The sequence below is a fragment of the uncultured Neglectibacter sp. genome (genome assembly GCA_937958185.1).
Classification (GTDB): Bacteria; Bacillota; Clostridia; order Oscillospirales; family Acutalibacteraceae; genus Acutalibacter.
Genome location: CALFFN010000003.1, coordinates 1 through 57,671, shown reverse-complemented (window position 1 = coordinate 57,671; position 57,671 = coordinate 1). Strand labels below are relative to the sequence as shown.

General features: G+C 51.6%; 54 protein-coding genes, 1 tRNA gene and 1 other RNA gene (1 of these 56 running past the window's edge). 10 read left to right on the top strand and 46 right to left on the bottom strand.

All coding sequences use genetic code 11. The annotated features are described in order from the left end of the window. The 12 genes from AB8996_RS00425 to AB8996_RS00370 all read right to left on the bottom strand — a co-directional run. On the bottom strand, window positions 1–92 hold the start of the coding sequence (locus AB8996_RS00425) for an ATP-dependent Clp protease ATP-binding subunit (protein ID WP_369296994.1). It extends 2,359 nt beyond the left edge of the window; the window shows 92 of its 2,451 coding nt (coding positions 1–92); it begins with the start codon at window positions 90–92; its stop codon lies off the left edge, out of view. Between the two features lie 55 nt (window positions 93–147). Further along, a complete protein-coding gene (locus tag AB8996_RS00420; protein ID WP_369296993.1) occupies window positions 148–1,191 on the bottom strand; it encodes a protein arginine kinase in 1,044 nt (347 codons plus the stop codon). Continuing rightward, complete coding sequence (locus AB8996_RS00415; protein WP_369296992.1) at window positions 1,184–1,699, bottom strand: UvrB/UvrC motif-containing protein; 516 nt, start codon at window positions 1,697–1,699, stop codon at window positions 1,184–1,186. Before AB8996_RS00415 ends, AB8996_RS00420 begins: the two co-directional genes overlap by 8 nt. A gap of 18 nt (window positions 1,700–1,717) precedes the next feature. Continuing rightward, on the bottom strand, window positions 1,718–2,170 hold the full coding sequence (locus AB8996_RS00410) for a CtsR family transcriptional regulator (protein WP_369296991.1): 453 nt from the start codon (window positions 2,168–2,170) through the stop codon (window positions 1,718–1,720). Between the two features lie 93 nt (window positions 2,171–2,263). Next, a complete protein-coding gene (locus tag AB8996_RS00405; RefSeq protein ID WP_369297001.1) occupies window positions 2,264–2,572 on the bottom strand; it encodes a hypothetical protein in 309 nt (102 codons plus the stop codon). A gap of 62 nt (window positions 2,573–2,634) precedes the next feature. Continuing rightward, window positions 2,635–2,895 (bottom strand): TIGR03905 family TSCPD domain-containing protein, encoded by a 261-nt coding sequence (locus AB8996_RS00400; RefSeq protein WP_369296990.1) that lies wholly within the window; start codon window positions 2,893–2,895, stop codon window positions 2,635–2,637. Between the two features lie 75 nt (window positions 2,896–2,970). Beyond that, entirely contained in the window at window positions 2,971–3,681 is a 711-nt protein-coding gene (locus AB8996_RS00395) for a hypothetical protein (RefSeq protein WP_369296989.1), read from the bottom strand. Window positions 3,682–3,775: 94 nt separating this feature from the next. Further along, on the bottom strand, window positions 3,776–4,831 hold the full coding sequence (locus tag AB8996_RS00390) for an ABC transporter ATP-binding protein (protein WP_369296988.1): 1,056 nt from the start codon (window positions 4,829–4,831) through the stop codon (window positions 3,776–3,778). A 33-nt stretch (window positions 4,832–4,864) separates the two neighbouring features. Then, window positions 4,865–5,476 (bottom strand): HD domain-containing protein, encoded by a 612-nt coding sequence (locus AB8996_RS00385; protein WP_369296987.1) that lies wholly within the window; start codon window positions 5,474–5,476, stop codon window positions 4,865–4,867. A gap of 174 nt (window positions 5,477–5,650) precedes the next feature. Then, window positions 5,651–6,541, bottom strand: a complete 891-nt coding sequence (locus tag AB8996_RS00380; RefSeq protein WP_369296986.1) for a YitT family protein — start codon at window positions 6,539–6,541, stop codon at window positions 5,651–5,653. Between the two features lie 172 nt (window positions 6,542–6,713). Further along, window positions 6,714–7,556 carry a sugar phosphate isomerase/epimerase family protein gene (locus tag AB8996_RS00375; protein ID WP_369296985.1) on the bottom strand — a complete coding sequence of 281 codons (843 nt, stop codon included), beginning with the start codon at window positions 7,554–7,556 and terminating at the stop codon, window positions 6,714–6,716. A gap of 18 nt (window positions 7,557–7,574) precedes the next feature. Then, on the bottom strand, window positions 7,575–8,627 hold the full coding sequence (locus tag AB8996_RS00370; RefSeq protein WP_369296984.1) for a Gfo/Idh/MocA family protein: 1,053 nt from the start codon (window positions 8,625–8,627) through the stop codon (window positions 7,575–7,577). A gap of 265 nt (window positions 8,628–8,892) precedes the next feature. Between AB8996_RS00370 and AB8996_RS00365 the strand changes: the two genes are divergently transcribed. Continuing rightward, complete coding sequence (locus AB8996_RS00365) at window positions 8,893–9,606, top strand: nitroreductase family protein (protein WP_369296983.1); 714 nt, start codon at window positions 8,893–8,895, stop codon at window positions 9,604–9,606. 59 nt (window positions 9,607–9,665) lie between these two features. Here the strand turns inward: AB8996_RS00365 and rnpB are convergent. The 3 genes from rnpB to AB8996_RS00350 all read right to left on the bottom strand — a co-directional run bounded on the left by rnpB (window position 9,666) and on the right by AB8996_RS00350 (window position 13,876). Continuing rightward, an RNA gene (gene rnpB / locus AB8996_RS00360) (RNase P RNA component class A) lies at window positions 9,666–10,009 on the bottom strand. A 75-nt stretch (window positions 10,010–10,084) separates the two neighbouring features. After that, complete coding sequence (locus AB8996_RS00355) at window positions 10,085–12,406, bottom strand: S-layer homology domain-containing protein (RefSeq protein ID WP_369296982.1); 2,322 nt, start codon at window positions 12,404–12,406, stop codon at window positions 10,085–10,087. A gap of 9 nt (window positions 12,407–12,415) precedes the next feature. After that, window positions 12,416–13,876 carry a nicotinate phosphoribosyltransferase gene (locus AB8996_RS00350; RefSeq protein ID WP_369296981.1) on the bottom strand — a complete coding sequence of 487 codons (1,461 nt, stop codon included), beginning with the start codon at window positions 13,874–13,876 and terminating at the stop codon, window positions 12,416–12,418. Between the two features lie 85 nt (window positions 13,877–13,961). Here AB8996_RS00350 and AB8996_RS00345 point away from each other — a divergent pair, with 85 nt between their 5' ends. Next, window positions 13,962–14,324: a helix-turn-helix domain-containing protein gene (locus tag AB8996_RS00345; RefSeq protein WP_369296980.1), complete on the top strand. Its 363-nt coding sequence runs from the start codon at window positions 13,962–13,964 to the stop codon at window positions 14,322–14,324. A gap of 129 nt (window positions 14,325–14,453) precedes the next feature. Then, window positions 14,454–15,572, top strand: coding sequence for an AI-2E family transporter (locus AB8996_RS00340; protein ID WP_369296979.1), 1,119 nt, complete (start codon window positions 14,454–14,456; stop codon window positions 15,570–15,572). 13 nt (window positions 15,573–15,585) lie between these two features. Here AB8996_RS00340 and AB8996_RS00335 read toward each other — a convergent pair whose 3' ends face one another. Next, on the bottom strand, window positions 15,586–16,869 hold the full coding sequence (locus AB8996_RS00335; RefSeq protein WP_369296978.1) for an aminotransferase class I/II-fold pyridoxal phosphate-dependent enzyme: 1,284 nt from the start codon (window positions 16,867–16,869) through the stop codon (window positions 15,586–15,588). A gap of 266 nt (window positions 16,870–17,135) precedes the next feature. Between AB8996_RS00335 and AB8996_RS00330 the strand changes: the two genes are divergently transcribed. Beyond that, window positions 17,136–18,542: an amidophosphoribosyltransferase gene (locus AB8996_RS00330; protein WP_369296977.1), complete on the top strand. Its 1,407-nt coding sequence runs from the start codon at window positions 17,136–17,138 to the stop codon at window positions 18,540–18,542. 66 nt (window positions 18,543–18,608) lie between these two features. Here AB8996_RS00330 and AB8996_RS00325 read toward each other — a convergent pair whose 3' ends face one another. The 5 genes from AB8996_RS00325 to AB8996_RS00305 all read right to left on the bottom strand — a co-directional run bounded on the left by AB8996_RS00325 (window position 18,609) and on the right by AB8996_RS00305 (window position 22,480). Continuing rightward, window positions 18,609–19,607, bottom strand: coding sequence for a hypothetical protein (locus AB8996_RS00325; RefSeq protein WP_369296976.1), 999 nt, complete (start codon window positions 19,605–19,607; stop codon window positions 18,609–18,611). Beyond that, on the bottom strand, window positions 19,591–20,118 hold the full coding sequence (locus AB8996_RS00320) for an RNA polymerase sigma factor (protein WP_369296975.1): 528 nt from the start codon (window positions 20,116–20,118) through the stop codon (window positions 19,591–19,593). The genes AB8996_RS00325 and AB8996_RS00320 overlap by 17 nt, the downstream gene beginning before the upstream one ends. A 123-nt stretch (window positions 20,119–20,241) precedes the next feature. Next, the gene (gene asnS / locus AB8996_RS00315) at window positions 20,242–21,636 is read right to left on the bottom strand and encodes an asparagine--tRNA ligase (protein WP_369296974.1); all 1,395 of its coding nucleotides are present in this window, start codon (window positions 21,634–21,636) and stop codon (window positions 20,242–20,244) included. Window positions 21,637–21,648: 12 nt separating this feature from the next. Further along, window positions 21,649–22,089: an 8-oxo-dGTP diphosphatase gene (locus tag AB8996_RS00310; protein ID WP_369296973.1), complete on the bottom strand. Its 441-nt coding sequence runs from the start codon at window positions 22,087–22,089 to the stop codon at window positions 21,649–21,651. Between the two features lie 305 nt (window positions 22,090–22,394). Further along, window positions 22,395–22,480, bottom strand: a tRNA-Ser gene (locus AB8996_RS00305). A 265-nt stretch (window positions 22,481–22,745) separates the two neighbouring features. Between AB8996_RS00305 and AB8996_RS00300 the strand changes: the two genes are divergently transcribed. From AB8996_RS00300 to AB8996_RS00275, 6 genes are read left to right on the top strand one after another with little or no spacing between them, the layout of a single operon-like run. Continuing rightward, window positions 22,746–24,293, top strand: coding sequence for a hypothetical protein (locus AB8996_RS00300; protein ID WP_369296972.1), 1,548 nt, complete (start codon window positions 22,746–22,748; stop codon window positions 24,291–24,293). A 12-nt stretch (window positions 24,294–24,305) separates the two neighbouring features. Beyond that, on the top strand, window positions 24,306–26,426 hold the full coding sequence (locus tag AB8996_RS00295; RefSeq protein WP_369296971.1) for an RNA degradosome polyphosphate kinase: 2,121 nt from the start codon (window positions 24,306–24,308) through the stop codon (window positions 26,424–26,426). A gap of 50 nt (window positions 26,427–26,476) precedes the next feature. After that, window positions 26,477–27,553, top strand: a complete 1,077-nt coding sequence (locus AB8996_RS00290; RefSeq protein WP_369296970.1) for a 6-phosphofructokinase — start codon at window positions 26,477–26,479, stop codon at window positions 27,551–27,553. 44 nt (window positions 27,554–27,597) lie between these two features. Next, window positions 27,598–28,476 (top strand): sugar phosphate isomerase/epimerase family protein, encoded by an 879-nt coding sequence (locus AB8996_RS00285; protein ID WP_369296969.1) that lies wholly within the window; start codon window positions 27,598–27,600, stop codon window positions 28,474–28,476. 40 nt (window positions 28,477–28,516) lie between these two features. Beyond that, the gene (pepT, locus tag AB8996_RS00280) at window positions 28,517–29,725 is read left to right on the top strand and encodes a peptidase T (protein WP_369296968.1); all 1,209 of its coding nucleotides are present in this window, start codon (window positions 28,517–28,519) and stop codon (window positions 29,723–29,725) included. 18 nt (window positions 29,726–29,743) lie between these two features. Beyond that, window positions 29,744–30,742, top strand: coding sequence for a Gfo/Idh/MocA family protein (locus AB8996_RS00275; protein WP_369296967.1), 999 nt, complete (start codon window positions 29,744–29,746; stop codon window positions 30,740–30,742). Window positions 30,743–30,877: 135 nt separating this feature from the next. Here AB8996_RS00275 and AB8996_RS00270 read toward each other — a convergent pair whose 3' ends face one another. The 25 genes from AB8996_RS00270 to AB8996_RS00150 all read right to left on the bottom strand — a co-directional run bounded on the left by AB8996_RS00270 (window position 30,878) and on the right by AB8996_RS00150 (window position 57,089). After that, a complete protein-coding gene (locus AB8996_RS00270; protein WP_369296966.1) occupies window positions 30,878–31,339 on the bottom strand; it encodes a ComEA family DNA-binding protein in 462 nt (153 codons plus the stop codon). Between the two features lie 26 nt (window positions 31,340–31,365). Further along, entirely contained in the window at window positions 31,366–32,289 is a 924-nt protein-coding gene (locus AB8996_RS00265; protein ID WP_369296965.1) for an RluA family pseudouridine synthase, read from the bottom strand. Continuing rightward, complete coding sequence (gene lspA, locus AB8996_RS00260; RefSeq protein ID WP_369296964.1) at window positions 32,286–32,813, bottom strand: signal peptidase II; 528 nt, start codon at window positions 32,811–32,813, stop codon at window positions 32,286–32,288. The genes AB8996_RS00265 and lspA overlap by 4 nt, the downstream gene beginning before the upstream one ends. A 77-nt stretch (window positions 32,814–32,890) precedes the next feature. Then, window positions 32,891–33,931, bottom strand: coding sequence for a DivIVA domain-containing protein (locus AB8996_RS00255; protein ID WP_369296963.1), 1,041 nt, complete (start codon window positions 33,929–33,931; stop codon window positions 32,891–32,893). Between the two features lie 15 nt (window positions 33,932–33,946). Next, window positions 33,947–34,693 carry a YlmH/Sll1252 family protein gene (locus AB8996_RS00250; protein ID WP_369296962.1) on the bottom strand — a complete coding sequence of 249 codons (747 nt, stop codon included), beginning with the start codon at window positions 34,691–34,693 and terminating at the stop codon, window positions 33,947–33,949. A gap of 3 nt (window positions 34,694–34,696) precedes the next feature. Further along, window positions 34,697–35,131 carry a cell division protein SepF gene (locus AB8996_RS00245; protein ID WP_369296961.1) on the bottom strand — a complete coding sequence of 145 codons (435 nt, stop codon included), beginning with the start codon at window positions 35,129–35,131 and terminating at the stop codon, window positions 34,697–34,699. Window positions 35,132–35,179: 48 nt separating this feature from the next. Beyond that, on the bottom strand, window positions 35,180–35,905 hold the full coding sequence (locus AB8996_RS00240; protein WP_369296960.1) for a YggS family pyridoxal phosphate-dependent enzyme: 726 nt from the start codon (window positions 35,903–35,905) through the stop codon (window positions 35,180–35,182). Further along, window positions 35,883–37,190 (bottom strand): HlyD family efflux transporter periplasmic adaptor subunit, encoded by a 1,308-nt coding sequence (locus AB8996_RS00235; protein ID WP_369296959.1) that lies wholly within the window; start codon window positions 37,188–37,190, stop codon window positions 35,883–35,885. Before AB8996_RS00235 ends, AB8996_RS00240 begins: the two co-directional genes overlap by 23 nt. Beyond that, complete coding sequence (gene miaA, locus AB8996_RS00230; RefSeq protein WP_369296958.1) at window positions 37,180–38,157, bottom strand: tRNA (adenosine(37)-N6)-dimethylallyltransferase MiaA; 978 nt, start codon at window positions 38,155–38,157, stop codon at window positions 37,180–37,182. The genes AB8996_RS00235 and miaA overlap by 11 nt, the downstream gene beginning before the upstream one ends. Before the next feature lie 9 nt (window positions 38,158–38,166). Continuing rightward, on the bottom strand, window positions 38,167–40,062 hold the full coding sequence (gene mutL / locus AB8996_RS00225) for a DNA mismatch repair endonuclease MutL (RefSeq protein WP_369296957.1): 1,896 nt from the start codon (window positions 40,060–40,062) through the stop codon (window positions 38,167–38,169). A 26-nt stretch (window positions 40,063–40,088) separates the two neighbouring features. Next, window positions 40,089–40,730, bottom strand: coding sequence for a hypothetical protein (locus AB8996_RS00220; RefSeq protein ID WP_369296956.1), 642 nt, complete (start codon window positions 40,728–40,730; stop codon window positions 40,089–40,091). Window position 40,731: 1 nt separating this feature from the next. Continuing rightward, a complete protein-coding gene (locus AB8996_RS00215; RefSeq protein ID WP_369296955.1) occupies window positions 40,732–41,493 on the bottom strand; it encodes a class I SAM-dependent methyltransferase in 762 nt (253 codons plus the stop codon). A gap of 13 nt (window positions 41,494–41,506) precedes the next feature. Further along, window positions 41,507–44,125 (bottom strand): DNA mismatch repair protein MutS, encoded by a 2,619-nt coding sequence (gene mutS, locus AB8996_RS00210; RefSeq protein WP_369296954.1) that lies wholly within the window; start codon window positions 44,123–44,125, stop codon window positions 41,507–41,509. 45 nt (window positions 44,126–44,170) lie between these two features. Beyond that, window positions 44,171–44,575: a YlbF family regulator gene (locus AB8996_RS00205; protein WP_369296953.1), complete on the bottom strand. Its 405-nt coding sequence runs from the start codon at window positions 44,573–44,575 to the stop codon at window positions 44,171–44,173. A 137-nt stretch (window positions 44,576–44,712) separates the two neighbouring features. Beyond that, on the bottom strand, window positions 44,713–46,110 hold the full coding sequence (miaB, locus tag AB8996_RS00200) for a tRNA (N6-isopentenyl adenosine(37)-C2)-methylthiotransferase MiaB (RefSeq protein ID WP_369296952.1): 1,398 nt from the start codon (window positions 46,108–46,110) through the stop codon (window positions 44,713–44,715). A 155-nt stretch (window positions 46,111–46,265) separates the two neighbouring features. Further along, window positions 46,266–47,501: a galactokinase gene (locus AB8996_RS00195; RefSeq protein WP_369296951.1), complete on the bottom strand. Its 1,236-nt coding sequence runs from the start codon at window positions 47,499–47,501 to the stop codon at window positions 46,266–46,268. A 16-nt stretch (window positions 47,502–47,517) separates the two neighbouring features. Further along, window positions 47,518–49,509, bottom strand: a complete 1,992-nt coding sequence (gene ligA, locus AB8996_RS00190; RefSeq protein WP_369296950.1) for an NAD-dependent DNA ligase LigA — start codon at window positions 49,507–49,509, stop codon at window positions 47,518–47,520. 19 nt (window positions 49,510–49,528) lie between these two features. After that, window positions 49,529–50,089 carry a sporulation protein YunB gene (locus AB8996_RS00185; protein ID WP_369296949.1) on the bottom strand — a complete coding sequence of 187 codons (561 nt, stop codon included), beginning with the start codon at window positions 50,087–50,089 and terminating at the stop codon, window positions 49,529–49,531. 551 nt (window positions 50,090–50,640) lie between these two features. Next, on the bottom strand, window positions 50,641–52,227 hold the full coding sequence (locus AB8996_RS00180; RefSeq protein WP_369296948.1) for an ATP-binding protein: 1,587 nt from the start codon (window positions 52,225–52,227) through the stop codon (window positions 50,641–50,643). Between the two features lie 68 nt (window positions 52,228–52,295). Continuing rightward, window positions 52,296–52,970: a winged helix-turn-helix domain-containing protein gene (locus AB8996_RS00175; protein WP_369296947.1), complete on the bottom strand. Its 675-nt coding sequence runs from the start codon at window positions 52,968–52,970 to the stop codon at window positions 52,296–52,298. 117 nt (window positions 52,971–53,087) lie between these two features. Continuing rightward, on the bottom strand, window positions 53,088–53,729 hold the full coding sequence (gene phoU, locus AB8996_RS00170; protein ID WP_369296946.1) for a phosphate signaling complex protein PhoU: 642 nt from the start codon (window positions 53,727–53,729) through the stop codon (window positions 53,088–53,090). Beyond that, window positions 53,730–54,485 carry a phosphate ABC transporter ATP-binding protein PstB gene (gene pstB / locus AB8996_RS00165; RefSeq protein ID WP_369296945.1) on the bottom strand — a complete coding sequence of 252 codons (756 nt, stop codon included), beginning with the start codon at window positions 54,483–54,485 and terminating at the stop codon, window positions 53,730–53,732. Next, a complete protein-coding gene (pstA, locus tag AB8996_RS00160) occupies window positions 54,482–55,342 on the bottom strand; it encodes a phosphate ABC transporter permease PstA (RefSeq protein WP_369296944.1) in 861 nt (286 codons plus the stop codon). The genes pstB and pstA overlap by 4 nt, the downstream gene beginning before the upstream one ends. Before the next feature lies 1 nt (window position 55,343). Then, on the bottom strand, window positions 55,344–56,210 hold the full coding sequence (pstC, locus tag AB8996_RS00155; protein WP_369296943.1) for a phosphate ABC transporter permease subunit PstC: 867 nt from the start codon (window positions 56,208–56,210) through the stop codon (window positions 55,344–55,346). A 60-nt stretch (window positions 56,211–56,270) separates the two neighbouring features. Next, window positions 56,271–57,089, bottom strand: a complete 819-nt coding sequence (locus AB8996_RS00150; protein WP_369297000.1) for a phosphate ABC transporter substrate-binding protein — start codon at window positions 57,087–57,089, stop codon at window positions 56,271–56,273. Window positions 57,090–57,671 lie beyond the last annotated feature (582 nt).

Below are 57,671 nucleotides of genomic sequence, written 5' to 3'. Positions count from 1 at the left end.
CCGATATAGTCGTGTCCCATCTCCTCCGCAGAGGTGATCGCCAGATTCAGCGCCTTGTTGGCCTTTTCTGTAAAACCGTTGAATTGAAACATAGAAATCTCACTCCTTTAATTGCCTGTTTTTGTATGCCCAGATTATTCTGTACAGCTAAGCTTCCGTAATATTCGCGCAGATCTTCCGGGTCTGTTCTGCCCGAAGAATATCGCGCTCCCCGGCGTCTATGGGCTTTTGGACAGAAGCCGCCAGAGTAGCCGGCTGCATTCTGACAAACAGCCCATTCAGTTCTTCCATGCCGACGCCCTTCAATAGCCCCACGGAAATACCTAAACGAATATAGGAAAGCAATTCCATAAATTCACCGCTGGAAAGCATTTTCGCGCTTTTCAGCACGCCTGCCGCCCGCTCTATTTTATCTTGCAGTACAATATTGGAAGCCCATTCCTCTCTGGTCTTACGCTCCTGCTCTATCAACTGGGCAGCGATAGCGCCAAGGTTGTCGATCGCTTCCGTCTCGCTGAGCCCCAAAGTGATCTGATTGGAAAGCTGGTACATTCCGCCTACGATCTGGCTCCCTTCGCCATAGCTGCCCCGCAGGGTCAGCCCCAGCTTGGAGAGATTTGCCGCGATCCGGGACATGGCGCCGCTCTCTGTCAAAGCGGGCAGGTGTAACATGACGGAAGCCCGCATTCCCGTGCCCAAATTGGTGGGGCACTGGGTCAGGTATCCAAACTCGGGATCAAAAGCAAATTGCAGCGTTTCTCCCAGCAGCGTATCCAATCTGTCGGCAGCTTCAGCCGCTTCCTTCAGAAGAAGTCCCTCCTTCATCACCTGGATACGCAGATGGTCTTCTTCGTTTATCATAATGGAAATACTTTCGTCCTCGGAAAGCAGCAGTGCCTTATTTCTTCGGTCGGAAATAAACTCCGGGCTGACGATATGGCGCTCCACCAGAGATACTGCCTCCTCGTCCGTAAGCTTTTCCAGTGGCACAAAGGAAAACTGTGAGGCGATGGCGCTGTTGCCGGAAATTAGAGCGTCGCGGATCTTTGCTTCGATCTCCTGCTTCTGCTCCACAGTAGCCCTGTTGGGAAAAGGATATTGCCGCAGGTTCCTTGCCAATCTCACACGGGTGCTGTACACCACGTCGCTGCAATTTCCTGCCTTTTCATACCATTTCAGTGCTTCAGCCATTATTTTCCATCTCCTTTATCTCATCTCTCAAAACTGCCGCCTGCTCGAACTCCTGCGCTTCTATGGCTTTTTGCAGCAGGCGCTTTTTCTCTTCCAGCGCAGGCTTCTGCACAGCGACCATCTGATGGCTGTTGTCCTGAATGCGCAGGGCGGAGCTGCCGGGGCTTTTCCCCTTATGGCGGGCAGTGCCATGGATGCGCTGGATCAAGGGCAGCAGTTGGCGGCGAAAGGTGGTATAGCATTCCGCACAGCCCAGATTGCCGGTTTTGGCAATTTCCGCAAAGGTGGAGCCGCATTTTTTACAGGCCAGCACATTTTCTTCCGGGTGACCTTTTCCGAGAAGACCGCCCAGCATATTGCCAAAGCCCAGGCTCCAGCTGTCAAAAAAACTGCCGTAGCCCTTTTCCTTCGCGCAGTCGCCGCATAGATGGTATTCCGTCAGCTTGCCATTGACGATGGTTTTGATATGGGTGGTTGCCGTTTTCTTTCCACAGGATTGACAAATCATAAAACATTCCTCCTTGATTTAGGTTCTGACTGTGATCAGCATATTTTTATAAATGGACGCGCGCACTTCATTGCGCAGCTCCTTGGGAACGGCAGAAAGTGTTTTTTCCGAAACAGCGGACTGAATAAGCTCTGCCACTGTTTCGCTGAGTACACCGCTTTGCAGCATGTTTTCCGTCATGGCGCGGGCAGTTCCCGCATCTAAGGTATTGCCGATGGCATTGATGATATGCATGATCATATCCGGGCGGGAAATCTGCAGCCGGGTGATACGGATATAGCCGCCCCCGCCTCGCCTGCTCTCCACCAGATAGCCCTGCTCCGGCGTAAAGCGGGAGGTCAGGACATAATTGATCTGGCTGGGGACACAGCCCAGAAAGCCTGCCAACTCGTTTCGCTGTATCTCCGCCGTGCCGTCTGCTTCGTTGAGCAATTGCAAAATATAGTTTGCTACACTATCACTGATTCTCATAGAAAAGCTCCTTAATTTTTGTCTTTGACTTTCTTTGACTTTTATTATAGACTTCCTCGGAAAAAAATCAAGGTCAAATAAAGTCAAACCAAGCTATTCTCCTCCTGTCATCTTCGAAATGCTCTTTTTTTCTTTTATTTGCTCATTTTTTCTTTCATTTTCATTTCCTGTCACACTTTTTTCATTGTGCCATAAGATAGGAGTGTAAATGAAAGGAGGCGCTCTTCCATGTGTGGTTGTGGTAACGGAGGTTGCTCTTGGATCATCATCATCATCCTGATCCTTCTCTGCTGCGGTGGCTGTGGCACTTTTGCCAATAACGGCTGTGGCAACAACGACTGCGGCAATGGCTGCGGCTGCTGCTAAAGCGCAAAACGCCATTTTTGAACAGTCAGCTTGCACAAAAAAGGGACGCTGGTTTTCCAGCGTCCCTTTTCCCTATGCCCTGAAATTTTCCGAAAAGCTCAATCTGCCGCAGCTGCGCTCAAAGCCTCTTCCAGTGCCAGCGCCAGCTGCGCCGGGCAGGAGGTGCTCTTTGTACCGCAGCGAATGTCTTTGCAGCGCTTGATGTACTCCGACACCTTCATACCCTGTGCCAGCGCGGCGACGCCCTGGGTGTTGCCGCTGCAGCCGCCGGTAAATTTGACAGATTTGATGGTATCTCCTTCTACCACGATGTCGATTTGCCTGGAACAGACGCCCTGCGGCGTGTAATGGATTTCCATAGATTTTCCCCTTTCCAATCTTTCCTTATATTCTTAAACTTATCAAATCGGCGCACCTTTGTCAAGCAGATTTTATTATTCCCCTACTGGACGTTCCGCCAGATATTCCGACTGGAATCTCCGGGAGGAAAGGTTGAAAAGCAGGATAGATAAGAGCGCCAGCACCAGCGACAATATTATCAAAAACAGTGCCGTTATGCGGAAAACGCCGGTAAACTGCACCAGATATAAAATCAGGAACGGCAGGATCAAATAGCCCATGGTCTGCAAAGCTTCCCCTACGCTGTACACTCTGGACAGCACCAGGCTGACAAAGGTAACGGAGAACATGGACAGTACCGGCATCAGCACAACAACCGTGACCAGCCACTCCAGATTGAAAAAGTACGGCGCGGACAGCAGCAGGTCCACAATAGATATGGTGATGGAAAACAAAACGAAGGAGATCAGGGAAATCGCCACAGAGATCAGCGAGCAGGCGGTAATTTTTGCGCTGAACACGGATTTCGCGCTCATAGAAGACAAAAACAGCGTTTCTAACGTACTGTTTTCTTTTTCCCCAACAAAAACACAGGCGGCGGACGCTACAGAACAGACGATCGGCACCATGAGGAACAGTAAAGGGCACAGCAGCGTGGTAAACGCGTCCATCCAAAATTGGCTGTCCCCTGCCCTGTCATTTCCGAGAATTGCCCGCAAAGCTGCTGGAATCTGGCTGCCGGGCGACGCGGGAAACAAGCTGATCGCCACAAAGTAGACCAGCGGTACAATCACTATCAGAATCACGGGCAAAACCATCAAAAGCGCCCGGATCCCTTTGCGCCCCCAAATGGCGCTGATATCTTTTCCCACTAAAACGGATTCCGCCGAGGAAAAAAGCTTACGCTTCCGGGTCGTAGGAACCGTCTGTCTCGTACTCCGGCTGTTCTCCTGCCGCTGGCGCTGAGAAGCCTGCGTACTCGGCTTCCTCTGTGACCTCTGTCTGCTCCTCGTACTCGTCGTCTTCGTCTCCCTGCTCATCTATTTCACCTGCCCTTTGTATTCCCCCTGCCAGATATGCCTCATAGACCTCTTCCAGCGTGGGTTTGATAAGCCTTGCTTCGTACAGTTTTGTGCCGTTTGACACCGCCTGAGCGATAATTTTCGGCAGTTCCTCCTCCGATGGTATCTCCTTTTCCCACACGCCGTCCACAAAGCGGAAGCCCTTGGGCGCCGTTTCTTCTTCACCCAGCCGCAGCACCGCCCGGTAACGGACGCCTGCATTTTTCCGCAGAGTTTCCAAACTGCCCCTTGCCATCAATGCGCCTTCCTGAAGCAGGGCAAATTCATCGCCCAGGCGCTGGGCAAAATCCATATCCTCCGTACAGACCAGCGTGGTAACGCCTTCCTGGTCTCTCAGGTAGGCAAGCAGTGCCTGAATGCTGCCGACTGCCTCCGTATCAAGCCCATCTGCCGGTTCGTCCAGCAGAAGCACCCTTGGGCTGTGCATCAACGCCCGGGCAACAGAGGCCCGCCGCAGCACGTCGGTAGGCAAATCCGCCACCAGCTCATCCCGCCCTTCCCAAATTTCCAGACGGTGCATCAAAAAGGACATCCTGTCTATCGCGTCGTTTTCCTCTACCCCGTTGATTTCTGCAAAAAAGCGGAAATTTTCGGTCAAAGTCATTTTCTGGTATAAATGAGCTGTATCCAGAACCGTCCCCATCACGGCGTGCAGCTTTGCCGCTTCAAAAAAGGGGGAAAATCCCAGAATGGAAGCTTCTCCCGCGGTAGGGCGGCACAACCCGGACAACAGCCGGATCAAAGTGGTTTTCCCGGCGCCCTTCTTTCCAACACAGGAAAGGATATCTCCCTCCTGAACCTGAAAGGTCACCCCACGCAGTACAGACCTTCTGCCGTAATCTTTTGAAAGGTCATAGGCAAGAACCGCGTCCATAAGGATATCCTCCTCTCCTTTTTTCAAAAAATCTCAGCGGCGCACCTCAGACGTGCCCTGCTCTACCAGATAGGTGGCTTCCAAATCCGCCAAATGAAGCTTTACCGCCAAGGGGTAACGGTCAAAAGCGGCGCTGCTTGCAAAGCTGCCACCCTTTACAGCGTCATCAAAGCCGCCCATATGCCAGCGGATCGCCATGGCTTCCGCCGGCTTTAGCCGAACGAACCGTTCGATCAGATAAACGGATTTTTCACCGTGACCATATGGGAAAGCGTCTTCAATGGAGTAATAGGGCTTTTTCTCCCATGCGCCGGTCTCGTCATTCTTCACATTGCGGGTGGAGACCTTGTAAAACTGCGCCTTGCAGACGTCGTGAAGCAGCCCGCACAGGGCAAAGCTTTCCTCGCTGTCCCCTTCGTCAAAATATTTCTGCCGCAGCACCTGGTACACATTGATGCTGTGGCGCACCAGACCATGCTCGCAGGCGCAATGATATTTTGTACTGGCAGGGGCGGTAAAAAAATCTGTAGTTGACAGCCAAGCAAGCAGCCTGTCCGCGCCCTCTCTGGAAACATTTTCCTGAAAAATCCGATTAAATTCCTCTTGATAAGAATTTCCCGCAGTTGTTTCCACTGGTAATCCCATTCCTTTCCTGCCGCATTTTCCCTGTACATATTTGCCTGTGATCGTCCCGCAAGGAAGCAGCTCCATATCTCAAAGCTACTTCCGAACGACAGCTTGAAGACATTATAGCACTTACGCTTAGTTTTTTCAAATTTTACAAAAAAGAGAGGAAGCCCAGGCAACCTCTCAAGCAGCTCATACCGAACGGAAGCCTTTGCCGATAATTTCGCTGGTATTTGTAATGAACATAAAGGAATGGGGGTCGATCTCTTTCAGCTTTTGGCGGAGCTTTACCGCTTCTCCGCGCTTGCAGGCGGTGAGGACCACCTTGCAGTCCGAGTGGGAATACGCCCCCTGTGCGTCAAGGACCGTAGAACTTCGGTTCAGCGTGTGAATGATATAGTCGCAGAGTTCCTCCGGCTTGGAGGTGACGATAGAGAAAAACTTGCAGAGATTGATGCTTTCGATGACAGAATCCACAACAAACGCTTTTAAGAATAAACCCAGCAGGGAAAAAAGCCCGGTTTTCATGCCGAAAATGAAGCAGGAGGAAACGGCGATCAGGCTGTCGCTGACAAAAAGCGCTTTGCCGATATCGGTCAGGGTCGTGTATTTTTTCAAAATCATGGCAACCACGTCAGTGCCGCCGCTGGAAGCGTTGCAGTTAAAGAGCAGCGCAGAGCCTACGGCAGGCAGCATAATGGCAAAGCAAAGCTCTAACAGGGGCTGGTCCGTAAAGGGCGCCGTCATCGGGACGAATTTTTCCAGCAGCCACGTTTCAAAGGAAAACATCAGGCTGCAATATGTGGTCAGCACGCCGAATTCCCGCCCGATAAAGAGAAAGCCGACAATCAGCAGCAAAACGTTGATAATGGACATCATGGTCGCCGGCGACAAAAAGGGAATGACATTGCCAAGGATAATAGAAATGCCGCTGACGCCCCCGGTGGTAAAATGGTTGGGAAATTTGAAAAAATAAACTCCGACGGACAGGAGCAAAACTCCCAAATTCACGATCCCAAAGGTTTTCAGGTTTGGCATACCCAGCCGGGAAAGCAAATTCCGCCCTTTTTGTTCATTCTCCATGACCGACACCTCGAAAATTCTGCTGTTTTGCACTTCACGATTCAGTTTGCTCCGATTTTTTCTCAAAAACCTCACCGATTTTACCACAGTATTCCCCATTTTACAACTGTTTTTCAAAAAGAAGACAGAAAACCGGCACAGCTTTCACTGCGCCGGTCAGTATTCTTACAGTTTATCGAATGAGCTCTTCCAGGAAGCGGACAGCCGCGCCGATGTCTCCTTCGGGGTCGTCCCCCACCTCACGTTCGATGGTCAGGAAGCCCTGGAAGCCGATCTCATGCAGCGCTTTCAGGTAGTTGGGGAAATCCACGTCTCCCTCGCCCAAAGGCAGCTCGATAAAGGAAGTGTCCGCCAGCATATCGGATTCCACCATACCGTACAGGATTTCCGGGTCACGGTAGTAGAGGCGGCGGCCGTCCTTGGCATGGCTGTGGACGATATAATCTTTCAACGTGTACACTGCCTGGACCGGGTCGTCTCCCGTCACCATGACAAAGTTTGCAGGGTCAAGGTTTACGGCGACGCCGGTAGAATGCAGCCCGTCCAAAAAGCCTTTCAGAGTAGCCGCCTTTTCGGGACCTGTCTCAATGGCAAAATGTGCCTGCATGGAATCGGCATATTCCGCCAGCTTGCCGCAGGCGTCCTGCATAACGGCATATCTGGGGTGCTCTTTATCTTCCGGCACAACGCCGATATGGGTGGTGACCACATCAGTTTCCAAATCCTTTGCCAAGTCCAGAATGCGCTTGGACTTTTCGATCAGCTCCGGGTTCAGGTCTGGCTTCACAAAGCCCTGACCCAAATCGCCGCACAATGCAGAAATGACCAGACCGTGGTCCTTGACAGCTTTCAAAAATTCTTTTCGCTTTTCCGCGCTCATCTGCTCCGGGGACATTTCGCCGCGCGTGGCATAGACCTGAATGCCTTTTGCGCCCAGCGCCTGCGCTTTGTCCAAAGCAGCCGGGAACTCAGTGCGGAAGGAATCCAGCATAACGCCGATAGAAAATGGATACATCAGAAAAACTCCTCTCTTTTATAAGACGATTTCTTTGTGCTGCTCGGCAGAATCGTAAATCGCCTGCATCATTTCGGCAGTGACGATCACGGTATCAATATGAGAAGGCAGCTTTTCCCCGGTCCTGATGCAGCGGAGGAAAGCGTCAATCTCGTTCTGAAAATGGTCGCGCGTGGGGAATTGGGGCGTGTACTGCACCAGTGCACCGTTCTCCGTGGTATACAGAGTGAAATCGGCGCCGTAGCGCAGGCGGATTCCCGCTTTATCTCCCATAAAATCAATATACCGATCCTCTTCGCCGATATTCTGCGCCCACGCGCCGTTTACGGTGATAACGGGACCTGCCGTGCGGATCATTGCGGTAACGGAATCGTCCACGTCATAGGTGCCGTCATACTTCGGCGGTCCTGCCCACATATCGGTGTAGACATAGTTTTTCATGTCCTTACCAAGCTTGCAGAAGGTCTCGCCGGTCACGGTCTTCACCTTCGGGTCGCCGCAGCAGTACATAACGATATCCAGATAGTGTACGCCCCAGTCGATCAATGCGCCGCCGCCGGCAATCGCCTTGGTGGTAAACGCGCCGCCCAGCCCGGGAATGGACCGATGCGCCCGGAAGCTGACATAGACGTGATGGATATTTCCCAGCCTTCCCTCGTCAATGTACTGCTTGATACGGTTCACGCTGTCGTTAAAGCGATTGACAACGCCGATATTCAGCACCTTGCCCGACTCATGCTGAGCTTTTTGCATTTCCAGCGCTTCCGAATATATCCGGGCGGCGGGCTTTTCGCAGAGGACATTTTTCCCCGCGCGCAAAGCGTCGATGGCGATTTGCGCATGGACATTGTTGGGGGTGCAGACGGAAACCGCCTCTATCTCAGGGTCGTTCAAAACATCGTGGTAATCTGCCACGGCTGTGCCGCAGTGATACTTATCCACGGCAGCCTGCGCCCTTTCAGGAATAATGTCGCAGAAATATTTGATCTCCGCTTCGGGGTTATTCCTGTAAGAGGGAATGTGCGCGGCGTTTGCGATCGTGCCGCAGCCGATAATACCGACCTTTATCATACCGAACTCCTCCTTTTACAGCGCATTTCCACGCTGGCTTGACCGACACCATATCAGTCTATGGCGATTATACCCTATCCCTTCCCCTTTTGCAAACGAATTTTCCAAAAATACTGACAGATTTTCCCCTGTTCCTTACTGCATATTTCACAAGAAAAATTCTTCTCTTTTTTCAGGAGACGGCATTTCCCGCAAAACACTTGACAAACACAGGGATAAAACAGTATCTTTGGTATGAAACACCACTATTTCAGGAGGGTCTGCCATGAACGAAACGATTCAAATGATGATGGAGCGGAAATCTATCCGGGCTTTCGAGGAAAAAGAAATTCCTGCCGATGTGAAAGAAGCCATTCTGCAAGCGGCGATGCGGGCGCCTACCGCCGGAAATCTGATGCTTTATTCCATTTTGGATATTACCGACCAGAAGCTCAAGGATACATTGGCGGTGACCTGCGACCATCAGCCCTTTATTGCCACCGCGCCGATGGTGCTGGTCTTTCTGGCGGATTACCGCCGCTGGTATCGAAAATTCCAGGAAGCAGGCTGCACGCCTCCCGCTCCCCGGCTGAGCGATTTCATGCTTTCCATGAACGACGCCATGATCGCCGCCCACGCCGCCTGCATGGCTGCGGAAAGCCTGGGCATTGGCTCCTGCTATATCGGCGATATCATTGAGCAATGGGAGACCCATCAGGAAATTTTCCATCTGCCCAAATATGTCGCCCCTGTTTCCATGCTGGTATTGGGCTACCCCACCGAGCAGCAGAAAGAACGCCCGCTGGTGCCCCGTTTCCCAAAGGAAACCATCGTCTTTGAAAACCAGTACCGTGATTTGAATGCTCAGGAAATGCAGGATTTCTGCAAGGACGACCGGGCAAAGCGTATCTGCGAAAACAAGTACACCTCTGATTTTGCTCTGGAAATGGAGCGGTCGGCAAAGGAAATCCTGAAAAACTGGACAGGCGAAGAAAAATAAGACAGAAAACGCAAAAAGCCGGAGCGTCCCCCAAAGGAATGCTCCGGTTTCTTGTATACAATGTGACCAGACCTGTAAGCCGAGTTCTGTCTGGAACAGTCATCTATCTTGACCTGCCGTTGCCGACAGGTTCACGCCACCTCCTCGGAACGCGCAGGGCTACGCTTCATGTTCCTCCACGGTGTTGCTCCGAATAGGGTTTACAGGGTCATGCAGTCTCCTGCATGCCGGTGAGCTCTTACCTCGCCTTTCCACCCTTACCGAAAAATCGGCGGTATCTCTCTGTTGCACTATCCCTGGGGTCGCCCCCGGCGGCGGTTAGCCGTTATTCTTGCCCTGAGGAGCTCGGACTTTCCTCAGATACGCGCTTTCGCGCTGTATCCGCAACTGTTCAGCCTGCTCACAATGGCACCATTCTAAAGTTTTCATCTCAATTTGTCAAGTCATTTTCTCCACAACATGATAAAATTGAACCGTCCTATTCATATGCCTTCATACAGTCAGGATAAATATAGTGATATGTATTTTTTGTAGAGTATGAATTTCTGGAAGAAGCCTGTTCATAATCCGCATGATTGAATAATTTTGCTTCTCTCAGCCGCCGATACAGCAATCCCGGCTTACAAGCAGTGTCAACATGGTGATACTGCAACAAATAGGTCGAAAACGTCATGCTGTCCACATAGTTGAGGTCATGAACCGCTCCGGCTAGCTTCAGGCTAATATTTCCTCCCCGCATCCATCCGCTATCCGAACCGACCTTCACCTGATACCACAGTTCCTTGCTTTGAGCGTTCCTCTGTACGCCAATCACTTGAAGCGCCGAACCCCGCTTAACGGTAGATTTTACTTTACCGTTTTTCGATGGCGTTGCAAACAAATCGGCATTTTTTACATTCAAGACAGCCGGGCAGGAATGTGCTGCGTTCAAATTGTCGGGAGGGACAACCGCGTTTAAGATACTGGTAAACAGAGAATTGCTGGTTGGATCGTTAATATATCCGGGACCCAGATTATATGTAAAAGATACCAGTGCGTCGTATTGGCTCTGGCTCATTCGCAGATTATATTTCTCTCTGAAATTGTTAACAGCGCTTCCATAATTCTTTTTGATTTGCTGAACCAGCAGTGCCTTTGCTTCTCTCGGCGTCATATAATTGTAAAAGCTCTCATTGGTGTTTACCACAAAGCCATATCCAACAGTTGGATTTTTCGGCGCTGCGGCATCATCGCAAACCACAGGAACATAGGATTCGTATTCCATGATTAAACCAATCATTGCATCGCTGATATCACGCGACGATTCGGTAGTTATGTGAAATGCTTCCGATGTATGAACTGCAAATTCAAAGGTAAGGTGGCTGCTTCCTGCGGATACTTTGGCACGGTATTCCCCCGGCTTCAAAGACTTTATCGGACACTGGAACACCCGCGTTTCGTGTTCTCCGTAGTGTTCTGCTGTGGAGGTGAAACTATTCTGGCTGAGAACCTGTTGCCCATAACTGTTTTCCACGACAAAGGAAACATTACGCTTGTCTTTATCAGTGATGGCGATAATTTTTGCTTCCGAATCCGCTGTTATTCGATTGGGCTCCGTATAAGCGAATCTGATAGGCTCAGGATTTTGTACGTTCACGGTACATTCGGTCAAAGCATTCCCACTGTAATCTGAGCAGCGAACCACAGCGGTTCCCGGAGATTTTCCATAGAGAAAACAACTTTCATCGCCTTCACCGTACCGCATCACCGAAACTGTCACAATGCTTGTATCGCTGCTGCTCCACCGCAGAGAGGTTTGTGGTTCAGAAATGCCGTCTAAACGGAACGATTGATACTGAGCTATCGTGGCGGAGAAAGCCGACAATTTAATCTGTTTTGCAGGATTTGTATTGGGAACATATTCTTCTATGTAATCTTTATGAACATATCCCTGTAACCCCTCCTGCGTGCTCACGTGAATCCACGGCGCATGAGCATTGTCAATACAATTCAGTAAAGTGTTTTTAGACAACACCACCAAAACAGGAGAATTTATATCAGGACCACTACGCAAGTTCAGTCCGGACGCAGTAACGACCATCTGCCGCTTATCGTCAGGATTGGAAAAATCCGAAAATGCAACGGCTCCGCTGGCTTCCACAATATCTGAATACGCCCAGTGCTTTTTTGATATATCTGTAAAATATTTCCCGGTACGATTTTCCGCAAAGCCATTTCCAGTACGCCCCAAAGCACGATTCAGGATCGTTACCGTTTCCGCTCTGGTAATGGGGTCGTTAGGGCGAAACGTTCCATCGGGATACCCTTTGATCCACCCGTAAAAATTAGCAGCCGCAATGGATTTGCGCGCCCAATGCTTTTCTGAAACATCAGAGAAACCGACATCAGCATCGATTGATGAAGTACAAGCTGCTAATGCGGTTACCAGCTCTGCTCGTGTGATAAAGCTATTTGGTCTAAATGTGCCGTTCCCATATCCGCGAAATATGCCAATTTGTGCCAAAGCATTAACAGCTTGTCCATACCAACTGCTGATGGGAACGTCTGAAAATATCGTTTCTGTAACAACACTTTGTTCAAGTAAAAGATTATATAACATTTGGGCAGTTTCCGCCCTGGTTATTCGCTTATCGGGACCAAATTTATTGTTTCCGATGCCCGAAACATATGGAGCGTGACTTTGTACCTGAAACAGCTTTTCCATTCCGCTGTCGGAAGTTGAAGCGGCATATGCGGGAATCGAAAAGAAAAATATCGCTGTCAGCAAGAAGCAAACAATTTTTACGACTTTGGTTTTCATATTGTTTCCTCAATAATTTTTCTCCGAAAGCAGGCGGTTCTTTTCCTCCCACAGCTTTTGGGAAAGATCCACATAATAGGTGTGGGGGTTCTCGAACCGGGTCACTTCTTCCCACAAGGTGTCCACCTGCGCCATGCAGTAGGCCTTGACAGCTTTCAGCGCCCTGGGCGTGTACAGGCATTCGCCGTTTTTGAAAATCTGGTTCATCAGCGGCACCGCATGGAAATTTTCCACGGTTTTGCGCTTCCACGTGTGGTTGGGGTCAAAAATGGTGTAGGGCTTCTCATCGTCGATCTCTTCCCCATGCAGGGTGATAACGTCGGCGATCGCCTTATCCGTCTCTCTGTCGAATAAGCGCCAGACGCTCTTGAAGCAGGGCGTGGTGATTTTTGCCACGTTTTCGCTGATTTTGATCTTCGGCACCAGTGTGCCGTCCTTCTTCTCTACTGCCACCAGCTTGTATACGCCGCCGAAAACAGGCTCGGAAGACGAGGTTATCATTCTCTCGCCCACGCCGAAGGAATCCACCTTTGCCCCCTGCATTAGCATATCCCGAATGATATACTCGTCCAGAGAGTTGGACGCGCAGATCTGGCAGTCCTCAAACCCGGCGTCGTCCAGCATTTTTCTGGCTTTCCGGGACAGATAAGTGATGTCTCCGCTGTCAATGCGAATGCCTGCCGGACGAAATCCCTGAGGAACCAAGACCTCATTGAAGACCTTGATGGCATTGGGAACGCCGGATTTCAGCACATTGTAGGTATCCACCAGCAGCACGCAGTTCGTGGGATATGCCTCCGCGTATGCCTTAAACGCCTCATATTCCGTATCAAAAAGCTGTACCCAGCTGTGCGCCATGGTCCCCAGAGCAGGCACGCCGAACATCTGGTCGCTGATAGTACAGGCCGTGCCCACACAGCCGCCGATATAAGCGGCCCTTGCGCCGTAAACAGCGCCGTCAAAGCCCTGCGCCCGCCGGGAACCGAACTCCATCACCCCGCGGCCCTGCGCCGCGCGGACGATACGGTTCGCTTTCGTCGCGATCAGGCTCTGGTGATTGATACAGAGCAGCACCATGGTTTCGATAAACTGCGCCTGAATTGCCGGTCCGCGGACGGTGACGACCGGCTCGCCGGGGAAAATCGGCGTACCCTCGGAAACAGCCCACACATCGCAGGAAAATTTGAAATCCCGCAGATATGCCAGAAAATCCTCGCTGAAAATATTTTTGGAGCGCAGGAAATCAATATCCTCCTCAGAGAAGGAAAGGTTTTTCAAATACTCCACCAGCTGCTCCACGCCTGCCATGATAGCAAAGCCGCCGTTATCCGGCACCTTGCGGAAAAACATATCAAAATAGCAAATAGTATCCCGAAAACCGTTGGCGAAATAACCGTTTGCCATGGTGATCTCATAGAAATCCGTTAACATGGTAAGGTTACTGTCCTTATCGTAAAAGTTTTTGCTCAATTCGATCTCCCTGCCTTTCAGAGTCAAAACATTTTTTTCATTATACCAGTTTCTGCGGAAAAGTACAGCAATTTTTTCCCGATTTTTGGAAACTGACCGGCAAAAAAATCGCCACGAAGGAAATCTGTTGATTTTCTCCGGGATTTCTTCTATAATTGATGTGTCATCACATGATTCGGGACAGGAGGAAAGCGCCATGCGACCGCGAAACAAACCCTTGGGCGATAAAAACCTGATCGGTTCCAGAGTGGAAACAGCACGAAAAAGCCAGGGAATGAAGCAAAAAGAGCTGCTTGCCCAGCTGCAGGTGCGCGGGGTAGATTTGAACGCCTCGGGGCTTTCCAAGCTGGAAGGGCAGATCCGTTTTGTCACGGATTTTGAGCTGCTGGCGCTTTCTGAAATTTTGAATGTTCCTGTTGTCTGGCTCCTTACAGGAAAAGGATCCTGAGCGTTTTGAAACATCTTTACCATCGGTTTTCCGATGGTTTTTCTTTTGCAAAAAACTTTTCGCGCTGAAAATCCGGCAAAAAACAGTTCATACTACTGAGTAGAATTTCAGCGAGGCGAGGTGGTATTGATGAAGCATCTGCTGCAGGGCAGGGAGTTACGGCGAATCTTTCCGCTGCTCCTGTTTTGGGCTGGTTACACGCTGTTGTTTCTGGTTTGGAAAAGCACCTTTTTCTTCACTCTCCCCTTTTTGCTGGGTCTGCTGGTCGCCGCCGCGGTGCAGCCTGTCATTCGTTTTTTTGACAATAAGCTGCACTGGAACCACACACTGTCCACTTCTATCGTGACTGTTCTCACTTTTCTTCTGCTGAGCGCCGCCACCGTGTTTCTCTGTGTCATTGCCATTCAGGAGATCACCAGCTTTCTGGTACGGGCTTCGGAAAACGGGTTTGCGGAGTTTTCCCAGCCGGTATCGGAGTTCTTCCGAAAAATAGAAACCTACCTGCAAAAATTTCATTTAGAGTTCTGGGGGCAGAGCCAGGAGCAGCTTTTGGAACGGCTGCAAAACAGCATGGAATTCATCTTAGGCGCTCTCGGCGTTGTGCTGGAAATCCTGTCTTCCCTGCCTACCATTGTCATTCTGCTTATCGTGATGATGGTGTCAGCCTTTTTTATTGCCAGGGATATGGATAAATTGAAGGACTGGCTGAAAAACCTGCTCAGCTCCCACGCCGCCTCACAAATAAAGGAAGCAATGCACAGCTCTGGAGGCGTGGGACAGAAATACCTGTTTTCTTATCTTTTCCTCTATTTTATCACCTTTTGCGAAACCTATGTCATTTTGAATATTTTATCGGTTTCCTACCCGCTGGCGATTTCCCTTGGCACGGCGGTAGCAGATGTTCTCCCGGTACTGGGTCCGGGCTTTATATTCGTTCCGCTGACGGTTTACCATCTTCTGATCGGCGAATACGCAAAAGTGGTGGGACTGCTGATCGGCTGGGCAATTGTCAGCCTGATCCGGCAGATATTAGAGCCGAAGCTGATTTCCTCCACCATCAAGATCCACCCTCTTGCCATGCTGGCGGCGGTATATTTTTCCCTGGTGGGAAAAAGCTTTTGGATTTTCCTGTACATTTTAGGATTTTTCACGTTATATTCTGTGTTCCGGGAAACCGGGGCGCTGCCGAAATTTTCCGAAATAAAAAAGGACCCAGCGGAAGATACCTCCGCCGAATCCAACCAATAAACAAACGCGCCTTTTATGCCCTTTCGGAGAGCAGCTTTTCCGACGCCGCCAGCCGAACACAGATACAAAGCAGGTGCATTGCCTGTGCCAGCTTTTCCTTTGGCGGGAAGGTGGGAGCGATACGGATATTGCTGTCGTTGGGGTCACTGCCGTATGGGAAAGTCGCCCCGGCGTCGGTCAGGACCACGCCGGCTTCCCTGCACAGATTGACCACCCGTTTGGCACAGCCGTTCATCACGTCCAAATTCACAAAATAGCCGCCGTTGGGCTTGCTCCATTTGGCGATCCCCAAATCTCCCAGCTCCTCCTGTAAAGCATTCTGCACCAGCTGAAATTTCGGCTCCAAAATTTCCCGATGACCCTGCATCAGCTTATGGACGCCCTCGATATCATGCAAGAACAGGACGTGGCGGAGCTGGTTCAGCTTATCAGGTCCGATGGTCTGGACAGTGATGCGCTTTTTGATCTCCGCAATGCTTTTTTCGCTGCCCGCCAAAGCGGAAACACCGGCGCCGGGGAAAGAAATTTTAGAGGTAGAGGCAAAGAACAGCACGTGATCCTCCGTTCCCTGCTTCAGGCATTCCTCATAGAGGTTCAATAAGGTGTCCGGCGTATCGGTCAGATCGTGAACGCAGTAGGCGTTGTCCCACATGATGCGGAAATCCTTTGCGGCAGGACGCAGCGCTGCGAACCGCCGTACCGTTTCATCAGAGTAGGTGATGCCGGTAGGGTTGGAATACTTTGGCACGCACCAGCAGCCTTTTACGGTGGGGTCTTTGTTGACCAGCTCTTCCAGAATGTCCATATCAGGTCCCGTTTTCAGCATGGGAATAGGGATCATTTCAAAACCAAAATACTCCGTTACGGCAAAATGGCGGTCATAGCCCGGCACAGGACAGAGGAATTTTATCTTTTCCTGCTTGCACCACGGCTCGCAGCCGCCAAAGCCATGGGTATAGCCCTGAGAAATGCAGTCAAACATCATTTGCAGGCTGGAATTGTTTCCCAGCACGATCTGGTCGGCGGGAACCCCAATCATATCGCTGAAAATCGCCCGCATTTTCGGAAGACCGTTCCACACGCCGTAGTTCCGGCAATCATCGCCCTTGGAATTGGCAAATTCACTGCGGGCATGGAGGGCTTCCAAAACGCCCAATGCCAGATCGAGCTGCTCGGCGCATGGCATACCCCGCGCCATTGTCAGTTCCAGCTTTTGACTTTTGAAATCCTCATACTCTCGAATTGCGTCCTGATTGATCCTGCGTATCTCATCATTGGTCATTGCCGTCAGCTTCATCAGAGCATCTCCTTCTCCATTGTCAGGCTTTGAATCAAAAAATCTCTGCGATTTTCATTTTTGCAGTGCAACGTTGTCTATTTTAATATACTCCGCTTAAAAATGCAAGTCAATTTATAAAATCTTGCAAATTTTACGTTTTGCATGATTCAGGATAAACTTTTTCACTTTTTCTGTGCACCCCTCTGAAACCTCGAAAAAAATTGCAGTTTTCTCCACTGTATGCTATAATGTACCTATCTTTTCAAAAAAGGAGTACAGAAAGCATGGGCGGATTTTTTGGTGTAGCTTCCAAGGAAGATTGCATGTTTGATTTGTTCTTCGGAACGGATTACCATTCCCATTTGGGCACTAGGCGCGCCGGAATGGCAGTTTATGACGAAGAAAAGGGATTTGACAGAGCGATCCACAACATTGAAAACTCTCCGTTTCGCACAAAGTTTGACAAGGACGTTTCCGCCATGCACGGACGGACAGGCATCGGCTGCATTTCCGATTATGAGCCGCAGCCGCTGATCGTGCGTTCTCATCACGGCACCTATGCCATTGTCACCGTGGGGAAGATCAACAATACCGATAAGATCGTCCAGAAGCTTTTTGACAGCGGATATTCCCATTTCCTGGAAATGAGCGGCGGAGAAGTCAACGCAACAGAGCTGGTAGCGGCGCTCATCAATCAGCGGGGCAATCTGATCGAGGGCATTCAGTACGCCCAGCAGACCATCGACGGCTCCATGACCATGCTGCTTCTGACCCCCCAGGGAATCTACGCCGCCAGAGACAGGCTGGGGCGCACCCCTGTCGCCGTGGGCAAGAAAGACAACGCCCGCTGCGTCGCATTTGAAAGCTTTGCCTATTTGAATCTGGGGTATACCGAGGAGCGGGAATTAGGTCCCGGTGAGATCGCCGTCATTACGCCGGAAAGCGTGGTCACGCTGGTGCAGCCCGGAAAGGAAATGAAAATCTGCACTTTTTTGTGGGTCTATTACGGTTACCCCTCCTCCTCCTATGAGGGAGTCAGCGTAGAACAAATGCGGTACCAGTGCGGCGCAATGCTCGCCAGACGGGACAACGCGCACCCTGATATCGTGGCAGGCGTTCCCGATTCCGGCACCGCCCACGCGGTAGGTTACGCCAACGAATCCGGCATTCCTTTCTCCCGCCCCCTGATCAAGTATACGCCGACGTGGCCCCGTTCTTTCATGCCGACCATGCAGAGCAGCCGGAATCTCATCGCAAAAATGAAGCTCATTCCCGTGCACGATTTGATTCGCCACCGCAGCCTGCTGCTGATTGACGACTCCATCGTCCGGGGCACACAGCTGCGGGAAACCACGGATTTCCTCTATCAGCACGGTGCAAAAGAGGTTCATGTCCGCCCGGCGTGTCCGCCGCTGCTTTATGGCTGTAAATATTTGAATTTCTCCCGCTCCACTTCCCTGACCGAGCTTGCCACCCGCCGTGCTATCCAGGAAATGGAGGGCACCGCCGAACCGAAGGACATCGAAAAATATGCTGACCCGGAAACGCCGGAATACCAGAAGATGATAGATATTATCGGAAAAAACGGGCATTTCTCCTCTTTGCGGTACCACCGCCTGGACGACCTGATGGATTCCGTGGGCATCGACAAATGTAAGCTGTGCACCTACTGCTGGAACGGAAAAGAATGATACATACCGAAAACGGTGAAAAAGGGGCTGTTGCAAAACGCAACAGTCCCTTTTCTCGCGGCACGATCAATGCGTGGGAACTTCCCCTCGCTCTTCATAGGGTTTAAAAAGCTCCAGCACATCCTGGAACGATCTGTAATCGGCGCCGTTTCCCGGCGCGTACATTCCGGTATTATTCACCCAATTCCGATAGGTGTCTAAGGAATCCAGGTATTCCTGAGCGCGCTCCGGGTCAGCCTTGTCTTCCTCAAAGGGCAGGGTGAACAGCGCATGAGGGTTGGGAAAATCCTCAAAATAATCTATGGTGCCGTCCTCCTTCATTTTCAGAGCATCCTCAGCTATAGCATGGACGGTGCCAAACTGTTCCGTTTCAAAAGGACTGTCGTAAACGGCAAGATAGACCGTACGATCGCCGAAAACTTCAAGGTTCGTGCAATCAATCACTCTGTAGCAGATGCCGTCCATCACCATCAAACAGCCTGACTGTCCCATGGTGGCGGAATTCACTACATCGGTAGGTATCCCGGAAATCAGGAGCTCACACTTATAGTCATCAGACAGCCTTTCCAGATCATATTCCACTCGCTCAATAGAGTCCGGGATAGCCGTGCCGTCCGCCCGGCGGAAGGACAGTATCACATAGCTGTGCCCTGTTTTCAGAGAAACGGGAATCTTGTCAGAATCCTCCACGGTGGCAATCGCCATCGGTCGTACAATATAATCGCCGACCCTTTCCTCCTGATCCATTTCAATGACGCTTCCCTTTTCAAAGGCTGCGGAAATCTTCCCCCAGCCAAGCGCATCGGCTGCTTCCCTTGCGGACAGCAGAGATTTCACCGCTCCCGCTCCAACTGTAAGAGACAACAGGAGAACGCAGACTGCCGCCGCAATGACCATGCGCCTTATGTGCCAGGGCTTTTGGGGCGCCTGTGCGGTGCGTTCCAGCCTTTGCCGCATTCGGCCTTTTGCTTCCGAGGAAAACTTCAATTCGTCCAGAGCTGTGCAATATTCCAGCTCCTGTGCCATTCTGTGTTCCATTCTATCATTTTCATGCCTGTTGCTCATTCGTTTCGCCCCCTAAAATTTTGTCATAAAGCTGTTTCCTGCCCCTGCTCAAATGGGCGGACACCGCAGCTTCGCTTCTGTGCAGCAGCTTCGCGATCTCTCTGATGGAATAGCCCTCGTAATAGAAAAGATATACCGCCTCTCTGTATTTCTGCGGAAGAGCCATCACCGCGTCCAGGGTATCCGAGGTCGGTGCGGGCGGCGCGGCAGTCTTCGCCAGGCTGTCAAGAGCGACAGCTTTCCTGCGGAAAGCACGCAGCTCGTCCTTGCAGGCGTTGATTGCCGTACGTACGATCCATGCCTTTTCGTGCTCCGGGCTGTCGAAGCTTTTCCCGGACGCCAGCAGCTTGAGAAACACCGTCTGGCAGATATCCTCCGCGTCCTGTGTGGATTTCAGATAGGTGAAGCTCAGCCGCAGTATCATATCGGAATAGGCTTCCACCAACCGCTCCGTCTCTGCCTCATCGATTGCTTTCGTCCTGACCACCTTCCTTCCGACTGTATCTTTCAAAAGCGCTTTCACCTGTAATACGAATGAGCCTGCCGATTCCTGACAAATTTTTGTAAAAAAGCAAAGGGTCCCAAAATCTGGAAGCCCTTTGCCCTTTTACAGCTAATTCTCAAGTTCTAACGATTAAAATTCTACAGCCCCGGGAGTTCTGGGGAACAGCGCCACGTCCCGAATGTTTTCAATGCCGGTCAGGTACATGACAAGCCGCTCAAAGCCGATGCCAAAGCCGGAATGCTTCGTGCCGCCGTACTTCCGCAGCTCCAGGTACCACCAGTAGTCCTCCTCTTTCATGCCCAGCTCGTGAATGCGGTCCAGCAGCACATCGTACCGCTCCTCCCGCTGGCTGGCTCCTACCAGCTCACCGATGCCGGGAACCAGCAGATCGGTGGCGGCAACCGTTTTTCCATCGTCATTCAGGCGCATATAGAAGGACTTGATCTCCTTGGGATAATCCGTGACAAACACCGGCTTGCCGAAATGCTTTTCGGTGAGATAACGCTCGTGCTCTGTGGCAATGTCCGCGCCCCAGGAGACCTTAAACTCAAATTCATCGTTGTGCTGTTCCAAAATTTTGATAGCGTCCGTATAGGAGACCCGGACAAAATCGGAATCAGCCACGTGCCGCAGCCGCTCGACCAAGCCCTTATCCACAAAGGTGTTGCAGAATTCCATATCCTGCGGGCAGACCTCCATGACATAACGGATCACATACTTGATGGCAGCTTCGATCACGTCCATATCGTCATTCAAATCCGCAAAGGCGATCTCCGGCTCGATCTGCCAGAACTCTGCCGCGTGGCGGGTGGTGTTGGAGTTTTCCGCGCGGAAGGTGGGACCAAAGGTGTACACCTTGCCAAACGCCTGCGCCATACATTCCACTTCCAGCTGCCCGGAAACTGTCAGTGAAGTCTTTTTTCCGAAGAAATCCTGCTTATAGTCCACTGCCCCGTCTTCGGTTTTCGGCACATTTTCCAAGTCAAGGGTGGTCACCTGGAACATCTCGCCCGCTCCCTCGCAGTCGCTTGCGGTGAAAATGGGCGTGTGGCAGTAGACAAAGCCGTTTTCCTGAAAGAATTTATGGATCCCCATGGCAGCCGCGGAACGAATGCGGAACGCCGCGCTGTACAGGTTGGTGCGGGGGCGCAGATGAGCGATCGTGCGCAGATATTCCACAGAGTGGCGCTTTTTCTGCAGGGGGTATTCCGGCGTGGAAGCGCCCTCGATCTCTATTTTCTCCGCGTGAATTTCAAAGGGCTGCTTTGCTTCCGGGGTGGCAAGCAGGGTGCCTGTCACAATGAGCGCCGCCCCTACGTTTTGGGAAGCGATCTCCTTGAAATTGTCGATTTTCCCGTCCTCAAAAACTACCTGGACGCCCTTGAAGGAAGAACCATCGTTCAGGTCGATAAAGCCCAAAGCCTTGGAATCACGAATGGAGCGCGCCCAGCCGCAGACGGTGACCGTTTTCCCGGCATAGCTGTCCAAATCCTGATAAAATGCAGAAATTACCTGATGTTTCATACTGCTTTCTCCTTACTTCAAATTGATTTTCCAATCGTTGTCGGTATCATAATATAATTCGCTGAGGGAATCCTCAAAAAAGACCTCTATCGTTTCCTTCATGCCGGAAGAAAGATTCATACCGGGCAGGCTGTCCCGCTCTGCCCAGAATACCTCCCCTTCCTCGGAAGACTTCAGCTCCCCGGAATAATCGCTGCATTTATAAAGAAACACGATATAGCGGGAACCGTCCTCCTGCATCCAGTCTTTCACGCCGCAGAGCTTTGGCTCATGCAGTGTCAGCCCTGTTTCCTCGAAGACCTCCCGAATGACAGAATCCGTGATGGATTCTCCCGGCTCTATATGCCCGCCTGGAAAGGCAATGCCGGACCAGCCGTGCGCTGCGGGGCGGTTCTGCACCAGCACCTGGCTGCCGCTGCACACCATGCACAGGTTGCCTAATTCAGCTTTCACTTCTCTGGACATTTTCCGGCTTCTCCTTTCCAACGCTTTCGTGTATCCCTTATTATATTGCAAACCGTCCCGCTTTGCAAGAAAAAAGAAAAGAACGGGAAATGCGTTCTTCTGTCCCACAAAAAGACTGAAAACGAAAAAGAGTTTATGGCATGAAAGAAACCTTTGTCCTCACCCGAAAAAAGTTGGTAGTGCAGCGGAGGCGTAATGCCTGTGCTTGCAAAGGCAACGAATTTGCGAAAAAGAAGCCTTTCCAAAGGAAAGGCTTCTTTCAGGAAAGTCCGCAAAGCGGACTTTTTGCGACATGGCGGAGAGGATGCGACTCGAACGCACAATGCCTTGCGGCACACCACATTTCCAATGTGGCTCCTTACCATTAGAATACCTCTCCATATCCTTACGGCTTTCCTATTATATCCAATATGCGGTGAAAAATCAAGCACTTTTTCCAAAAAAATTCCTTTTGGAAAAAAGAGAGAAAAAATATAGCTTTTTCCAAAAAATCATTTGAATGTTCTGTGAAAATTTGATATAATGTCCACAAAGTTGCAATTTCATCTGTTCTTTTCTCCTTTTCAGGGCATGGGGTGCTTTTACCCGCCAGAAATGAAAGAAATCCGTCTGTTTTCAAAAGCAGATTTGTTGGAGGGATTTGCTTGAATAAAAAGACCGCTGCCAATGCTGCGGCAGTTATCGAAATCGGGACAAACAATGTACGAATGCGCGTTTCCCAGCTTTCCAAGGGGACTGTTTCCCTGCTGGATTCGCTGGAATATCCCCTGCGGTTGGGCTATGATGTATTTGAAACGGGAACGGTCAGCTTCGACAGCCTGCGGGAGCTTTCCTCCGTGCTGAGAAAATTCTCTTCCGCGCTGTTGACCTACAATATCCAAAAGCCCAAGGTCATTTCCTGTACCGCGCTGCGGGACGCGAAAAACCGTTCGCTGGTGATAGACCAGCTCCGGGTCCGCAATGATCTTGACGTAACGGTGCTGGACGACAGTCAGGAAAAGGCGTACATTTATTCTGAAATCGCCACAAAGCTGAAGGACGCGGACTGCCTGAAAACCGGCAATTCCGTGATTGCCTACGTAGGCTCCGGCAGTATCGGCATTGCCGTGTACGACGGCGCAAAAATCCTCTATTTCCAGAATATCTCCATCGGCGCGCTGAAGCTTTATGAGGTGCTGCACCGAATGCGGAACGTTGCCCGGGATTTCCACACAGTAGTGGAAGAATATCTGGATACTGTCCTGAACCGCATTGCTATTTCTGAATTCCCCATTCAAAATCTGATCCTTACCGGCTCACAGATCGATCTGGTCGCCCGGCTCTGCGGTGCAAAATGTGAGAAAAACTATTATCAGTTCGGTACGGAGCGGCTTTCTGAATTGTACGGCTCCCTGCGTTCCCTGACCCCGGAAGCGATTGGTACACGCTACGGCATCAAGGAGCAGGACGCCGCTATTCTCTACACGGCGCTTGCCATTTACCAGGCAATGCTTCGGTTCTCTCCAAACACGAAGACGGTCTGCGCCCCCACAGCCGACATTTCCGAAGCGGTGATCCGCTGTATGCTTTCTTCAAAGGCGGATACGGAACGGATCGCCTATTTCCGAAAAAGCGCTCTGGCATGCGCAAGAACTACCGCCCAGCGCTTTGGCTGCGATTTGAAGCATTCCCAATATATCCGGGATTGCAGCTGCCACATTTTCGACAAGCTGAAGCATATTCACGGCTTGGATCCCTCCAAGCGACTGATTTTGGAGCTTGCCTCCATTCTGCACAGCTGCGGGAGCTTTGTCAGCGTCCGCCAGCATAACCAGTGCACCTTCAATTTGATTCAGGATATGGACCTGTTCGGGCTGAGCAAAGCGGAGGCTTTGGAGGTGGCGTTTGTAACGGGAAGTATTTCCGACCGCCTCTCCATAGAAGAAAACCCGGAATTTGCCCGGCTGAGCAATAAGGAAAAGCTGGTAGTTTCCAAATTGGCGGCGATTTTCCGCATTGCCAACGCTCTGGATAAATCTCATCGGGAAAAGCTGCAAAATTTGAAGGTTTCCATTGAGGAGGACCGGGTGCTGTTCAAGGCGGCTGTTTCCAGCGACACCCTGCTGGAGCAGTGGGCGTTTGCGGAATCCGCGCAGTTTTTCAAGGACGTGTTCGGTCTTTCCCCCGAGCTTTCCATCAAATTTGAATTGTAAGAGGTGATTCTCATGGCAGAGAAAAAAATGCCCTATTATAACCGTGAACTGAGCTGGATGGACTTTAACGCCCGCGTGCTGGAGGAAGCCACGAAAAAGGAAAACCCTTTGATGGAGCGGCTGCGCTTTCTGGCAATTACCGGCTCAAATCTTGATGAATTTTTCATGGTGCGCGTTGCCGGAGTAAAGGCTCAGGTAAGCGCGAACCACAAACCCAAGGAGAGCTTTGACCTTTCCCCTGCCGAGCTGTTGCAGGAGCTGGAAGAAAAGACACATAAATTTATGGAGAAGCAGTATTCCTGCCTGCACCGCTCCATTGTTCCGGCGCTGCGCCAGCAGGGGATCCGTTTTCTGACCTGTGAGGAAATGAACCCCGAGCAGCTTTCTTATCTTTCCGAATATTTCAACCGGGTGCTGTTCCCCGTTCTCACCCCTTTGGCGGTAGACGGCAGCCGTCCGTTCCCTCTGCTTGCCAACAAATCGCTGAATATTGCCGTCTACCTGAAAAGTAAGGAGCACAAGGAAGACGAAAAGTTCTTTGCCATCGTGCAGGTGCCCTCCATTCTTCCCCGTTTTCTGGAGCTGCCCTCTCAGGACGGCAGGGTATTCACCCTGCTGGAAGACGTCATCACCTATAAGCTGGCAGATTTATTTGAGCTTCATGAGATCAAGGCTTCCTGCCCCTTCCGCATTACCAGAGACTCCGATCTGGAAATCGACGAAGAAGCGGAAGATTTCATGAGCGAGGTAAAAAAATCCATCAAACGGCGGAAACGCGGTCGTCCTGTGCGGTTGGAGCTGCTGCAGAAATGCGACAAAAACATTCGCAGCTTCCTCATTGATATGCTGAAAATCAAGAAGAATGAGATTTATCAGCTACCCGGTCCCCTTGATTTGACTTTCTTCTCCAAATTTGCAGGAGTGGACGGGTTTGAGAATCTCTGCTTCCAGCCCATTCGCCCGGTAGCGCCTGCGGATTTCTGGGGCTACGACGACATTTTTGAAGCCATTCGGGAAAAGGACAGAATGGTGCACCACCCCTACGAAAGCTTCGACTGCGTGGTACAGTTTATCGAGCGCGCCGCACAGGACGAAAATGTACTCGCCATCAAGCAGACGTTGTACCGTGTCAGTGGAAATTCGCCCATTGTTGCGGCGCTGATCAAAGCGGCGGAAAACGGGAAGCAGGTCACGGTGCTGGTAGAGCTGAAGGCCCGTTTTGATGAGGAGAATAATATCAACTGGGCAACCAAGCTGGAAAAAGCCGGGTGCCATGTCATTTACGGTCTCCACGGCTTAAAGACCCATTGCAAAATTGCGCTGGTGGTACGGCAGGAAGAGGACGGCATTCGGCGTTATCTCCATCTGGGCACCGGCAACTACAACGACTCTACCGCCAAAATCTACACCGATCTGGGAATGTTCACCTGCAACGATCAATATGGCGCAGACGCGTCTTCCCTGTTCAACGTGATCACCGGGTATTCCCGCCCGCCGGAGTACAGCCACTTTGTGGTCGCCCCTCACGGAATGCGGAATTTCTTTGTCCGCATGATAAAGGCGGAGACCGTCAACGCCCGGCAGGGGCTGCCCTGCGGCATCACCGCAAAGGTCAACTCCCTGGTGGACCCGGAAATTATCGGCTTGCTGTATGAGGCGTCCCAGGCAGGCGTACCCGTCAAGCTGGTGGTGCGCGGCATTTGCTGCCTGATCCCCGGCTTGGAGGGAATCAGCGAAAATATCAGCGTAATCAGCATTGTAGGGCAGCTTTTGGAGCACAGCCGTATTTTTCGGTTTGAAAACGCCGGAATGCCAAAAATTTATTTGGGCAGCGCCGACTGGATGCCCCGTAATCTGGACAGGCGTATCGAGCTTGTGTTCCCGGTGGAGGACCCCGATTTGAAAGAACGGGCTTTCGGCATTTTGGAGACCCTCCTGAACGATAATACCAATGCCAGGAGCATGTCTTCCGACACCAGCTACCACCATGTCAACCGGCGCGGCAGACCTGCGTTCAGCAGCCAGCTGGCATTCTATCAGCAGGCAAAGGCACGGCTTGCGGAATTAAAGCCGGAAATCAACGATAGCCCGCTGATCCCCATTCATTCTGCGGAGGAAACGGATACCCGGTAACAGGTATTCTGTTCTGCGATATTTTTCAAAATCAGGAAGGAGCAAACAGTATGAAAAGAGTAGGTATTCTCACCAGTGGCGGAGATTGTCAAGGTCTGAACGCTGCGATCCGCGGCGTCGCCAAGGGACTGTATGAGGAGTTCGGCGACAATGTGGAAATCTACGGCATCAAGGACGGCTACAAGGGGCTGATTTTCGGCGAGTACACGCTGATGAAGGAGTCGGACTTCTCCGGCATTCTCACTTTGGGCGGCACCCTGCTGGGCACTTCCCGCCAGCCCTTTAAGACCATGCGGGTCATCGACGAAACCAGTGTTGACAAAGTCAAGTCCATGAAAGACAACTACAAGAAAATGAAGCTGGACTGTCTGGTGATCCTGGGCGGAAACGGCACCCAAAAAACCGCCAACCTGCTGCGGGAGGAAGGGTTGAACGTCATTCACCTGCCCAAAACCATCGACAACGACATCTGGGGCACGGATATCACCTTTGGCTTTCACAGCGCTGTGGAGATCGCCACCAATGTCATCGACTGCATTCACACCACCGCCACCTCTCACGGGCGCATCTTTATCGTGGAGGTTATGGGACACAAGGTAGGCTGGCTGACGCTGTCTGCCGGTATTGCCGGCGGCGCAGACGTGATCCTGCTGCCCGAAATCCCCTATGACATCAATAAAATCGCCAAAACCCTGAACAACCGCATTGAAAAGGGAAAGAAGTTCTCCATTTTGGCAGTTGCCGAAGGCGCTATCTCCAAGGAAGAAGCTGCCCTGTCCAAAAAAGAGTTCAAAAAAGCCAGAGCCGATTTCAAGCACCCCTCTATCGTTTACCGCATTGCAGAGGAATTGCAGGAGAAAATCGACAACGAAATTCGCGTGTGCGTTCCCGGTCATTTCCAGCGCGGCGGCAGCCCCTGTGCTTATGACCGCGTGCTGTGTACCCGGCTGGGCGCTACGGCGGCGCGCTTCATCAAAGAAAAACGCTTCGGCGTCATGGTGGGCGTTGTAAACGGGGAAACCGTTCCCGTTCCGCTGCAGGACGTTGCCGGCAAGCTGAAGGCTGTTCCTGTGGATTGCAGTGAAATTCAGGCAGCACGGCAGATCGGCATCAGCTTCGGCGATTGAGAAACGCACTCCCAATAAAAGACAAAGTATCAGGAGGATACATCATGAAATTTTCAGTAAGTATCTACAGCTTTTTCAAGGCGATCCGCAAGGGTGAGCTGACCCCGATGGAGTGTATCGCCAAGGCAAAGGAGCTGGGCTTTGATGCTATCGAAGTCGTAGACTTTGTAAACGTGGACTGTCCCCCGGAGGAAATGCCCCAGCGCGCAAAGGAAATCCGGGCACAAGCCGACAAATACGGTCTGGAAATCTCCTCTGTGGCGATCGGCGCGGATTTCCTGAACGGTTCCGACGGCGACACCGCAAAGGAAGTAGAACGCGTGAAGCGCTACGTGGATTTCACAGCAGCTTTGGGCGCGCCCAGAATGCGCCATGACGTTACCCAGGGCTTTTTGAAGGATTCCGGCAAAAGCGGCAGCTATGACAGCGTGATCCCCGCTTTAGTCGCGCCCATTCGAGAGGTCGCGGAATACGCCGCCGCCAAAGGTGTGATGACCATGACGGAGAACCACGGCTTTTTCTCTCAGGATTCCGAGCGTGTGGAAAAGCTTTACAACGAGGTAAATCACCCGAACTTTGCCCTGCTCTGCGATATGGGCAATTTTATGTGCGCCGATGAAGACCCCGCTATGGCTGTAGCACGGGTCGCACCGTATGTAAAATACGTCCATGCCAAGGATTTTGTTTGGAAGAGCTTTTATGACGCCGACCCTGGCGAAGGCTCCTTCCGCACCAGAGCAGGCAACTTCCTGCGGGGCACTATCATTGGACACGGCAACGTGCCCGTGAAGCAGTGCTTACACACCTTAAAGGCTGCCGGATATGACGACACCATCGCCATTGAGTTTGAAGGCATGGAAGAGCCTGTGGAGGCGCTGCGCATTGGGCTTGCTAATTTGAAGCGCTACTGGGACGAAGCGTAATTTTCCACACATATTTTAAGGAAGAAGGCAGCTACAGCTTATGTCTTTACAGGAGACCTTTCTCGATTTAGTTTCATACAGCACAGGTTCAGATGAAACCACTCATACCACCCCCAGCACCCCCGGGCAGAAGGCTTTAGGTGCGCACATTGTAGAGCGCATGAAAGCCATCGGCATGGAAGACGCTTATATGGACGACATGGGCTATGTGTACGGCACCATTCCCGCCACGGAACCCCGAAAAAACACCATTGGTTTCATCGCCCATATGGATACCTACGGAGGGGTCAGCGGAGAAAATATCCGCCCGCAGATCGTCAAAAACTATGACGGCGAAGTGATTCCTCTGGGCAGCAGCGGTTTGACCCTTTCCCCTGCCGAATTTCCCGCTCTGGAAAAGCATATAGGAAAAACGCTTATCACCACCGACGGCACTACTCTGCTGGGTGGAGACGATAAGGCGGGGATTGCGGAGATTTTATGTGCCGCGGAGGAAATCATTCGGGAAAAGAAACCCCACGGTACCGTAAAATTGGGCTTTACCCCCGATGAGGAAATCGGAGAGGGCGCCGATCATTTCGACGTTGCAGGATTTGGCTGCGACTATGCCTACACGATAGACGGCGGTGCGTTGGGCGGTCTGGATTATGAAAACTTCAATGCCGCGTCCGCTGTGGTCGAGTTTTCGGGCAAAAGCACCCACACCGGGGGCGCGAAAGGAAAAATGATAAATGCCTCTTCCATTGCGCTGGAGTATTGTGCCCTGCTGCCCAAAAATGCCGTGCCGGAATGCACGGAGGGATATGAGGGATTTTTCCATCTGGACAGCATGCAGGGCGAGGTAGAGCATGCTGTGCTGAAATTCCTGATTCGTGACCACGACAAGGAATGTTTTCAGGACAAAAAGGATCTGATGGAGCAGGCTGCTGCCTATTTGAATGTAAAATATCCTTCTCACCCGGTATCTATCTCTATCCACGATTCCTACTATAATATGAAAGAGCAGATCGCGCCTCACATGGAGATCATTGAATCCATGGAAAAAGCCATGCGTGAAAACGGCGTGGAGCCATACAGCACGGCGGTGCGCGGCGGCACGGACGGAGCTACCCTGTCTTTCATGGGTCTCCCCTGCCCCAATATCTGCACTGGCGGAGGAAATGCCCACAGCAAGCAGGAATATGTGGTGCTGGAGGACATGGAAATAATCAAAAATATTATCAAAACCGCGGTCTGCCAGGCAGAATAAGCGGAGAAAGGAAACTGTATGCTGCGTTTTGGCACAGTCGGCTCCGGCTGGATCACTGATGAATACATTCACGGCGCAAAGGACAGCGGGTTATGGGAGCTGACTGCCGTCTATTCCCGCACTGAAGCGCGGGGAAGGGAATATGCCGCAAAGCATGGAGCGAAATCCGTTTTCACAGACCTTGCGGAAATGGCGTCTTCCCCCGAGCTTGACGCTGTGTATGTGGCAAGCCCAAACGCGTTCCACTATGAGCAATGCAAGCTTTTTTTGCAGCACGGGAAGCACGTAATCTGTGAAAAGCCCTTGTGCGCCCAGGCGGAAAAAGTGCGGGAGCTGCAGAAAATTGCCGAGGAGCGCCGTGTGATTTTTCTGGAAGCCATTATGTTTCTCCATCTCCCCCAAAGAAAAATCCTGGAAGACGCATTGAAAACGATTGGCCCTATTTCCCTTGTCAAGCTGGATTTCTGCCAGCGTTCTTCCAAGCTGGACTCCTATCTTTCCGGCGAGCTGCCCAATATTTTCAATCCGGCGCTGGAAACAGGGGCTTTGATGGACTTGGGCGTTTACTGTGTTTATCCCGCTTTGGCGCTGTTTGGAAAGCCGGAAAGCGTCCACGCCGATATGCTGCCCACCCGCAGCGGACTGGACGGCAGCGGTATCGTTACCCTGCGTTATCCAGATAAGCTGGTAACGCTGACCTATTCCAAGCTGGGGCAGGCTGGCGCAAACAGTGATTTCCAGGGCATGGAGGGCACTGTGCGGGTGGATTCCATTTCCAGGCTGGCGGGAATTTCCCTCTGGCACAAGGACAAGACCGTGGAAAGCCTGTACGGCGACACGGACGAAAAATTCCAGCTCATGGGCTGGGAAGCAAAGGATCTCTACCGCTATATTACCGAGCCGGAAGCTTCCCGCGCTGAGTATCAGCGGTGCATGGAACTGAGCGTCATGGTCTCCGAGTACATGGAAGAACTGCGCAGGCAGATGGACATTCATTTCCCCAGCGACACTGATTAAGTTTCTTTTCTTTCCAAATAAAAGAGCCCTTCAGGAAATTACGCCTGAAGGGCTTTTTCTTATTGCCGCCGCATTTTAGCCGTCGCAAAGTCTGTATTTTTTGAAAATAACATTTTACTGGTTTTGATCCCGGGTTCACTCCACAAAAATAAAATCCTGTATCTTTCCGAAAATCTTTTCGCCGATCCCGCTGACCTCCATCACTTCTTCAATCTCCTGAAAATCGCCGTATTCCCCGCGATATTTTAGGATACGCTCCGCCAACACAGGTCCAATACCGGGCAGCTTTTCCAGCTCCTCTTTGCCGGCATGGTTCAGGTCTATGCTCTTTTCCACCAGAATTTCCTGTATCCCGCCGGTCTCTGATTCCAAAAGCCCTTCAGGCTCGGAAGTAGACGCTGCTTCAACGGCGGAAGAAGCCGCTGTTTCTCCGCGGCTTTCAGTCTCCAAAGCACTGGACACCACATAAATGTTCATGGGCTGGTCGGAGTAAAATCCCACCATTGCCATAGCTGCCAGAACAAAGGCAATCAATACCAGCAGAACATAGATTTTATTGGCTTCCTTTTCCAGAGAAGTTTTTTCTGAATGCCCCATGACAAGCGATCCCCTTTTTGCTTCATTTAGGAAGGCTTCCGCAATTTGCGCAGGAACTCTGTAAAATAGTCGGGCAGCGGCGCTTCAAATTCCAAATACTCTCCTGTGCGGGGGTGAACAAAACCAATCAATCCGGCATGGAGACACTGCCCATGGAGAAAGGAGATCACTTTTTTCGGTCCATATACCGGGTCGCCTGCCACGGGGTGCCCAATGGACGCCATATGCACCCGAATCTGGTGGGTCCTCCCCGTTTCCAGCCGGAGCTTCAACTGGGTAAAGCCGTCGAAACGCTCCACCACCTCATAATGGGTGACGGCGTTCCTGGCGGAAGGAGAATCCAGCAGAACTGCCATTTTCTTCCGTTCTACCGGGTGGCGGCCAATGGGCTTATCCACTTTGCCGGAGTTCTCCTTTACATTGCCATACACCACGGCGCTGTATTCCCTGGTAAAGCTATGCGCTTGAATCTGTTCAGCCAGACGCACATGGGAAAAATCGTTTTTTGCCACAATAAGCAGTCCGCTGGTATCCTTGTCGATACGGTGGACAATGCCCGGGCGGGCAACGCCGTTAATGCCGGAAAGAGAATCGCCGCAATGATACAGCAGAGCGTTCACCAGCGTTTTATCTGGATTCCCGGGAGCCGGGTGCACTACCATGCCCTTTGGCTTATTGACCACCAGCAAATCTTCATCTTCATAGACGATTTCAAGCGGTATCTGTTCCGGCGCAATATCCAGCGGGCGCACCTCCGGCAAAACGACCTCTACCTTGTCTCCGGGAGACAGCTTGGCGCTTTTTGACAACACCTTTCCCTCACAGGTCACCATGCCGCCGGCAATCAGATTCTGCACGGCAGAACGGGTCATATCCTCCATACAATCTGAAAGCCATTTGTCCAGCCGCACTCCGGCTGTTTCCACAAGAAAGGTCAGTTCCTCATTCATTCCTGCTTCTCCAGGGCTTCCGGCACGTCCGTTTCCGTTCGTTTCTCCCTGACGGAAATCAGGACAACGTGTATGATGAACAGCACCGTTCCCATTGTGACGCAGCAGTCGGCAAAATTAAAAATGTAATCGAAAAACAGGACGTGAATGTAATCCACAACGAAGCCGTAAAAAATGCGATCCAGCAGGTTGCCGATCCCCCCCGCGATCAAAAGCGTCGACGCGGTATAGCTGAAAAAGGTATGGCTGCGGTAGCGGAACAGCAGCACCACGATCACGAGAAAAGCCGCCAAGGTAATAAGGATCAGGAGCCACATCATATTTTGGAACAGCCCAAAGGCTGCCCCGGTATTTTCGATATATGCCAGCTCCAACAGCCCATCAATAACTGTCACCGAGCCTGCGGGCTTCAAATCCCGCAGCACAAAATATTTGAGGATCTGGTCCGCTGCCAACAGCACGGCTGCGACTGCCAGACATATTCCGGCATACAAATTGTGATGGGCTTTCTTTTTCTGTTCCAAGAGATGTCCTTCCTTTTTTCCAATTTTGAGAGCTTTATGAAAACAGGCGCAAATTCTGGAAATTTGCGCCTGAAAGCTTACTTCTTACGCTTTTTCTTACCTAAATCCACATCTTCGCCAAATTCAAGATGACTAAAGTGGCTTTCTTTTTCCTGCTTTAGTGTTTCAGGAATGTTGCTATAGGTTTTCAGATCAATACCCACATCGGAGAGATCATCGTCCATAAAATCCTCGTCTTCCTCAGGAAACTGCTGTTCGGCGGAATAATCCACCTTATCGTGCAGGGAAGGCTTCCTCATGGGTTTTTTCTCTCCTCTGGGAGGGAGCGGCTGGGGCTTGCGCTGAGGTCGATCCTCCGCCATTTCCACCATGATGGGCTGACGAACCGGCTCCGGGCGGGTCGGCTCGGGCTGACGGACAGGCTCCGGCTGGCGAACCGGCGCTTCCATCGTCTTTGGCTGCGCGGCTACCGGCTCTGCGGGAGCAGACGCAGGCTCGACAGCTTTGGGCTCTTCCGCGACAGGTTCCTGCTCCGTGTGAGAAGCAGGCGCATCGTCTTCTCTGTCTTTCTGACGGAAATTCGGGATATGGTTGATATCCTCCAAATGCTTCTTATACATTTCCAAAAGGGAGTTGCGGAAAGCGGAAACCTGGCGTTTCATCTCTTCCAGCTCCTCTTTCTTTTCTTCGGTCTGTATCGTATATTCCTTTGCCGCCCTGACAGCTTCTGTCTTGGCGTTTTCCGTGATCTGACGGGCGCTGTCCCTTGCGTCCTGCAAGATGACCTCCGCCTTATCCTTGGCTTCCCGTACAGAATCCTTTGCCAGCTTTTGAGCGCTGAGGAGCACGTCCTTAATGCCGTCCTCGTCTTCCCGGTAGGACTCTACCTTTTTGGCAAGGATCGCCAGCTTTTCCTGAATCTCTGCATTTTTCGCGGAAAGCTCGGAATTTTGCACAGTCAGCTCCTGCGCGTGCTTCAAAGCGTTGTTGCGTTCGGTTTCCAGCTGCTGGAAAGAAGCGGCGACCTCGTCGATAAAATTATCCACGTCCTCCGGCTTATAGCCGGAAAAGCCCGCCTTTCCAAAGCTTACCTCATTGATTTCTTTTACGGTCAACATTCGGAAGTATCCCCCTTATTTGTATTTCCTGCACTGGATCGAGAGCCGCCCCTTTGCGGTCAGTGGACCCAATCTATCTATCAAAAACTTTCCATGCTTCCGCACTGATATTTTATCGCCCTCACAGACATGTTCGGAAACGGAAAGTATCTCTTTATGATTTTGCATCACCATACCGGCTGTGATAAGCCCTGCCGCCTTTTCCCTGCTCGTTCCGCAGAGAAACGCCACAAGGCAGTCGAGCCGCGGAGAAGCTATTACGCCGACTCGCTCCACAAACTCCCGAACGATCGGCAGCGGTTCTTCCGCGCCGGGAACGGCACGAACTCCAACGCGCCCGATCTTCCTTAAATTCTGAAGAAAATAAGCTTCCATTTCTTTGCGGAGAAACGCCACACAGCGCCCTTGTCCCACCAGGATGTCCCCAATGGTACTGCGCTCAACACCCAGCGCCATAAAAGAACCTAAAAAATCTCTGTGAGAAAGCGTATCCTCTTCTCGGAACAGAAAGGTGACCGGCGCCAGAGGAAAGCTTTCTGTACTTGCTTCCAGATAATCTGGAAACAAGCCTAAAATCTTTCGCTCCGCTTCTTCATAACCGCCCCAAAGCAGCCAGCGGGCATCTCGGGTCCGTTCCAGAGTTTCCCCGCACAGGGCAGCCTCGGTCTCGTCCAAAAAGCCCAGAAAATATGGACGCTTTTGGGAAAGTGTCAGACCATTTTTCAACTTTGCAAAAAGAAGCGCGTCAGACCCTTTTTCCATAAATCAAAAATAAATGCCGCTGCTTTCCAGCTCGTCCAACACATCGTCGCCCATCAAATCTACATTATAGGGGGTAACGATAACGATATTGGAGGCAATGGGCTTCAGCTTGCCGTTGTTGGCATAGGCAACGCCGCTTAAAAAGTCCACAATACGGCGGGAAGCCTCTTTATCGGTCTTTTCCAGATTCAGCACCACTGTATGTCTCTTGAGCAGCTCATCGGCAATATTTCTGGTTTCCTCTCCAAAAGAGGTGGGCTTGAAGACCACCATTTGCAGTTGTGACTTGGCGTTGAAATTTACGACCTTGTTCTCCCGTGGGTCCATACGGGACGCAAAGGAGGCATAGGAAGATGAGCGGCGGGGTTCCTCATACCCTTCTTCCTCGTCATCCTCATCATAATAATCCTCGTATTCATCGTCCGGCGGCTTAATCATTCTCTGAAATTTGTCGCGCAAACTAGACATTTGCTTTCACCATCCCTATCAATGTTTTTCCCTTTTCCCAAACAACGCAGAACCGATACGCACCATAGTGGCGCCGCACTCGATCGCCGCAGAAAAGTCAGAAGACATTCCCATGGACAGACAATCCATAGGTACATTATCCAATTTTTTTGCCGCTATGTCAACATAATATTGTCTCATGGAAGAAAAATACTGAAAAAATTTCGGTGTATTCCTGCAGTCCGGCGGAATTGTCATCAGTCCACGGACCGTTAAACCGGGAAATTCTCTGACTTCGTCGATAAATTCCGGCAGCGCCTCAGGCAAAATTCCTCCCTTGCTCTCTTCCCTGCCAATATTTACCTCTACCAGTACGTCCATATGGGTCTGTTCCCGCGCACAGAGCCGGGAAATTTCCCGCGCCAGCTTTAAGCTGTCCACCGATTGAATGCAGCTGACCTTGTGAAGCAGGTATTTTACCTTATTGGTTTGCAGCCTACCGATAAACTGCACATCGCAGCCTTCCTTTTGCAGTCCGTCATATTTTTCCAGAAGCTCCTGCACACGGTTTTCGCCGATACAGGAAATCCCGTTTTCAATCGCATGGTTTATCACTTCCAGCGGAACAGTTTTTGTGGCGGCAAGCAGAGTGATGTCTTCCGCCTTCCGTCCAGACTTGTCCGCAGCCCTCGCGATCTGCTCAGAAATCTCCCGGAAATTTTCATCAAATGCCGCGCAGCGGTCACTGTACAGGCTTTCCGTCATAGAGATCAGTCCCTTCCACTACCACGTTATCGTAAAGCTGAATGGTCGCTTCCGTAACCAGCGCTTCCTGCTCCTCGTCGCTCAGTTCCGTCTTGCAGATAGCGTAGCCGTTTACCGTCTTGTCGGTAAACACCTGAACAAATTCCAGCTGGCGACCATTCTGCACATACACGCCTTTTACATTTTCCGCCACCTTTTCCACAGGATTCCCTTCCTCGTCATATTCCGTATAGGTCACGTCGGAGAACCGCAGCGCCCGTTCGCTGACCAGCACGCCGGAATACGTGTGAACATTGACCTGTACCGTCTCATTTCGGACGGAAGCGATATCGGAATCCATATAGGAGCACTCAAAAACCACAGCGGTATCCCCTGTTTCGGAATCCCTGTTCTTGGCAACTACAGTAGCGGGAATGGTCTCCGTGCTGGCAAGGGGGATATCCAGGGAAACCTCCTCTACGTCTTCAAACCGCCAGATGTTTTCTTCCGAAAACACACAGACGAGATACCAGTTGAAGTCGGAACAGATTTTCCCCACGGAAGACCCCAGACCCGTCCCCCTTTCCCTGCCCAGCAGGTCCCGTACCGTTTTTGGCGTGATTTCCCGAATGTGAGAAACATCCACTACATTTTCAAAGCCGTCGGTGCTGCTGATAAAATATCCGGCAGCCGGAGCGGTAATGCTGTTTATAGTTTGTCCGGCAGCCAGGGAAAGCTGCTCTTTCTCCTCTTCCAGCAGCTGTATCCGCAGCAGATAATCCTCTGAGCTTTCTTCCCCGGTGATCAGCTGTTTGCGGTTTAGCACCGTTTGCAGGTTTTCTTTCAAAGAAGAGATTTCTGAAAAATTGTTATTTCTGGTCTCAGAAAAAATCTGCCCAATGGCGGAATAAATCTGCGTGCTGATCATGGACGGGTTGGCGGCAAAGAAATCCGCCGGCTTGGAAAGCACCTGCAAATTGGCAATTTCCCGATCGATCCTGTCAATTTTCCCCTGCGCCGCGGCATCGTTTTCGCTGGCAAAGATATCGGCGATCACACCGCCCTGGGAAACCCGTGTACCGTCTGCCACACGATAGGTCAAAACGCCGTTATAGGTGTCGGTGATGACCCGTTCGTCCCGAATGGCAAAGCCACGCGCCTGTAAGGTATCGGAAACCGTTCCATACATGGCGGTTTCGGTTACAATGCCTTTATGATTGGAGAGATACACCTGATAGCCCACATAGATCAATAACAGAAAGGTGAGCAGCGCCGCCGCCAGAGTCTGTATTTTTTTACTGTTCATTTACGCTGTCCCCTTTCTTCAAAAATGTTTCTACCAGCCGGACGCCTTCCTGCAGCAGCATTTCCGGGGCTTCAAAATCATCCTGATACAGGAAAATGACGTCCTGCTCCCGGCGGAACCAGGTAATCTGCCGTTTGGCATACCGCCTGCTTTCCCGCTTGATATTTTCCACGGCTTCTTCCAGAGAGACCTGATGGTCAAAATAAGGGAATAATTCCTTATAGCCTATCGCCTGCGCTGCCGTCGCGGGAACGCCGTTTTCCCTGCAATAGTGAAAAAACTTCTCCGCTTCTTCCAGCAGCCCAAGCCCCAGCATTTTATCTACCCTGCTGTCGATGCGGGCATAAAGCTTTTCGCGGTCCCGAAAGGAAATGCAAAGCATCAGGGCACGATAGGGTGATTCCGCCATATGGGAACGCCTTGCCTGCTCGGAGAACGGTTCTCCCGTTAGCTTGCAGTATTCCAGCGCCCGCACCACCCGCTTCACATTGTGGGGGTGTATCTGCCCCGCTGCTATAGGGTCAAGGCGCTGCAGTTCTTCATATAGAACGCCGATCCCCTCGCTTTCCGCTTTTTGCAGCAGATTTTGGCGCAGGTCGTCATCGCGGCAATTTTCTTCAAAGGAGAACCCCCGCAGGAGCGACCGGGCATACAGCCCGGTCCCGCCCACCAGAATGGGCAGGTTCCCTTTGAAAGAAATGTCCCGTATCGTTCTGCCTGCCAGCTCTACATAGTCCGACACGCTGAAGGGGACGTTCCAGTCTAAAAAAGAAATCAAATGGTGGGGCGCCTGCGACAGTTCTTCGGCGGTAGGCTGCGCCGTACCGATGGGCAGGTCACGATAGACCTGCATAGAGTCACAGGAAACGATCTCCCCGGAAAAACGTTTGGCAAGCCCGATCCCAAAGGCAGTCTTTCCGGCGGCGGTGGGACCTGTCACAGCCACGACAGGGATTTTTTTCTCCATAGCCGCCTCCTAAGCCCTGCCGAACTGGCGCTCGATCTCCCGGCGCTTTAAGAGAATATAGACAGGTCTGCCATGAGGGCAGTACCGCACCTGCGGGTTCTGTTCCAGCTCCTCCGCCAATGCGATAAGCTCCTCTTTCCGGGTGATATCGCCGGCCTTCATAGCGGCGCGGCAGGCCACGTTGTGGTACACCCAGTCCATGTGTTCTGTGGTAAAGTCTTTTTTGAGAGACGACAGGTACCCGGCGATCTCCATAATTGCCGCCGCGGCGTCTCCGCCGTCCAGCAGCAGTGGGACAGAGCGGACGAGCACCGTACCTGTGCCGAAATCCTCCACCTCAAAGCCCGCCTGGAACAGCTCTTCTTTCCGTGTCAATACGGCGGAATACTCTTCTTTCTCCAGCGTGACCGCGACCGGCTCTATCAATGTCTGCGCTTCTCCACTGCCGTTGGAAGCCTTCAATTTCTCATATAACAGCCGTTCGTGCGCGGCGTGCTTATCAATGAACATCAGCTCGTCCTGGCTGTATTCCACAATGAGATAGGTGCCAAAGGCTTCCCCCAGAATCCTGGAATGAAATTCCCTGACCATCGGCTTTGGCTGCTCCGGCGGCTGTGCGTCCGGCTTTTGGAAGCTTTCCAAAGCAGCCGTTTGGGTCGGCTGCTCTATGGGCGCGGGCTGTTCCGCTGTTTTCGGCGGCTGGTCGTCTTCCAGAACACGGTCCACAAAGGAATGGAAGGTATCCTTTTGAGGCGCGCTGTCCCGGAACACGGTCGTTTTCTGCATGGGCACGGTCGGCGTTTTAGGCACAGGTACAGGTTCGGGTGAATCTGATAAAATCTGCTGCTCGTGCTTTTCCAGCACAGGGGCAAAGGGCTGCACCGCTGGGCACTTCAGCTCCATGGTTTTCGGCTTATCTCCGGCATTCAGCGCGGATTTCACCGCGTGGTACACAGCGTCAAACACCGGGCGCTCATTGACAAAGCGCACCTCCAGCTTTGCCGGGTGGACATTGACGTCTACCGCACCGAAAGAAAGGTTCAAATGCAGCACACACGCGGGAAATTTCCCCACCATAATAGAGCCCTTGCAGGCTTCCTCCAACGCCGCCATGGCGGTGCGGCTGCGGATATACCTGCCATTGATAAAGAAATTCTGCATGGAACGGTTTGGGCGGCTGCCAGCAGGGGAACTGACAAAGCCGCTGACATGAATGTGCTCGTATTCGTATTCCACAGGGATCAGCGTGGATAAGAATTCCCTGCCATATACGCCGTAAACGGCGGAAGAAAGCTTATTGTCGCCGGGGGTGCGTAGCGTTTCCCTGCCGTCCCGAATAAAGCGGAAAGAAATCTCCGGGTGGGAAAGCGCCAGCTTGTCCAGCACGCCGGCAACAGAATTGCCTTCGGTGGAATCCTTTTTCAAAAATTTCATGCGGGCAGGGGTGTTATAGAACAAATCCCGAATGATGATAGTCGTGCCCTCAGGGCAACCGGCTTCCCTCATGCAGGGTTCTTCCTCCCCGCCGCAGGTATAGCTCACGCCGGACTCTGCCCCGGAAGCTTTGGTCAAAAGCTCCACATGGGATACGGCGGAAATAGACGCTAAGGCTTCCCCGCGGAAGCCCAGGGTCATGATGGAATCCAAATCGTCCTGCCGGGTGATCTTACTGGTGGCGTGGCGCAGGAAAGCCGTAGGAACGTCCTCCGGGGAAATGCCGCAGCCATTGTCGGTAACGCGCATAAAGGTGATACCGCCCCGGCGGATCTCCACAGTAATCACCGTTGCCCCGGCGTCCATGGAATTTTCCACCAGCTCCTTGATGACGGAGGACGGGCGTTCCACTACCTCGCCCGCGGCGATCAGCTCGGCTATTTGCTTGTCCAAAACCTGAATTTTTGGCATATCGGTTTCCTTTCGTTTCGCCGCTCTTACGGTTCCTGATTTTCTTTCTGCTTCTCCTCAAAAAATTTCTCGCAGAACTGGTTCCATACCACCTCGTATTCTTCATGAGGAACCCGCCGCATATCATAGGGGGATAAAATCCCCCGTCTTTTTGCTTCCTCGACAAACCCCAAAATGGCGTCGCCTGAATCGCTGAGAAAAGCGAAAACTGTATCAAATCCGGCGTCTATCGCCGCTGCCAGCCGGGTGTGACCATCCAAAGACACATAGCGTTCTTCCCTGCGGATCACAGGAATTATGATATCTTCCGGCGCGGAAAGAAATGTCTTCACAGCGGAGAGCTTCTCGTCATCTACAAAAAACTGGGAAGGCTGTATCTCCGACAGCTTTATGGAAAACAACCGAACAGGCGGATATTCCGCCAGCAGGTTTTCCCGGTCATCATAAAAGTGGCTGATGTGCTCCGCATAAAATCGAAATTCCTCTACCAGCTGAATCGCGTCCCGTTCTTGTACGCCTCTGACCACCGCCGTATCCGCCCCGGTGATCTCCACCTCGCATGGCACATCATTTACCAGAAATGCGCCGTGCTGCCGCAGGACCCGCGGGGAAAAGCGGGGATCGTTATAGCTGTTGACGCGCTGTATCGAAAGCTCCTTCTCCACCATATCATGGCTCCTTTATCGCTCGGGTGGCAAGAAAACATGGAATGTGGTGTTCATGAAAAATTCCCGCGCCGTTGGTGTCCTCATACAGATGGGTCAAGCGGAAGCCCGCTTCCAGCTGCCCGCCGATCTGCTCCTCCATTGTATGGGAAAACTGCATTCCATCGTTGCTTTTTTCCAGCGCTTCTCTCTGCTCCCGGTTCTTCAGCGGGTCAAAGGGAAACTCATTGAGCCTGTCCCGCTTCTCCTCGTCATCAAACAGGAAATTGATCCCGTTATCCAGCCCGGAAAGCAAGACCCCTCCCGGCTTCAGGACACGGAAGCATTCCCGGAAAATTGGCTTGACCTCCTGCACATAGCAATTGGATACCGGGTGAAAAATCAAATCGAATTCGCCGTCCTGAAAAGGCAGGGGCTTCGTCATATCCCCACGGATAATACGGATATCATACCCTTCCCGCTGCGCTACCAGACGTTCGCTTTCCAGTTGTTTGGGAGAGTAATCCAGCACGGTGCAGACCGCGCCCAGCACCGCAAAAATCGGCATTTGCTGCCCACCGCCGCTGGCAAGCCCCAGCACGCGCTTCCCCCGAAGCTCTCCGAACCATTCCTTTGGCACCGGCTTTGTAGGAGTAAGAAGCATTTCCCATGTGCCATCGCAGGCATTTTTATATTCCTCATGAGAGATAGGCTTTCCCCACTCCCAGCCTTCCTCTACCCACTGGTCGATCGTTCTCGCATTGATATCCTGATAGCTCTCGGTCATTTTGACTTTTCTCCTATTTCAACAGGTTGTGTAGTTCAAACAGTGCATTCATGCAGTCTATCGGGGTCAAGTTGTTTACATCCAGTGAGCGAAGCTTTTGCAGCACCTCACTGTCCGTAGAATCCATGGTAAGCTGGATCGGCTCCTCGGCAAAGCGCTCCGACGCGGGAAGGGACAAGGCTTGCCCATTTTCACTTTCCAATTCGGTCAGCACCTGCTTTGCCCGCTTGATGACCTTTTCCGGCACCCCGGCGAGCTTTGCCACTTCGATACCAAAGCTGTCGTCCGCCCCGCCCCGGACAATACGCCGCAGGAAAGTGATATCGTCTCCCCGCTTTTTTACGGCAATATTAAAATTTTTCACGCCGGGCAGAATGTCCTCCATGGCGGTCAACTCATGATAATGGGTGGCAAACAATGTCTTCGCCCCCACCAGCTTCTTGTCATGTACGTATTCCAGCACGGCGCGGGCGATGCTCATGCCGTCAAAGGTAGATGTGCCCCTGCCGATCTCATCAAAAATCACAAGGCTGTTTTTTGTGGCATGCTTCAATATATCCGCCACTTCTGACATTTCTATCATAAAGGTAGACTGCCCCGCGGAAAGGTCATCTGAAGCGCCCACGCGGGTGAAGATATTGTCCACAATGCCGATCTCTGCCACGGCAGCCGGCACAAAACAGCCGATCTGCGCCATGATGGTGATAATGGCGATCTGCCGCATATAGGTGGATTTACCCGCCATATTCGGTCCTGTGATGATTGCCACCCGGTTGTCGTTCATGTCCATGTCCACATCATTGGGAACAAAGGGCTGATCCTGTAACAGAGCCTCCACCACGGGGTGTCGGCTGTCCTTGAGATATAATTTACCGCTCAAATTGATGACCGGGCGGGTGTAATCATTTTTGACGGAGACCGTGGCAAAGGAAGCCAGCACGTCCAGAGCAGCCACAGCCTTTGCGGAGGTCTGCACTCTGGGGAGCTGCTCGGCAATGTGCCTGCGTATCTCCTCAAACAGCCTGCTTTCCAGGGATACGGATTTATCGTGAGCGCCTAGAATCCGATTTTCCAGATCTTTTAGTTCCTGCGTGATATATCTTTCCCCATTTGTCAGGGTCTGTTTGCGGATATAATCTTCCGGGACCTGATTTTTATAGCTGTTTGACACCTCTATGTAATAGCCGAATACACGATTGTAGCCTGTTCTCAGCTTGGGTATCCCGGTGCGCTCCCGTTCCCGCGCTTCCACGGCAGCCACCAGTTCCGTTCCGCCGTTCATATCGTGGCGAATGTCGTCCAGCTCCTGACAGTACCCCTCCCGGATAATGCCGCCTTCCCGAATGGTAAAGGGCGGGTCGTCCACGATAGAGGTCTCGATCAGCTGCGCCACGTCTTCCAAGCCGTCGATTTCCGAATAGAGCGTTTGCAGCAAGGTCGCTTCGCAGCCTGCGAGAAGGTTTTTGATTCCCGGCAGCTTTTCCACCGCGGAGCAGAGCGACCGCAGCTCTCTGCCGTTGGCGGAGCCGTATACAATGCGGGTCATAATGCGCTCTAAATCATAAATTCCCGTCAGCTGCCCGGTCAGGTCGTCCAGCAGCTGGGGATTATCGTACAATTCCTCCACGGCATTCTGGCGGAGGGTGATTTTGGCGGGGCTGAGCAGCGGCTGCTCCAGCCAGGCTTTGATAAGCCGCTTTCCCATGGCGGTTTTGGTGTGGTCCAGCACCCAAAGCAGCGAGCCGCGCTTTTCCTTGTTGCGCATCGTTTCCGTCAGCTCCAGATTGCGCCGGGCAGTGATGTCCAGCCCCATGGCGGTGGATTCCATATCCAGCTCCAGCTCATTGAGACGCTCCAAGCCATTGATCTGGGTCTTGCCCAGATAATCCAGCAGCGCTTTCAAAGAAAATACTGTCAGAGGCTTGTCCGACAGGGACAATGCGTCCGTCCGCTCTTTTCCAAACTGGCGGGCAATCGTTTCCTGTGCTCCGTTCAAATCCTCGTACAGGGAGAAATCCATACATTCCACGGAGGCGTGAATTTTGTCACGGATAAAGTCCCGCAACCCGGAAAGGTCCGCCGCCTGCGGGTTGATCAGTATTTCACTGGGCATATACCGGGCAAGGCGGTTCATCAAAAGATGGGTCAGGGCGGAAATGTCGCCGCTTTCTATCTGGTCTGCGTACAACTCGCCTGTGGAAACGTCCGCGAAGCTCAGCCCAACCGCGCCGTCTTCATAGCAGAGCGAACAGATATAGTTGTTCTTCGTCTCGTCCAACATACTGTTTTCCAGCACGGTGCCCGGCGTGATCACGCGGACGATATCCCGCTTGACCAGACCTTTGACCAGCTTCGGGTCCTCCAGCTGCTCGCAGATGGCGACTTTATACCCCTTCTCTACCAGCCGGGCAATGTAGGATTCCGCGCTGTGAAACGGTACGCCGCACATGGGCGCCCGCTCCTCCTGACCGCACTCCCGCCCGGTCAGGGTCAGCTCAAGCTCCTGAGAAACAGTTTTCGCGTCGTTAAAAAACATTTCGTAAAAATCGCCGAGCCGAAAGAAAAGTATCGTATTCGGATACTTTTCTTTCATTTCAAAATACTGTTTCATCATCGGAGAAAAATCCGCCATCGCCTGTCCCACCTTTCCATTCCCAAATTCCCGGAACGCACTTCTTTAATGACAGCCGCCGCAGGTAGAGCAATCGCCGCTGCACGCAGCCTCATAGTCGCAGGTATCCGGGTTTTCCCCATCTGCGCACAAGCCGATAATAGCGGTAACGCGCTGCAGCGTGGCGTCAAATTCCGTTTTGGCGCTGTTGTAGCGGCTCATGTTCTCGTTTGCCATGATCTGGGCATATATGCCGCGAAATTCTTCGTTCAGGCGCTTCAGGGTATCTTCGTTCCTGTCATCTTTCTGAGCTTCATTGTTGATCGCCATATGCTTGAGATTAAATTCGCCGATCAACTGCTGCAGGCTCTCGTCGTCATCGCATATCTGCTGCGCGCTCCGCATGGCGATATAGCTTTCCTCTGCCTGCAGTTTTTTCCCTAACTCTCTTGTCATTTCAATAATATCCATGTTTTTCCTCCCAAAATGTTATAAAAAAGTTTTTTGCCATGGCGTAGTAAATACAGGTCCTGTATCCCGCATAGCCGTACATTTTATCTAAACCAGAGTAAGTATACCCCAGATAGACGTCTTCAGTCCGAAGCAGCTTATTCCTGCACGGGAAGCCCCTTTAACTGCAGCCCTCTGGCTTCGGTGATCTCCACAGTCTCAAATGTCCCTATCCGGCTGTCCTCCCCCGGAAACAGAACCACCAGGCTGCCGGCGGTCCGCCCGGAAAGCAGCCCGGACTTTTCTTCTCTGCCCTCTATCAAAACACGCTCTGTCGTTCCGATCATAGACTGTCCCCGGCGGGCGGCAATCTGCTCCTGCACACGGAGCAGCTCGGCAAACCATTTTGTCTTTTCCTCGTGGGAAACGGGGTCCGGCATAGAAGCCGCTTTCGTACCTACCCTGGGAGAATAGATGAAAGTAAAGAGATTGGTAAATTCCACTTCCTCGATCAGCGACAGCGTATCCTGAAATTCCTCATAGGTCTCGCCGGGAAAGCCTACGATCACATCGGAGGTAAAGCTCACGTCCGGCATAACTTTCCGGGCATACCGAATGAGAGAAAGATATTTTTCCCGGTCATATCTGCGGTTCATCTCCCGCAGCACCCGGTCGTTGCCGGATTGGAACGGCAGATGGATAAAATGCGGAATATGGCGGCTTTCCGCCATTACGTCAAAAAGCTCCGGGGAAGCGTCCTTCGGGTGGGAGGTCATAAAACGAATGCGGTAATCTCCCTCAATGGAATCCAGCCTTTTCAGAAGCTGGGCGAAATTGACAGGCTCGTCAAGCCCCTTCCCGTAGGAATTCACATTTTGCCCCAGCAGGGTGATCTCCTTGTATCCGGCTTCTACCAAGCCGCGAAACTCTTCGATAATATTTTCCGGCTTCCGGCTCTTTTCCCTGCCCCGCACATAGGGCACAATGCAATAAGAACAGAAATTGTCGCAGCCGGTCATTACCGTGACCCACGCGTGTGAGGTCTTGTCCCGCCGAACGGGCAACCCCTCCACTACGCCGGATTCCTGTTCTCCCCGCAGGAAAACACGCTTGGAATCGGTAAGCGCGGTATACATCATTTCCGGCAGCCGGTGAACGGCATTGGTGCCGAAAACGATGTCTACAAAGGGAAAGCTTTTTTTCAGACGTTCCGCCACGTGCTCCTGTTCGGTCATGCAGCCGCAAACGGCGATCAGCACGGAGGGGCGGCGGCGCTTCACGTTTTTCAACGCTCCTATGTTGCCGAACACTCTATCCTCGGCGTGCTCACGCACAGCGCAGGTATTAAACAGGATAAAATCGGCATCTTCCGGCGCTTCCGTAAAGGAAAAGCCCATTTCCGCCAGAATCCCTTTGATTTTTTCACCGTCCGCCACATTTTGCTGACAACCGTAGGTGCGGATATATGCCATTGGGACAGCGCCCCTGGCTCTTGCTTTTATGATCTCCGCCACGTCCTCGGAAAAAGGCAGCGACTGAGAAAAACTGTTTTCCAAAAGGCACACTCCTCAAAATCCAATATTCATTTTATGATAGCATACTTTCGGAAAAACTGCAAGGGAAGACGCTGAGATTCCCACGTTTTTACAGAAAGAAACCCGGCAAGGCTCTCTTGCCCTGCCGAGCTTCAAAGCATTATGTAACGGAATGCTTACAAAACCACCTTTGTGCCACCCGCCTGCCGCACGGAAAGCACGTGGCAGCTTCCCTCGCCGAATACTTTTTCTATTTTGGCGCGGTATTCCTCCAGCTGCCCCTGCGGGACAAAGGCTTCGATAGTGCCGGCAAAGCCGCCGCCGTGCACCCGGAAAGCGCCGTCCCTGCCCAAAATCTTTTCCGTCAGAGAAAGCGCCAGCGTGATCCCCTGCTCCGCCGGAGAAACGGTGGCAAACACATTTTGCAGCCGCTGCAGAGAGGACAGCCCGGATGCGCGGATCATCTTGCGGAAGCTGTCAAAATCGCCCCGCTTTAAGGCGGCGGCTTCCTCCGCCGCAAGCCTGTCGTCATCAAAGAAATGCATGGCGCGCAGCACGGCGCGGTCACCGGTGACCTTCCGCACTTCGCCCAGCTTGTCGTAAAATTCTGTTTCGTCCACGTCCCGCAGAAATTCCTTGCCAAAGAACTGCGCTACCTGCTTCATTTCCGCCGGAATCGCGGCGTACTCCCCGGTCAGGTTGGCATGGTTCCCGCCGGTATCTACCACGCATACCGCGTAGCCGCAGGAATCGAAATCAAAATCTATTTTTTCGATGACAGGATTTAAGGGGTCCCGGAAATCAATGGAAGTGAACCCAGCGACGGAGCTTGCCATCTGGTCCAATAAGCCTGAAGGCTTTTCAAAATAAACATTTTCCGCGTACTGGGACACGATCGCCGCCGTGACGGGGTCGATGGAGTCCTCGTTATACAAATGGCTGAGAATGGTGACCACCAGCACTTCAAAAGCAGCGGAGCTGGACAGCCCGGAGCCTTTCATGACCCGGGTCATGGTGTAGCAGTCAAATCCGCCCACCTGATAGCCCAATTTCCTGCATTTGGCGCAGATCCCGCGGATTAAGGACTGGGACCCGCTGACTTCCGGGCGCTTTTCCAAATCGGAAACGCTCACCTCGTCTATTTTATCGTACTCTGCGGATTTCAGCCGAATGACGCCGTTATCCGTCTTTTTGACCAAGCCTACGATATCCAGGTTCACGGCTGCGGTCAGCACTCGCCCATGGTTGTGGTCGGTGTGGTTGCCGCCGATCTCCATGCGCCCGGGAGCGCTGAACCATTCTCCCCCGTCCGCCGAGCCGAACACTTCCGCAAAGCCTTTCTGAATGCTTTCATACCGGGCTTTCTGCCCTGCCGCTTCTTTCCCGTACAATTCCTGATAAGTCGTCTTCATATGCGCTTTCCTTTCCTCAATGACTTTCTTCGTCCAGCATAGCCACAAGTTCTTCCTCTGTCAAGACCGAAATGCCCAGAGCAGTTGCTTTTTCCAATTTGCTGCCCGCTTCCTCGCCTGCCAACACATAGCTGGTCTTTTTGGAAACAGAGGAGCTGACCTTCCCGCCCTGCTTTTCTATCAGTTCGGTAGCTTCCTTCCGGCTCATGGTGGGCAGCGTGCCTGTGAGGACAAAAGTCAGACCTGCAAAGGCAGTGCCGCGCTCCTGCTGTGCCGCTGTCATATTGACGCCCAGCTCTGCCAGCCGGGAAACCAGCGTTTTCGCAGAATCGTAGGAGAAAAATTCCACGACCTCCTGCGCCATGATGCCGCCGAAGCCGTCGATCTGCGCGATCTCCTCCTCGCTTGCCCCGCAAATTTTCTCCATGCTGGGAAATGTGCTGCACAAAAGCTGCGCCGCTTTTACCCCAATATGAGGAATGCCCAGGGCAAAAATCAGGCGGTACAGGTCGTTCCCTTTGGATTTTTCCAGAGCAGCGACAAGATTTTCCGCGCTTTTCTGCCCAAGCCGCTCCAATTTTGCCAGCTCTTCCGCTTTGAGCAAATACAGGTCGGCAGGCGAGGAGACCAGCCCTGCCTGAAGCAGCTGTTCCAGCACAGCGGGACCTAAACCGTCAATATCCATGGCGTCCCGGGACGCAAAATGGATCAAGTGCCGCAGAAGCTGGGCGGGGCACTGGGGATTTCCGCAGCGGGTGGCAGCCTCGCCCTCCGGGCGGAACACGGCAGCGCCGCAGGAGGGGCAGGTTTCCGGCAGGGTAAACGGCACGGAGCCCGGCGGGTTGGACACCACCGACACCACCTCGGGAATGATCTCTCCCGCCTTGCGCAGGACTACGCGGGAGCCGATGCGGATATCCTTTTCTGTGATAAAATCCTGATTGTGCAGCGTCGCCCGGCTGACCGTGGTTCCTGCCAGGGTAACAGGCTCAAACCGCCCGGTAGGGGTCAAAACGCCTGTCCTGCCCACATTGACTTCAATATCCAGCAGCGTGGTTTCCTTTTCCTCCGGGGGATATTTGAACGCTTCCGCCCAGCGGGGGAATTTTGCCGTGCTGCCCAATTCGTCTCTCTGGGAAAAATCGTTGACCTTGACCACAGCGCCGTCGATGGGAAAATCGAATTCTCCCCGTTTTTCCCCGATTTCCCGGATAAAACCGATCACCCGCTCAATGTCGCCTGATTTGTGGAACAACGGCGGCACGGTAAAGCCCAGCTCCTTTAGGTAATTCAGGGACTGGTCATGACAGGTGAGCTCTTCTCCCCTGACCTGCTGGACGTTGAACACAAAAATATCCAGCTCACGACCGGCGGTCACTTTCGGGTCTTTCTGCCGCAAAGAGCCGGCGGCAGCGTTTCTGGGATTCTTAAAGGGCTTTTCCTCCAGAAGCTCCTGCCGCTCGCACAGGCGCTCAAAGCTTTTATCGGACATATAGACCTCGCCCCGGACCTCCAGAAAAGGAACGGGAACGGAAAGCTTTTTCGGCACCGTGCGGATAGTGCGGATATTTTCCGTCACGTCTTCCCCTGTAACGCCGTCCCCTCGGGTCGAGCCGCGGACAAACACGCCGTCTCGGTATTCCAGCGCCACGGAAAGCCCGTCAAATTTCGGCTCCACCACATATTCCGGGTTGGAAATTTCCCCACGCACCCGGCGGTCAAATTCCCGCAGCTCCTCCTCTGAAAAGGAATCGTGGAGGCTTTCCAGCGGGACTTCATGCACCACGGGAGCAAAGGTGTTATACCCCGTGCCGCCCACCCGCTGGGTAGGGGAATCCGGCGTAACGAGCTCTGGAAATTCCGCTTCCAGGTTTTCCAGCCTGCGGTACAGCATATCGTACTCGTAATCGCTGATTTCCGGGTCGTCCTCCGTATAGTATTTTTGGCTGTGGTAACGGATCTGCTCCCGCAGCTGTTCCAGCTCTGCAACGGCTTCTTTCTTTTCCATATTCTTTCTCCGCTTCTTCCTAATTTACGTCTAAATGGGCCACCTTCGGCACCTCTCCCACCACTACCGTCTCCGCCAGCACGGTTTCCGTTTCGTCCACCACCTGCGCGGCAAAGCGGTTTGACTGGGAATAGACCCTGCCCGTCACGGTCATGGTGATCCGATGGCAGCTCTGGTTGATGCCCGCCGAGGAAAACTCCGTGTGAAACGACACGTCGGCGGCGCCCTGCAGCTTCAGCTTGACGGGCACTTTCGGTCCCCGACCGTTCAAAATGCCGATACTCGTCAGGCTTCCGATGGGAACATAGGCGTTCACTTTTCCATTCAAGGCTTCGGACAACCGGGACAGCACGCCGGATTTCAAATCGTTTAGCGCGGTCGTATCGGCACTGACGGCTGAAATCTCTCCGTTATCCGTGCGGTTGACGGACACAAAGGTGCTTTCCCTGTCGTGCAGCTCCTCCTCCACGGCTTGAGTAATGCTGGAAAGCAGGTACCCTCGGGCTGCCGTTTCGGTCAGTTCCTGCGAAATGGAGGAAAGCCCTGCTTCTGATAGGGTTTCCCAAATCAGCAGCGCCAATGCGGCAATGAGCGCAAGCACCCTGCGCTTTTTGCTCTTTCCGCCGGAGGTTCGGTATCTGGCGGGAAAATGACGTTTCCGTATGTATCGCACAAAACCACCCCACTGCTTTATAGTACACGGCAAGGGCTGTTTTGGTGCGAAACGGCAATGAAAATCATAGTATTTTTCTTAGGATTATTATATGGTGGAAACAACTCCATGTCAACCTGCTGCGGCATTTATCACTGGAAAACCGACCCGGCTTTACAAAAAAGCCGGACCGTTCTGTTTCTCGATCGATCCAAGCAATATATAAATATATATTTTACTGATCTCATTTCCAGGACCGTCATATGTCAAAACCATTTTCACAGGTGCCGTTATAAAAGCTGGAAGGACATACGAATAGGTTTTTTTCTGTTTTCAGAACAACAGATTTTGCCGAATAACTACATAGGATCACCATAGAATGCCGCAGAACAAAAAGTCCATACTGCTGCCTGAAATCCCAGTAAACACAAACGGCGGAAAAGCGCCTGTCTGATCCAGGTTCTTTTCCACCGTTTTTACTACTTTTCAGGGAACTTCACGGTAACGGCAGTGCCGCTGTTTACAACGCTTTGCAGATCTATCTCCGCGTTGTGCAGCCTCGCCGCGTGTTTCACAATAGAAAGTCCCAGCCCCGTGCCGCCAATTTCTTTGGAATGGCTTTTATCCACCCGATAGAACCGTTCAAAAATCCGTTCCTGATGCTCCTTTGGAATGCCGATTCCTGTATCGACAACTGAAAGAACAGCAAATCCATCTTCATTTTTTACTGTCACGGACACAGAGCCCCCCTTTCTATTGTACTTGATCGCATTATCACACAGGTTATAAACTATGCTGTCCAGCATCTGCGGGATACCGCAGAGAACAGCGCTTTCTCCGCTGAGCCCTATTTTGACCCCGGCCTTTTCTGCTTCCGGCAGCAGCGCTGTTACCACATGATCGGCGAGCAGGAACAGATCTGCTTGTTCCCGACTCATATCGTCTGCGCCTTCGTCCAAATGCGACAGCTTGATAATATCCTCCACAAGGCGTATCATGCGTCCGGCTTCCGTATAGATCCGCTTTGAAAAATCGGTGATATCCTCCTGCTTCACCATACCATTTGCCAAAAGCTCCGCACAGCCGGAGATGGTATGGAGCGGCGATTTCAGCTCATGGGAAACATTCGCGGTAAATTCCCTTCGCATTTGCTCAGCTTTTTCCTTTTCTGTTACATCTAAAAGCAACACCACAGTACCGATGACTTCATTATTTGACATTACCGGGCTTGCAGCCACCTGGTATTTTCCATTTCCGAAGCCCATGATCGATTCCGCGTGTTTCCCGTCCTCTGCTTTGTGAAGAAGCTCCGTCAGCGCTAAACTGCGGTTTACCGATAAAATACTATTTCCCACGGCAAAAGAATCCGTGTCGAAAAGCTTCGACGCCGCAGGGTTGATACTCAAAACAGTGCCCTTCCGATTCAGCAGGATAATTCCTTCCGCCATTCCGCCTGTTACTGCTTCAAACTCGCTTTGTTTTCGTTTCAATTCTTCCTTTTGCCGCTTGATTTGCTGCTGCTGCGTGTCAATGCGGCGCAGCAGTGGGGAGAGTTCATCGTATCCGTCGTTATTGAGCGGCTTGTCCAGATCCAGCCCGTTCAGCGGCTCTACGATTTTTTTGGATAATCTGGAAGCCAAAAACGCTGACAGCACAACTGCGGCCACAAAGATAATACAGATCGGCTGAAGCATGCCCAGCGTCAGGATCACCAAAGAATTCTGTGTGATGGACAGCCGGATAACCGTCCCGTCCGGCAGCCGCTTGGCACTGTAAAGATAGCGCTCGGTCAAGGTAGAAGAATATCGGGAGCTTTCGCCGTAACCTTCGGCAAGCGCCTCTTTTACTTCCTCTCGTTCAAAATGGTTTTCCATATTATCCACATCGGAAATACTGTCATAGAGAACGCTGCCGTCCGTTCCAATCCATGTAATGCGGCAGTTTTGCGGCTCCAGACCATCAAAATACCCAATGCCTTCTTTGGAGACGCCCTGGGCGGCAAAATCGATTTGCGCGTGCAGCTGGGTTTGACCAACAGCAGAAAAATAGTCATAAAGCACCGTCATAAAAAGAAGCGCAGATGCCAAAAACACACCGACTGCAATCGCAAAAATGGTGCGGAAAATCCGTTTTGTCATAGCTTTGCCTCCATTCGGTAGCCCACTCCCCGTACGGTCTCAATATATTCTCCGCAATCTCCAAGCTTGGTTCGGAGCGTGCCGATATGCACATCGACGGTCCGGGTCTCGCCGGCATATTCGGCTTCCCATATCTCATTCAGAAGCTGATCGCGGCTAAAAACCCTGCCAGGATAGTTCATGAATAACCGAAGCATTTCATATTCTTTCAAAGTAAGTTCCACACGTTTTCCGTCTGAAAAAACAGTGTGACTGCTCCCGTTCAGTTCTAAATTGCCCATGCGCAAAACCGATCCCGGCTCATTCTGAACGGTCCGGCGAAGCACTGCCTTTACACGGGATACCATTTCCATCATTCCGAAAGGTTTTGCAAGATAATCGTCCGCTCCAAGGTCAAGTCCGATCACCTTGTCATATTCCGTCCCCCTGGCTGTCGCCATAATTACCGGAATCTTTGACGTTGCAGCATTGCCGCGCAGCTTTTTCAGTATCGAAATTCCATCTTCTCCCGGAAGCATGATATCCAACAGGATCAGTTCCGGCTTTTTCTTTTCCAAAGCGGAAAAGAAAGCGCCCCCATCTTCGAGCCCCATTGCCTCAAAACCGGCAGAATTCAGGGTATATATCATCAGGTCACGAATCCCGCTGTCATCTTCTACGCAGAAAATCATTATTTTTCTCCTTTTACATATAAACGCCTATGTCATATCGTATCATCATCTTGCTCCTTTTTCAACCAGGCTTTCAATGCCATGCAGATACGGGTTACAAAGGTCCGGCACTATCTTTTATCCTTCTTTTTTACCAGTAATGGAGAAAAGCACCCATTTCGCGATTTCCGCCGCATGATCTGCCATACGCTCAAAATATTTGGCGATCATCAGAAGATCGAGAACCTTTTCTCCGTTTGCTTTGGGATCGCCGAGTTTTTCTATTAAATCGGTTTTGATCTCGTCAAAAAAGCCGTCCACCACATCATCGTAAACGATCACCGCATTTGCCAGGTCGATATCCTTCTTCACAAAAGCGTCAATGCTGTCAGTCACCATTCTAATCGTGGCTCTTGCCATATCCTGAATGTGCGCTGTATTGTCTGACGCCGTTATATTCGCCATCGTTACGATTTCTGCAATATCTCCGGAATTGTCTCCAATGCGTTCCATATCCGTAACCATTTTCAGCGCGGAAGAGATCACACGAAGATCCTTTGCCACAGGCTGTTGCTGTAAAAGCAGCTTCATGCACATGGTCTCGATATCCCGTTCCTTTTTGTCTATCTCAGCGGACAATTCGGGAACCTCACGTGCAATTCTGGTATTTCCTTCCGCCAACGCTTTTGCCGCCATGGCAATGGCATTTTCGCAGAGCGCTCCCATTCCTATCAGTTCTTTATGAAGGAACTCAAGCTGCTCATCAAATTTTGACCGCATTTATCCGAACCTCCCTGTAATATAGTCCTCCGTGCGTTTGTTCTTCGGCTGTGAAAACATGGTTTCTGTCTCGGAAAATTCGACCAAGCCCCCCAGCAGGAAGAATGCGGTATTATCCGAGATACGGACGGCCTGCTGCATGTTATGTGTAACGATGACAATGGTATATTTCTCTTTGAGCTTCATTGCCAGCTCTTCAATGTGTGAAGTTGAAATCGGATCCAGCGCAGAAGTTGGCTCGTCCATCAAAAGGACCTGCGGCTCAACTGCAAGGGCACGGGCAATGCAAAGGCGCTGCTGCTGACCGCCGGAAAGCCCCAGAGCGTTCTTTTTGAGCCGGTCCTTTACTTCCCCCCAGATAGCCGCGTCCCGAAGCGAACGCTCTATAATATCATCAAGCTTTGCCTTACTTCTGATTCCATGTGTGCGAGGTCCATAGGCAATATTGTCGTAAATACTCATGGGAAAAGGATTTGGCTTCTGAAACACCATGCCGATATTTTTCCGCAGCTCACTTACATCGACAGATGGATCGTAGATATTTTCACCCCTATACACCACCTCCCCCGCAATTTTTACATCGGGGATCATATCGTTCATTCGGTTCAATGTTTTCAGGAAAGTAGATTTCCCGCACCCTGACGGACCAATCAGCGCAGTGATGCCTTTTTCGGGAATCTCCATATTGATTTTTTTCAGCGCCTGATTTTTCCCATACCACAAGCACAGGTCTTTTACTGTTATGATAGGCTTCATAAACTTCTCCTTTTCCTGAAATACCGGCTGACAAGCGTTGCGGTAAAATTGATGACCAGCGTCATAACCATTAAAATGGCGGCAATGGCAAAGGCAACTTCAAATTCTCCCTGTTCCTTCGCATAAACATACAGTGCAACTGTCAATGTACAGCCAGAGCTGCTCAGCCCGTCGAAAAACCCATTCAGTGCATGGGCAAATCCAGCTGTGAAGAGCAGCGCCGCTGATTCTCCAAGGATCCTTCCGACAGAGAGAATGCACCCTGTAATTACACCGTCCACACAGCCCGGAAGCACCACAGTGCGAATTACCCGCCATTTTCCGACACCCAGCCCGAAAGCGCCCTCCCGATAGCTTTGCGGTACGGTTTTTAAGCTCTCCTGTGTGGTACGCATGACAGTAGGAAGATTCATAATGACCAGCGTCAGCGCGCCTGCCAAAAGAGAGATTTTCAAGTTCAGGAACTGACAGAAAAACAGCATGCCGATAAGTCCGTAAATGATCGAAGGGATACCTGAGAGAGTTTCCGCCGCATATTCTATTGCCGAAACGACTTTTTCATTTTTTGCGTACTCTGTCAGATAAATTGCCGCTCCTACTCCAAGAGGAATGACAAACAGCAACGTAGCGATAATGATATAAAGCGTATTCAGAATATCAGGCAGAATACCGATTTGCTCAGAAAGATAGCTCGGCTCTGTAGAAAGCAGTTCCCAGGTAATGTAGGGTGTCCCTTTTACAAGGATATACCCGACCAAAAACAGCACCAGCGCAGCCGTAATCCCCAGGGATATCCACATCAGGAGCTTCATTGTGAGAATATAACATTTTCTGCTGTTTGATATTTTGTGATTCATCTCAACTCTCCTTATCCCGCTTCAAAAAGAAATTCAGCACAGCGTTTATCAGCATAATAAAGAGAAACAGCACGAGAGCAATGGAAAACAGCGCTTGACGCTGTAGTCCGGCAGAATAGGACATTTCGGAAGCGATCGCTGTTGTGAGAAAGCGTACACTTCCAAACAGGGAGGGCATATTGGCTACATTTCCGGCTACCATCATTACCGCCATTGCTTCACCGATGGCGCGCCCAACGCCCAGCACAACTGCCGCTGCAATGCCGCTCCTCGCTGCGGGGACAGAAACGTGGAAATAGGTTTCAACGGGTGTTGCGCCAAGCGCTAAAGACGCGTCCTCATATTCTTTGGGAACGGCTTCCAAAGCGGTTATTGACACCTTGATAATAGATGGCAAAATCATAACGGCAAGAACGATAATAGCCGCAAAAAGGCTTGCTCCGTCCGGCAGATGGAACAGCTTCCGCACCACAGGGACAAGCACAATCATTCCCACAAGTCCATATACGACCGATGGGATTCCCGCAAGAAGGCTGACCGCAGACCCCATCACCGATTTTATTTTCTTCGGCGCCAGTTTTGCCAGGTACAAAGCGGTCAAAAAACCGATCGGTACGCCCAGGAGTATTGCGCCTGCCGTTCCGTAAACGCTGGTCAGAATAAACGGCAGAATCCCATAGGACGGTTTTGCAGCGGTTGACGCCCATTCCTTTCCGAGAAGGAAGTCCAGTATCCCGATCTCACGGATCGCAGGGATCCCGGACAGGATCAGGTATACTGTGATCAACAGAACGAATCCCACTGTAACAAGCCCCAGCACAAGGAATACGCCATGTACAATGTTTTCAAACAATCTCTTTTTCTTCATCACTGCATTCCTTTCAAAATGTGAAAAGCGGCGGCCTTTTTCCGCCGACGCTTATTCCACTTATTTTGCAGGTACGGCTCCCGCCTGTTTGATTACCTCCGAAGCTTCACTGGAAGTGATGTAGTCAAAAAACTTTTGCGCCGCGCCGGACAACTCCCTGTCTTTCTTTGTAACCAGTACGAAATTTCGCTGCACCTGATAGCTGCCGTCCTTGATCGTCGCTTCATCGGGCTTTATCCCTCCCACTTTCAACACCTTTACACTGTCTTTTACGGACGCAAGAGAGGCGTACCCGATCGCTGCCGGATTCCCTGCGACCGTTGTTATCACATCGCCGGTAGATGTCAATTCTTGACGGTACTGGCACTTTTCCGAAGTTTCCGTAATAGATTCAAACCCATCACGGGTACCGCTTCCCGCTTCTCTGCCAATCAGCACGATTTCAGCGTCATTTCCGCCGACTTCTTTCCAGTTTTTGATTTCGCCGGTATAAATTTTTGCAATATCTTCAATCGTAAGATCATTTACCGTGTTTTCGGGATTGACAATGATCGCAATGCCGTCATAGGCGATGACCGTCCCTTCCAGCCCTTTTGCTTTTTCCTCATCTTTCAGGTCACGGCTGGAAAGACCGATATCGCAGCGCCCTTCCTCTACCGCCGTGATACCTGTGCCGGAACCGGTGGGGTTGTATGTAACGGTGATTTCCTTGTTGTTCGCTTCAAAGGTTTCTTTTAATGATCCGATTACCTTTTCCATAGAGGTTGAACCATCCGTTGAGACCGTACCCGTTTCCTGTTTTCCGCACCCGGCAAACACGGATATAGCACAAACTGCAGCAAGCGCCAACACAACAAATTTTTTTGTCCTCATACTCAAAATCTCCTTTGGTTTTTTGATAATCTTTTCGATTACGACTTCATGATACCGTCCAAATGTCAAATTTGTTATCATATACCTGTAAAATCCGTGTAAAATCAATTCCAGATAAAGTTTATACGGCTTCTCTACGGTTCGGCACAGCGATTCGCCAGGTCGAAATCCCATTTTTACTGAAAAGACGTCTCTCTTTTGCAAAAGGCGGCAAGAGGTCTCGGCGCAAACAGGAACCTGCTTCACTTTACAATTTGGAGAAAGAAAAAAGGAATCTCAAAAGAGATTCCTTTTTTCTTAGTGGAGAAGGAGGGATTTGAACGGGCGCTTCGCTCCCGATAGCTCGCCGACCATTGCTTTGCAATGGTGCCCGTCTTGCTGCTCTGCCCTAAAAATGTGCCGCCGGCACACGCTTTTTCTCGCCTGTCGGCTCGGTCTGCTGAATGCCGGTGGCATGCGTTTAGCAACGACCGAAGCGACAGCTGAGAACAGCTCGCAGCTTATGCGTCATCGGGACGCGCTCTTCTCGCCTGTCGGCTCGGTCAGTTCGCACCAGCGTCCCACCGGGACGCGCTCTTCTCGCCTGTC

Coding starts and splice junctions, on each gene's coding strand:
- AB8996_RS00420 (WP_369296993.1), bottom strand. CDS start 1,191: ATGGCTGAAGCACTGAAATGGTATGAAAAGGCAGGAAATTGCAGCGAC.
- AB8996_RS00415 (WP_369296992.1), bottom strand. CDS start 1,699: ATGATTTGTCAATCCTGTGGAAAGAAAACGGCAACCACCCATATCAAA.
- AB8996_RS00410 (WP_369296991.1), bottom strand. CDS start 2,170: ATGAGAATCAGTGATAGTGTAGCAAACTATATTTTGCAATTGCTCAAC.
- AB8996_RS00400 (WP_369296990.1), bottom strand. CDS start 2,895: ATGGAAATCCATTACACGCCGCAGGGCGTCTGTTCCAGGCAAATCGAC.
- AB8996_RS00390 (WP_369296988.1), bottom strand. CDS start 4,831: ATGGACGCGGTTCTTGCCTATGACCTTTCAAAAGATTACGGCAGAAGG.
- AB8996_RS00385 (WP_369296987.1), bottom strand. CDS start 5,476: ATGGGATTACCAGTGGAAACAACTGCGGGAAATTCTTATCAAGAGGAA.
- AB8996_RS00380 (WP_369296986.1), bottom strand. CDS start 6,541: ATGGAGAATGAACAAAAAGGGCGGAATTTGCTTTCCCGGCTGGGTATG.
- AB8996_RS00375 (WP_369296985.1), bottom strand. CDS start 7,556: ATGTATCCATTTTCTATCGGCGTTATGCTGGATTCCTTCCGCACTGAG.
- AB8996_RS00370 (WP_369296984.1), bottom strand. CDS start 8,627: ATGATAAAGGTCGGTATTATCGGCTGCGGCACGATCGCAAACGCCGCG.
- AB8996_RS00365 (WP_369296983.1), top strand. CDS start 8,893: ATGAACGAAACGATTCAAATGATGATGGAGCGGAAATCTATCCGGGCT.
- AB8996_RS00355 (WP_369296982.1), bottom strand. CDS start 12,406: ATGAAAACCAAAGTCGTAAAAATTGTTTGCTTCTTGCTGACAGCGATA.
- AB8996_RS00340 (WP_369296979.1), top strand. CDS start 14,454: ATGAAGCATCTGCTGCAGGGCAGGGAGTTACGGCGAATCTTTCCGCTG.
- AB8996_RS00335 (WP_369296978.1), bottom strand. CDS start 16,869: ATGAAGCTGACGGCAATGACCAATGATGAGATACGCAGGATCAATCAG.
- AB8996_RS00330 (WP_369296977.1), top strand. CDS start 17,136: ATGGGCGGATTTTTTGGTGTAGCTTCCAAGGAAGATTGCATGTTTGAT.
- AB8996_RS00325 (WP_369296976.1), bottom strand. CDS start 19,607: ATGAGCAACAGGCATGAAAATGATAGAATGGAACACAGAATGGCACAG.
- asnS (WP_369296974.1), bottom strand. CDS start 21,636: ATGAAACATCAGGTAATTTCTGCATTTTATCAGGATTTGGACAGCTAT.
- AB8996_RS00295 (WP_369296971.1), top strand. CDS start 24,306: ATGGCAGAGAAAAAAATGCCCTATTATAACCGTGAACTGAGCTGGATG.
- AB8996_RS00290 (WP_369296970.1), top strand. CDS start 26,477: ATGAAAAGAGTAGGTATTCTCACCAGTGGCGGAGATTGTCAAGGTCTG.
- AB8996_RS00285 (WP_369296969.1), top strand. CDS start 27,598: ATGAAATTTTCAGTAAGTATCTACAGCTTTTTCAAGGCGATCCGCAAG.
- pepT (WP_369296968.1), top strand. CDS start 28,517: ATGTCTTTACAGGAGACCTTTCTCGATTTAGTTTCATACAGCACAGGT.
- AB8996_RS00275 (WP_369296967.1), top strand. CDS start 29,744: ATGCTGCGTTTTGGCACAGTCGGCTCCGGCTGGATCACTGATGAATAC.
- AB8996_RS00270 (WP_369296966.1), bottom strand. CDS start 31,339: ATGGGGCATTCAGAAAAAACTTCTCTGGAAAAGGAAGCCAATAAAATC.
- AB8996_RS00265 (WP_369296965.1), bottom strand. CDS start 32,289: ATGAATGAGGAACTGACCTTTCTTGTGGAAACAGCCGGAGTGCGGCTG.
- AB8996_RS00255 (WP_369296963.1), bottom strand. CDS start 33,931: ATGTTGACCGTAAAAGAAATCAATGAGGTAAGCTTTGGAAAGGCGGGC.
- AB8996_RS00250 (WP_369296962.1), bottom strand. CDS start 34,693: ATGGAAAAAGGGTCTGACGCGCTTCTTTTTGCAAAGTTGAAAAATGGT.
- AB8996_RS00245 (WP_369296961.1), bottom strand. CDS start 35,131: ATGATTAAGCCGCCGGACGATGAATACGAGGATTATTATGATGAGGAT.
- AB8996_RS00240 (WP_369296960.1), bottom strand. CDS start 35,905: ATGACGGAAAGCCTGTACAGTGACCGCTGCGCGGCATTTGATGAAAAT.
- AB8996_RS00235 (WP_369296959.1), bottom strand. CDS start 37,190: ATGAACAGTAAAAAAATACAGACTCTGGCGGCGGCGCTGCTCACCTTT.
- miaA (WP_369296958.1), bottom strand. CDS start 38,157: ATGGAGAAAAAAATCCCTGTCGTGGCTGTGACAGGTCCCACCGCCGCC.
- mutL (WP_369296957.1), bottom strand. CDS start 40,062: ATGCCAAAAATTCAGGTTTTGGACAAGCAAATAGCCGAGCTGATCGCC.
- AB8996_RS00220 (WP_369296956.1), bottom strand. CDS start 40,730: ATGGTGGAGAAGGAGCTTTCGATACAGCGCGTCAACAGCTATAACGAT.
- AB8996_RS00215 (WP_369296955.1), bottom strand. CDS start 41,493: ATGACCGAGAGCTATCAGGATATCAATGCGAGAACGATCGACCAGTGG.
- mutS (WP_369296954.1), bottom strand. CDS start 44,125: ATGGCGGATTTTTCTCCGATGATGAAACAGTATTTTGAAATGAAAGAA.
- AB8996_RS00205 (WP_369296953.1), bottom strand. CDS start 44,575: ATGGATATTATTGAAATGACAAGAGAGTTAGGGAAAAAACTGCAGGCA.
- AB8996_RS00195 (WP_369296951.1), bottom strand. CDS start 47,501: ATGAAGACGACTTATCAGGAATTGTACGGGAAAGAAGCGGCAGGGCAG.
- ligA (WP_369296950.1), bottom strand. CDS start 49,509: ATGGAAAAGAAAGAAGCCGTTGCAGAGCTGGAACAGCTGCGGGAGCAG.
- AB8996_RS00180 (WP_369296948.1), bottom strand. CDS start 52,227: ATGACGGTGCTTTATGACTATTTTTCTGCTGTTGGTCAAACCCAGCTG.
- AB8996_RS00175 (WP_369296947.1), bottom strand. CDS start 52,970: ATGATTTTCTGCGTAGAAGATGACAGCGGGATTCGTGACCTGATGATA.
- phoU (WP_369296946.1), bottom strand. CDS start 53,729: ATGCGGTCAAAATTTGATGAGCAGCTTGAGTTCCTTCATAAAGAACTG.
- pstB (WP_369296945.1), bottom strand. CDS start 54,485: ATGAAGCCTATCATAACAGTAAAAGACCTGTGCTTGTGGTATGGGAAA.
- pstA (WP_369296944.1), bottom strand. CDS start 55,342: ATGAATCACAAAATATCAAACAGCAGAAAATGTTATATTCTCACAATG.
- pstC (WP_369296943.1), bottom strand. CDS start 56,210: ATGAAGAAAAAGAGATTGTTTGAAAACATTGTACATGGCGTATTCCTT.